Genomic DNA, 47,192 nt, shown 5'->3' on the forward strand with positions numbered 1-47,192 from the left:
TGTCGAGGCCATCGAAATGGTCGATCGGCAAGTCGGCGACGGCTTCGGGTGGTGCCAGCCGCACATTGACTGCGATCCGTATTCGGCCAGAATCGCTGGCGCACAAGCCGCGCCATGCCAGCACGCAGGCGCATATCGGGCAGAACAGGATTTCAAGTGACGGTGCGTCCTTGCCGGCGCGCGTATAGCTGGCCGTCCGCCCTGAAACGCGAATGCGTTCGTTGACATAATCATAGGCCCAGAGCGCGCCATAGCGGCGGCAAAGCGTGCAGTTGCAGGCCGTCACCGGGCCGGGATCGCCTTCCAGGGTCCAGTGGGCCGCGCCACAGTGGCAGGTTCCCGTCAGCATTCGTCCTCCGTGTTTGCGACAACAGGGGTCCTCCTCGACTGATATTCTGCCGGACCCGATGCGATGCGCGCAAGCCGCGGCTTGGCTCGCTGCACCAGCCGCTCTCGCAAGACGTCACCTTGTTCGGTGTAATGTTCTTGCCTTCACCGCAGGCTTTCGTCAGAGAAGGCCGATGAATTCGCCTCTGCCAGCCAGCACACGCCAGCGGCTCGACGACCTGCTCGTCCAGCGCGGGCTGTTCGCCAGCCGCTCGCGTGCCCGCGACGCGGTCGAGCGCGGCACGGTGACGGTTGACGGCGCCATTGCCCGCAAGCCCGGTCAGAACGTTTCGCCGCAATGCCTTGTTGTCATCGATGATCCGGCGCAAGGCTATGTCTCGCGCGCGGCGCTCAAACTTATCGGCGGACTGGACCATTTCGGCCTCGACCCCGCTGGCCGCGAAGCCCTCGACATCGGCGCCTCGACAGGCGGGTTCACCCAAGTGTTGCTCGAACGCGGCGCCTCCCATGTCACGGCAATCGATGTCGGGCACGGCCAGATGCATCCTGATGTCGGCGCTGATCCGCGCGTAACCGTGATCGAAGGCTTGAACGCACGCGATCTCACGGCCGCCGATCTTGCCGGTCGCAGTCCGGATTTCATCGTTTCCGACGTCAGTTTCATCTCGCTGAAACTTGCGCTGCCGCCGGCACTTGCTCTTGCCAAGTCCGGTGCCGGCGCGGTCTTTCTGGTCAAACCGCAATTCGAGGCGGGCCGCGAGGCGATCGGCAAAGGGGGTCTGTTGAAGGATCCTTTCGATGCCGCCCGGGTCGCGGGCCTGCTGCAGGATTGGCTGGATGCCGTTCCCGGCTGGCGTTCGCTCGGCCTGCATCTGTCGCCGATCGAAGGTGGGGACGGCAATCGCGAATTCCTGCTCGGTGGGGTCAAGGACCGATGAGCGCACGCTTCACAATACGAAAGCTCGGATCGCAGGGCGACGGTATCGCCGAAACCGAAAGCGGCGATCTGTTCATTCCCTTCACGCTGCCGGGCGAGACCGTCACCGCCGCGCGCGAAAGGGATCGTGCGGCGCTGATGGCGGTGCTGGAGGCCTCGCCGCTGCGCATCGAACCCGCCTGCCGCCACTTCACCGAATGCGGCGGTTGTGCCCTCCAGCATCTGGAAGCCGAAGCCTACCGACAGTGGAAGCGTGAAAAGGTGGTGCACGCATTGAAGGGCAAGGGCATCGAGTGCGAAATCGGAGAGTTGGTCGCCTGCGCACCGCAGGCGCGCCGCCGTGTGGTGCTTGCCGCCCGGCGCACCGAAACAGGCATGTTGCTCGGCTTCAATCGCCATCTGTCGCCGGAGATCATCTCCATATCCGAATGCCCGATCTCACTGCCCGAGATCGTCGCGGCACTCGGCCAGCTGAGGGCGCTGGCCGAATTGATATGCGCCACCACCAAATCATTCCGGATGGCGGTCACCGTTACGGGTTCCGGCCTCGACATCGCGGTGCATGAGTCCGGGAAGTTCGGCGAACACCAGCGCCGTATCGCCGCCAATTTTGTCATTGCGCAGGGCTTTGCCAGACTGTCCATCGATGACGAGATCGTCATTGAGCCAAGGAAGCCGGTCGTCATGTTCGGCAGCGTCGCGGTGGCGCTACCGCCGGGCGCCTTCCTGCAGGCGACCGAGGCAGCCGAACAGACCATGGCCGAGATCGTCGGCGGACATCTGAAGCGTGCAAAAAGGGTCGCCGACCTTTTTGCCGGTTGCGGCAGCTTCGCCTTGCGGTTGGCCGCGACGTCGGAAGTGCACGCGGTCGAAGGCGATGCGGCCGCACTTTCGGCGCTCGACCGGGGATCCCGCTTCGCGACAGGCATCAAGCGGGTGACGGGCGAGCGTCGCGACCTGTTTCGCCGGCCACTGACGTTCAAGGAGTTGAACGCCTTCGACGGCTTGGTCTTCGATCCGCCGCGCGCCGGTGCCGAGGACCAGTCGAAGCAGATCGCCCGCTCGGATGTTCCATTCATTGCCGCGGTGTCCTGCAACCCTGTAACGCTGGCTCGCGACCTGCGCATCCTCATCGACGGCGGCTACACCTTGAAAAGCGTGACGCCGATCGACCAGTTCCTGTGGTCGCCCCATGTCGAGGCCGTCGCGTTGCTGGGGAAGCCGAAGCGGCGGCGGTAGGTCACGACCGCCGGTTCGCAGGAAATTTCTGAAGCCTCTGTTCTTTCGACGAAATTGCGCCCTAAAGCCGCCTTTGTGCGGGCTTCTAATTTCGCATCTTTGGGAAACATTTCGGCCTATTCGTCGTTACTAATATGAATCGATGGCGATAGCGGACATGCAGACGCTTCAGAAATTCATCGGCCTCGTCGTCGCTCTTATCTTTTTCGCGGTCAGCTCCGCGACGGGGGCCCTCGCCCAAGGTGAAAAGCGCCTGGCGTTCGTCATCGGCAACGGCGCGTATCAGTCCGGCGAGCTCGCCACCGCCGCCAATGATGCGGGCCTGATCGCGCAGACCTTGCAGGCGGCCGGGTTCGATGTGGTCGGGGCGCGCGATGTTGATCAGGAATCGCTGCGTGGCGCATTGCGTGATTTCCTCGGCAAGGTCTCCGCCGCCGGTCCCGACGCGATTGTCTTCGTCTATCTCGCCGGCCACGGCGTGCAGTTCGAAGGCGAGAATTACTATTTGCCGATCGATGCCCAGATTGCCAGTCCAGCCGACGTGCCGCTTCAGGCGATGCGGCTCTCCGATGTCACCAAGTCGCTGGCCGGATTGCCGACGAAGGTCAACATCGTCGTGCTCGACGCGGCGCGGCCAAATCCCTTCCCGAAGTGGAAAGAGCCGCTGGCCGGCGGCCTTGCGTTGGTCGATCCCGATCCGAACATGCTGATTGCCTTCAACGCCGCTCCCGGAACGGTCGCGCCCGAAGGCAAAGGCCCCTACGGCGCCTATGCCCAGGCGCTGGCCGAGATGATACGCGCGGGTGGATTGTCGCTTGACGACGTGTTCGACCGCACACGACTGCGCGTCAACGAGGTGACGCAAGGTGCGGAAGTGCCGTGGAATGCCTCGAGAATCACCACGCCGTTCGTCTTCTTCGACCGTGCCGCGGACGCCCCCGCGCCCAAGGTTTCGGAGGCCGAATCCCGGTCCAATCGGACCAGGGCGATCCGCGACTTCAACGCTCATGACGCCTATGTCGCGGCTCTCGACCGCGACACGATGCGCGGCTACGAGGATTTCCTCGGCGCTTATCCACACGATCCGATGGCCAAGCGCGTGCGCGCCATCGTCGCCGCGCGCCGCGAGGCGATGACGTGGCGCGAGACCTGGCTGCAGGACACGCCGGAAGCCTATTGGTCTTATCTGCGGCGCTATCCGCATGGTCCGCATGCCTGGGACGCGCGCCGGCGGCTCGAACATTTCGATGCGGCCCTGGAGCCGCCGGAGGAATTCACCGTCTATGAGTATGATTTGCCGCCGCCGCCGGAGGAGGAAATCGTCTACGTCGACAGGCCGGTGCTCTATTTCGACGATCCCGATTTCGACTTCGAACCGCCACCGCCGATCGCGGTGATCTTCCTGCCGCCGCCGCCGCCGGATTTCGTCGTGCTGGTGGCGCCGCCGCCGCCGGTCGACGTCTTCGTCCTGCCAACGCCGGTGTTCGTGCCGATACCTGCGTTCATCAACCCGCCGCGTCACATCGTGCCGCCGCCGAACGACATCATCTTCAACAACATCCACAACACGACCGTCATCAACAACATCAACACGACGATCAAAAACGAGACCATCAATCACAATGCTCAGGGTGGCCTCACTTCAGGCCAGAAGACGGCCGGAGGCTCGGTTGGGGCCGGCTCGGCTGCACTGGCGGCCAGGGTCGCGCTGCCGCCGCTGCTGAAAAAGAGAGCGGCCATGTCCGGTCAGACTCCGTTCAGTCAGCAACAGGGTAGCTTGCCGCCGAAGCCTGGCCAGCGTGTGATACAGGGCCAGCAGCCTGGTACCGCGACTCCGCTGTCGAAGGACTTGTCGACCGGTAAGCTTGAAACCGACCACGCCCTGCCAGGAGCCAACGGTAAAAAACTGCCGCTCGTCAACGGTAAGCCGGCGCTGAACGGTGAGAATTTGCCCAGCAATAAGTCCAGGAAGCAGCTTGGCAAGCAAGGCATCGTGGGCGGCAACCAAGAGGCGACCGGAAATGCCGGTGCTGCTGTTACCGGAGAGCAGGGCACGGCTCAGCAGAAGGGCAAGAAGTTCCGCAAGCCGCCGACCGTCAACGGTGCTCCGGCCGAGAACAGGCTGAGTGCCGAGGAGAGGTTCAGGAAAAACAATCCGAACGCCTTCTCCGACCAGAACACCGGCAAACCGAAAAAGCTGACGCGCAGGGACTTGTCCGCCGGCCGGTCCGCTGTCGAACCGAACGATCAGGGCCTGGCCAGTGGAAAGGACAAGGGCAGGAAGTTGCGCAAGGTGCCGACCGTCAACGGTGCGCCGGCCGAAAATCGGCCTGGCGTGCAGGAGCGGCTCAGGAAGAACAATCCGGAGGTGTTCTCCAGCCAGGATCAAGGCCCGGCCAGCGGAAACGACAAGAGCAGGAAGTTCCGCAGACTGCCGACCGTCAACGGTGAGCCAACCGACAACGGATCGGGCGTGCAGAAACGGTTCAGGAGGAACAATCCGGCCGTGTTCTCCGACGAGAATCAGGGCTCCGCCAGCAGGAACGACAGGGGCAGGACGTTGCGCCGGCTGCAGAACAGCGAACAGGGCGCCGCCGGCCCGGAGGTTAACGTCCAGCGCAACCTCAAGATCAGGCCGAACGAGAATGCGCAGCGTCAGTTGAGACTGGAAAGGCCTAACGAGCAGGTGCTCCGGCCGCAGAGATCGGAGCCGAAGCCGGAATTCCGCGCGCAGCCGAGACAGCAGATGCAAGAGCGGCGTCTCCCGCAGGAGCAGCCGCCACAGCAGGTCAAGAAGAAGCCGTCTTGCGGACAGCAGGGCGAACCGGCCTGCAACAACCAGTAAGCTGTCGCGGCCGGGGTCACCTTCCCGTCGCCGGGCGCACATCCCACCCGTGACCTTGCGAGAGAGGGTAGCGCTGGTTTGTGGCGCGTCAGCCCGTCAAAGGCGGTTCGCTTCCGGCCGCTCAAACTACGAGCTTGGCGGCATCCGTCAGGTTTTTGGCGCGCCGCCTCGCTGGTTGAGCGAAACCCAGATGTTCGGGTTCTGTTGCGATTGGCGTTTCAAGAAATAATAGCCGGTTGCATTCCAGGGGCGGATTTCGTCGACCATATTGTCCAGGATGAGATCGCCCTTGTCGGTCTTCACCGTCAGGATGGTGTGACCCTCATTGTTCAGGTCGCGCACCACCGTCATCAGCAGCGCCTGCCGGGGAAATCCCGCCTCCCGAAGAAGCTTGCGCTTGTAGAGCGCGTAGATCTTGCAGTCGCCCTTGCCGTCCACCGGATAGTCCCAGTGGTCCATCGTCGTGCCCCAGTGATCGTAGTTGCTGACGGGCTTGATGGAGCGGTTCGCCTTTTGGTTTATCCGTTTGAGGATGCTCAGGTTCTGCGCTGTCAGCCTGACGCTCGTGGCGGGCAGGGCCGGCACCTTGCACTCTTTCGGCCGACGATGGCAGAAATCGACCCAGCCATACGGAACGCTGGTGCGTCCCCCGACCGCGACTGAGTTTGCACCGGCCGCGGGTTGCGTCGATGTTCGCTTGAACCATGTCGACTGCGCCGCCGCCGGACTGACACAGAGCGACGCAACTCAACCAACGAAACGACGCCAAAGAGGAAGGAAGAGGTCAGGACGTGAGGAAAACGCAGCACTGCCAACACCACCACAACGAGAAGACTGGCGACAAGCTAATGCGCAAACGCCAGTTCGGGCAATTGAACAATTAATAATATCCTAACACGATTGTGTTTCGCATAAGGCAGAGGTTGCCGCGCCGTAGGTTGGCATCAATCGCGAGCATGGCCCTGCTGCGCTTCGGCACGTACACCCGGGTCCATATCCTCCAATGTTTTTGGCCTGCCGGCGTGCTGCAGGATTCCAAATACGTCCTGCGGCCGCGCGTCGGAGAAGGCCGGCATCGGTTTCAGATGGACGTCCTCTGGCGCGCTCCCGGATTTGGACACGATGGCTGCACGCCCGGAAAATATCGCTGGCAGGCAATGATTCCAGAACGCCCCGACGCCTCAAACCCTCGTGCCGCCGACTGTCATCTGGTTCATCCTCAGATGCGGCTGGCCGACGCCGACGGGCACGCCCTGGCCGGCCTTGCCGCACATGCCGATGCCATTGTCGAGCTTCATGTCGTTGCCGACCATCGTGACGCGGTGCATGGCGTCAGGGCCGTTGCCGATCAGCATGGCGCCCTTGATCGGCTGCGTCACCTTGCCGTTCTCGATCATGTAGGCCTCGGTGCAGCCGAACACGAATTTGCCCGACGTGATGTCGACCTGACCGCCGCCGAAGGAGACGGCATAGATGCCGTTCTTGACGGAAGCGATGATCTCGTCCGGCCCCATGTCGCCTGAGGTCATGTAGGTGTTGGTCATGCGCGGCATCGGCTGGTGCGCATAGCCTTCGCGCCGGCCATTGCCGGTGGCTTTCATGCCCATCAGCCGCGCGTTCTGCCGATCCTGCATGTAGCCGACCAGCTTGCCGTCCTCGATCAAAACGTTGCGGGCCGAAGGTGTGCCTTCATCGTCGACGGTGAGCGACCCGCGCCGTTCGGGGATGGTGCCGTCGTCAACGACGGTGACGCCCTTGGCGGCGACCTGCTGGCCCATCAGGCCGGCGAAGGCCGAGGTCTTCTTGCGGTTGAAGTCGCCTTCCAGTCCGTGCCCGACGGCTTCGTGAAGCATCACGCCCGGCCAGCCGCTGGACAGCACGATGTCGAAAGTGCCGGCCGGTGCCGGGATCGCCTCCAAATTGACCAGCGCCTGCCGGAGCGCCTCCCTGGCGGCGTGCTTCCAGCTATCCTCGACGAGGAAGTCGCCGAACGCCTTGCGGCCGCCCATGCCATAGGAGCCGCTCTCCTGGCGGTCGCCATCGCCGACGACGACCGAGACGTTGACGCGGACCAGCGGCCTGATATCGCGCACCACCTGGCCGTCGGCACGAACGATCTCGACATGCTGCCAGGATGCGGCGATCGAGGCCGTCACCTGGCGCACGCGTGGATCCTCGGCGCGCAGCCAGGCGTCGATTTCCTGGAGCAGCTTCCCCTTGGCCTCGAATGAAGGCGAGGGGATCGGGTTCTCGTCGCCATAGAGATGGCGGTTGGTGCGGGCGGGGGCTGCGGCAAGCGTACCGGAATAGCCACCCTTGACGGTCGACACGGCTTCGGCCGCGCGTAGCAGCGATGCCTCGGACAGATCGCTGGAATGGGCGTAGCCGCTGGCTTCGCCCGCGACCGCGCGCAGACCAAAGCCCTGGTCGGTGTTGAAATTGGCGGTCTTGAGCCGGCCGTTGTCGAACATCAGCGCTTCGCTTTCGCTGTATTCGAGGAAAAGCTCGCCGTCGTCGGCCCCCTTGATGGTGTCGGCGACGATCTGCTTGATGCGGTCGTCTGAAATGTCGAATTGGCCGATCAGGCTGTTCATGGCGCGTCCGTCCGTGGGATGATTGCTTTTCCCCGATGTAGGCGTGAAGCCGCGCCCGCACAATCGGCAATGAAGATCAGTGCCGACGAATGACATCGTCGGGTTGATGCAAGCCATGCTTCTAGGGCGGCAAAAGCCTCGTCCAGGTCTGGTTCAGCGCAGAGCCGCGATCAGGGCAGGGCGGCAAAGCCGTCGGCGAAACCCTTGAGGTCGACCGGGATGCCGATGCCTTCCTCAGGCGTCTGGAAGACGATGAACGTTGCCGACGTGCCGGTCTTCAGCGTGTCGAGCAGCGGCTTTTCGAGAATGACCTCGGCGTAGCAGCCGTCCTGGAAGCAGCGCACGAAATAGGCGCGGCCGATGTCCTTGCCGTCGACGTTGAGGCCGAGCCCGTTCGGCAACAGCACGCCGAGCGGCGCCAGCACGCGCAGGATCTCGGCCTTGTTGTCGGCGGTGCGCAGCACGACGACCGAAAGCCCCATCTCCGGACGGTCCTCGGCGACGACGTTCTGCATCATCACGCATTGTTCCGCGGTGGCGCCGGCCGGCGTGTCGCAGATGATCGACCAGGCGCCATGCGTCGAGCGCACCGTGCCGCTCGGCTGGGCGGCATTGGCCTGACCGGCGACGAACAGGCCGGCCGCGGACAGGACGGCGAGAAACACGGCGTTCGCCAAGGTTCTCGAAAGTCCCGGTCGCGTATGCCTCAGTCTCGAAAGCCAAGAGTTCATGACGGCTCCATTGCGAATCACGGCACTTTAAGCCGCGCCAATACCAAGTAAAGGACGAGACCGCGGCCGGACTGTCCCGAAACAGGCAATACAGCGCTTTTCCCTGCCAAATTCGCCTGAATTACGACGCTTTGCGGGCGCCGCCAGCATAGGGCGGACAGACCGCCGAACATACTCGATTCGCTACCATGGCCATTGCCCTGGAGGAGCTATGTCAGCTTGCGCGCAAAAATGCCGCACGGTTTCGACCGCTCCTTTCTTGCGGAGGGAAAAAGAGTATGGTTTGAACCAGCTTGAGACTGTCGGGATTCCCGTCCCGGCATTGTTCGTTATTCTCGTTGGCATCGCCGCGAGGAACTGGGAGACGAAGAGGGCGATGAGAAATTTCCTAGCTAGCGCCAGGTTTCTAGCAAGTGCCAAGTTTCTAAGTGCTTGTGCCGCTGCCACGATTTTTGCAGGCACATCCGCCCATGCCGATCAGCCCGTGGAGTGGGAGACCACCTTCCAGGCGCCCGCGACCGACATGATGCGGCAGATCGAGTGGTTCGGAAACTACACGATGTGGTTCATCGTTCCGATCACCATTCTGGTGCTGCTTCTCCTCGCCTACTGCATCGTGAGGTTCCGCGCGAGCGCCAACCCGGTTCCCTCCAACACCAGCCACAACACGCTGATCGAGGTGATCTGGACCGTCGGCCCGGTCGTCGTCCTGCTCTGTCTCGCCATTCCCTCGTTCCAGCTCTTGACCGCGCAGTACACTCCGCCGGAAGAGGCCAAGCTGACGGTCAAGGCGACCGGCAACCAGTGGAACTGGGATTACGAATACCAGACCGACAACACGCTCGCCTTCAACTCCGCGATCCTCCAGGACGGTGACCGCGCCGCCGCCGGCAAGGAGGACCGCAAGGCCTATCCGCGCCTGCTCGCTGTCGACAATGAGCTGGTGGTGCCGGTCAACACGATGACCCGCGTGCTCGTCACCGCGACCGACGTGATCCACTCCTTCGCCATGCCGTCCTTCGGCATCAAGATCGACGCCGTTCCGGGCCGCACCAACGAGACCTGGTTCAAGGCGGAGAAGGAAGGCCTGTATTATGGTCAGTGCTCGCAGCTCTGCGGCAAGGACCACGCCTTCATGCCGATCGCCATCCGTGTTGTCTCGGATGCGCAGTTCAAGACCTGGCTGGCGGCAGCCAAGACCAATCTGCCGGGCGCCAACAAGACGCTCATGGCCGAGGTCGACGGCCAGAACAAGGTAGCGGCCGCCGGCAATTGATGTCGCGGGTTAGCAAGATTTAGGGAACGGAGCGGAACATGGCAGACGCTGCAGCTCACGACGGGCACGACCATAAGCCGTATCATGGCTGGGTGCGGTGGGTTTATTCGACCAACCACAAGGACATCGGTACGCTCTACCTGATCTTCGCGATCATGGCCGGCATCATCGGCGCCGCGCTTTCGGTCGCCATCCGCATGGAGCTGCAGGAGCCTGGCATCCAGATCTTCAGCGGCCTGGCGCAGATGGTCTACGGCATGAATGGTGACGCCGCGATCGACGGCGGCAAGAGCATGTATAATGCCTTCGCCACCGCGCACGCCCTGATCATGATCTTCTTCATGGTCATGCCGGCGCTTATCGGCGGTTTTGCCAACTGGATGGTGCCGATCATGATTGGCGCTCCCGACATGGCATTCCCGCGCATGAACAACATTTCGTTCTGGCTGCTGCCGCCGGCGTTCATCCTGCTGCTCACCTCGATGTTCGTTCCGAGTGCGCCTGGCGCCTTTGGCGTGGGCGGCGGCTGGACGCTCTATCCGCCGCTGTCGACTTCGGGCCAGCCCGGACCGGCCATGGATCTGGCGATCCTGTCGATCCACATCGCCGGCGCCTCGTCGATCCTCGGCGCCATCAACTTTATCACCACCATCTTCAACATGCGCGCGCCCGGCATGACCCTGCACAAGATGCCGCTGTTTGCATGGTCGGTGCTGATCACCGCATTCCTGCTGCTGTTGTCCTTGCCGGTTCTGGCCGGTGGCATCACCATGCTGCTCACCGACCGCAACTTCGGCACGACGTTCTTCGCGCCTGATGGCGGTGGTGACCCGATCCTGTTCCAGCATCTGTTCTGGTTCTTCGGTCACCCGGAAGTCTACATCCTGATCCTGCCCGGCTTCGGCATCATCAGCCACGTCATCTCGACCTTTTCGCGCAAGCCGGTGTTCGGTTATCTCGGCATGGCTTACGCGATGGTCGCGATCGGCGCCGTCGGCTTCATCGTCTGGGCGCACCACATGTACACGACCGGCCTGTCGCTCGACACGCAGCGCTATTTCGTCTTCGCCACCATGGTCATCGCGGTGCCGACGGGCGTGAAGATCTTCTCCTGGATCGCAACGATGTGGGGTGGGTCGATCTCGTTCAAGACGCCGATGCTGTGGGCGCTGGGCTTCATCTTCCTGTTCACCATCGGCGGTGTCACCGGCGTCCAGCTGGCCAATGCCGGCCTCGACCGGTCGCTGCATGACACCTATTTCGTCATTGCCCACTTCCACTACGTGCTGTCGCTGGGCGCGGTGTTCGCCATCTTCGCGGGCTGGTATTATTGGTTTCCGAAGATGACCGGCTACATGTATTCGCCTGTCATCGCCAACACCCACTTCTGGGTCACCTTCGTCGGCGTCAATCTGATCTTCTTCCCGCAGCATTTCCTCGGCCTCGCCGGCATGCCGCGCCGCACCATCGACTATCCCGACGCGTTTGCGGGCTGGAACTATGTGTCGTCCATCGGTTCTTATATCTCGGCCGTCGGCGTCCTGATCTTCCTCTACTGCGTGTTCGAAGCGTTCCAGAAGAAGCGGGTGGCCGGAGCCAACCCATGGGGCGAGGGCGCAACGACTCTCGAATGGCAGCTGCCTTCGCCGCCGCCCTTCCACCAGTGGGAGCAGCTGCCGAAGATCAGGTAAGGCGGCTCCCCTCGAATGCAAAACCGCCGGTCCGCCGGCGGTTTTGGCCAACGGAATAATGGACTTGAGTACGCATGGCCCTAGTCGACAAAACCAGCATTGACGAAGTGGGCTTCCGCATGTCGGAAGCGACGGCGGGCGATTTCTTCGCCCTCCTGAAGCCGCGCGTCATGTCGCTGGTGGTGTTCACCGCCTTTGTCGGGCTGGTCGCGGCACCGGTGACCATCAACCCGCTGCTGGCGGTGATAGCCATCCTGGCTATTGCGATTGGCGCCGGCGCCTCGGGTGCTCTCAACATGTGGTACGACGCCGACATCGACGCGGTGATGACCAGGACCGCCAGCCGCCCAATCCCGTCCGGTCGTATCCAGCCGCACGAGGCGCTCAGCTTCGGCCTGGTCCTTTCGGTCCTGTCGGTGATGACGCTCGGCGTGCTGGTCAACTGGCTGGCCGCGACGCTGCTGGCCTTCACCATCTTCTTCTATGCCGTCGTGTACACGATGTGGCTGAAACGCTCGACGCCGCAGAACATTGTCATCGGCGGCGCCGCGGGCGCCATCCCGCCGGTTATCGGCTGGGCCGCGGCGACCGGATCAGTCAGCCTCGAAAGCATCATCCTGTTCCTGATCATTTTCCTGTGGACGCCGCCGCATTTCTGGGCGCTCGCGCTGTTCAAGTCCGAGGACTATGGCCGCGCCGGCATCCCGATGATGCCGAACGTTGCCGGCCATGCATCGACCCGCCGTCAGATTTTCGCCTACGCACTGGTGCTGGCCCCGGTCGGCGTGCTGCCCTGGCTGCTCGGCTACACGACGCCATTCTATGGCGTGGCCGCTCTGCTGCTGGGCGTTGGTTTCGTCTGGTATGCCTGGAAAGTGCTTGGCATGGCCGACGACGACCGCGCCATGAAGCCGGCCAAGGCCCTGTTCGCCTATTCGCTGCTCTATCTCTTCGCCATCTTCGCCGCCTATCTGGCCGACTGTGTCGTCGAACGCGCGCTTGCCATGGGTGGGGCATGACTATGGTCGAGAAAGAACTCGAGATGGTCACCTTGACCGATCGCCAGAAGAAGGCCCAGCGCAGCCGTTCCATTGCGATAGGCGTAGCGCTGGCTCTGCTGGTCGTGATTTTCTACATCGCCACGATCGTGAAGTTCGGCCACAATTTGTCGGGCAAGATGTGATGAGCGTCGAGACGCCCAGAAAGACGGCCGGCAAGACCAGCAACCGCGTCGTCGCGGCCGTCTGCCTCGCCTTCTTCACCGGCATGATCGGCATGGCCTATGCCGCCGTGCCGCTCTACAAGATGTTCTGCCGGGCGACCGGTTACGGTGGTACCACGCAGCGTGTCGAGAGGCAGTATGCCGGCCGCGTGCTTGACCGCGAGGTCACCGTCCGCTTCGACGCCAACATTGCCGGCGTGCCTTGGGAGTTCCAGCCGGTCCAGCGCTCGATGACCATGAACATCGGGCAGACCGTGCAGGCGCACTATCAGGCGACCAACAAGTTCAATCGCCCCGTCACAGGCCGCGCCACCTTCAACGTGCAGCCGGAACTGGCCGGTCCGTACTTCAACAAGGTCGAATGCTTCTGCTTTACCGACACGACGCTGAAGCCCGGCGAGACGCTGGACATGCCGGTCCTGTTCTATGTGGACCCCGACATCGTGAATGTGCCGGAACTGAAGGACATCAAGACGATCACCCTGTCCTATACGATGTTCCCGGTCGAGAAGAACAAGCCGGTCGCCTCCTCGGAGCCGGCCAAGGGCAAAAGCAAGACAGTTTCAGATACCGAAGGAAATCTCGGGGGTTGATATGGCAGACGCGCACGCAAAACCACACCATGACTACCATCTCGTCGACCCTAGCCCGTGGCCTTTCGTGGGATCGGTCGGGGCGCTTGTCACCGCTTTTGGCGGTGTCTGCCTCATGGAATACCTGAAGGGCGGCTCCTTCCCGATCTTCGGCTTCAACATCGCCAATCCGTGGCTGTTCTTCATTGGCATCGTGATCGTCCTGTATACCATGTTCGCCTGGTGGTCTGACACGATCAAGGAAGCGCATGAGGGCCACCACACGCGCGTCGTGTCGCTCCACCTGCGCTACGGCATGATCATGTTCATCGCCTCGGAGGTGATGTTCTTCGTCGCCTGGTTCTGGGCCTATTTCGATGCCAGCCTTTTTGCCGGGGAGGTGCAGAACTACGCGCGCCACACGTTTACCGGTGGTGTCTGGCCGCCGAAGGGCATGGAGGTTCTCGATCCCTTCCATCTGCCGCTTTACAACACCGTCATCCTGCTGCTGTCGGGCACCACGGTCACCTGGGCGCATCACTCGCTCCTCCATGGCGACCGCAAGGGGCTGGTCAACGGCCTGGTGCTGACCGTCGGCCTCGGCATGCTGTTCACCATGGTGCAGGCCTACGAGTACATGCACGCGCCGTTCGGCTTCAAGGATTCCATCTACGGCGCCACCTTTTTCATGGCGACCGGCTTCCATGGCTTCCATGTCATCATCGGCACCATCTTCCTGCTGGTCTGCCTGATCCGCGCGATGAAGGGCGACTTCACCCCCAAGCAGCATTTCGGCTTCGAAGCGGCCGCCTGGTACTGGCACTTCGTCGACGTGGTCTGGCTGTTCCTGTTTGCCTCGATCTACGTCTGGGGATCGGTCGGCGCGGTGATCGAAGGTCACTGATCCCGCCTTTGGGATTCGATCAGGGAAGGCGGCCGCGGCGACGTGGCCGCCTTCTTCTTTTCGGCGCAATGATCGTCGATCGATGGAAGATGCAGCTGATCTCGGTACTTTTCGCGTTTATCGTCTTGGCATTCCCGGCTCTCGCCGGTGACAGGGTCGATCTGGTGCGTGTCCATAAGGCGGAACGGCGGCTCGAACTGATCGGCGACGGCAAGGTCCTTCGCAGCTACGGCATTGCGCTCGGTGGGGATCCCTTCGGCCACAAGCACCAGGAGGGCGATCAGCGCACGCCCGAGGGGCGTTATATCCTCGACTGGTGCAATCCCAACAGCATCGCGCACAAGTCGATCCATGTCTCTTATCCCGATGCCAAGGATCTGGCGGCCGCGAAGGCACGCAATGTCGATCCCGGCGGCATGATCATGATCCACGGCCAGCCTAACGGCTTCGGCTGGTGGGGCTGGCTGCTTCAATTGGTCGACTGGACCGATGGCAGCATTGGGGTTACGGACTCCGACATGGACGAAATCTGGGCAATGGTGGCCGATGGACGCCGATCGATATCAGGCAATGACCATGAATGAAGACAACCATGAGTGAAGATAGGGCGATCTGGCCTCCAATCGATCCGATCTCGACCGGCTTGCACGGCCGTTGCCCGCGTTGCGGCGAGGGGCGGCTGTTTTCCGGCTTTCTCACCGTCGGCAAGCGCTGCGTCAATTGCGGCCTCGACTATTCCTACGCCGATGCCGGCGACGGGCCGGCGGTCTTCGTCATCCTGATCATCGGCTTCATCATCGTCGGCCTGGCGCTCTGGGTCGAGGTGACGCTGAGCCCGCCGCTCTGGCTGCATCTGCTGATATGGATCCCACTGGCCCTGGTGCTGTGCCTGACGGCGCTCCGGTTGATCAAGGGCGTGCTGCTCACCCTGCAATACCGCAACAAAGCGGCCGAGGGTCGGCTGGACCGCGGCGAATGAGCGAGGCTTCCGTCAACGTCGGCGGCCGTTCGCGGCCGAGATCGGCACTGTTGTTCGCCCTTGGCCTTGTGCTGTTCTTGGTCTTGCTGGCGCTCGGCACATGGCAGGTCCAGCGCCTGCACTGGAAGGAAGGCCTGCTGCAGACCATCGACCAGCGCACGCATTCGGCGCCGCTGCCGCTGGCCGAGGTCGAGAAGGAATTCGCCTCGACCGGCGACGTCGACTACACGCCGGTCACTGTCACCGGCACTTTCCTGCATTCCGGCGAACGGCATTTCTACGCGACCTGGGAAGGGGATGCCGGCTTCAATGTCTACACGCCGCTGGCCCTTGACGATGGCCGTTTCGTCCTGATCAACCGTGGCTTTGTGCCCTACGACCTCAAGGACGCCGCCAAGCGCACCAAGGGACAGGTGGCGGGCAAGATCACGGTCACCGGGCTTGCCCGCAACCCGCTTCCGGCAAAGCCCTCCATGATGCTTCCCGACAATGACGTGGCCAAGAACATCTTCTACTGGAAGGACCGCGACGTCATGGCCGCGAGCGCCGGCCTGCCTGCCGGCTTCACGCTGGTGCCGATCTTCATCGATGCCGACAAGACGCCAAATCCAGGCGGCCTGCCGGTCGGAGGCGTCACCATCATCGATCTGCCGAACAGCCATCTGCAATATGCTGTCACCTGGTACGGGCTTGCCGCGGCGCTTGCCGCCGTACTCATCCTACGGCTTCGCCGGCCGGCGAAAGAGGACTGAATACGAGCGATACCCTTGACAGGGCAGGGGTGGGCACCTCATTTCGGCGCTGACGAACCGGCAGGATTTAATGCTTCACACAATCGCCAAGCCTCCTCTGACGATCCGGCTCTGCCAGCCGCGCGGTTTTTGCGCGGGCGTCGACCGTGCCATCCAGATTGTCGTGCTGGCACTGAAGAAATATGGCGCGCCGGTCTATGTCCGCCACGAGATCGTGCACAACCGCTATGTCGTCGAGGGGCTGCAAAGCCTCGGCGCCGTCTTCATCGAGGAACTTTCCGAAATTCCGGCCGAACACAGGCAGTCGCCGGTCGTCTTTTCGGCGCACGGCGTGCCCAAGTCGGTGCCGGCGGACGCGCAGGCGCGCAACCTGTTCTATCTCGACGCAACCTGTCCGCTGGTCTCCAAGGTCCACAAACAGGCGATGCGCCACCAGCGGCTTGGCCGTCACGTTCTGCTGATCGGCCATGCCGGGCACCCCGAGGTGATCGGCACCATGGGGCAGTTGCCGGAAGGCGCGGTAACGCTGATCGAGACCGAAGCCGATGCCGCCCGGCTTGTGCCGGCCGATCCCAAGGCACTCGGTTTCGTCACCCAGACCACGCTCTCGGTCGAGGATACCGCCGGCATCATCCGCGCGCTGCAGGAGCGCTTTCCGGACTTGCAGGCGCCGGCGGCGGAATCGATCTGCTACGCCACCACCAACCGCCAGGAGGCGGTCAAGGACACCGCCCCGGGCGCTGACCTTTATCTGATCGTCGGCGCCCCCAATTCCTCGAATTCGCGCCGCCTCGTCGAAGTTGCGGAACGCGCCGGCGCCGCCATGTCGCTTCTCGTGCAGCGCGCCGCTGAAATTCCGTGGAATGAGATCGGCGGCATTTCGACGCTCGGCCTGTCGGCGGGGGCATCGGCGCCTGAGATCATCGTCGACGAGATCATCGACGCGTTTCGCCAGCGTTTCGATGTGACCATCGACCTGGCCGTCACGGCCACCGAAACAGAGGATTTTCCGGTCATGCGGGTATTGCGCGATGTCGAACTGACGCCGGCCGACATGGCCTTCGTCAACGGAGCCGCGTGAACGGCCATGGCGGTCTATACAGACGTTGCGGAGGGCGAACTCGGCGCTTTCCTGAAGCACTACCCGGTCGGCGATCTCCTGTCCTACAAGGGCATCGCCGAGGGCACCGAGAATTCGAACTTCCTGCTGCACACCTCCAGCGGCTCCTACATCCTGACGCTCTATGAAAAGCGGGTCGAGAAGAAGGATCTGCCGTTCTTCCTCGGGTTGATGGGCCACCTCGCCAACAAGGGGGTGTCCTGCCCGCTGCCGGTGACCGCGCATGACGGCAGCGTCATCGGCACGCTGGCCGGCCGGCCGGCGGTCATCATCACCTTCCTCGAAGGGCTTTCGCTGCGGCGACCGGCCGCGACGCATTGCGCCGAGGTCGGCAAGGCACTGGCCGCGCTGCATCTGGCCGGCGCCGATTTTTCCATGAGGCGCCCGAACGCGCTCGCTCTCGATGGCTGGCGCAAGCTTTGGGATGCGTCTCGCGACCGCGCCGACGAGGTCGAGCCGGGCCTTGCGGCCGAGGTCGATGCCGACTTCGCCGATTTCGAGCAGAACTGGCCCAAGGGCCTTCCCGAGGGCATCATCCATGCCGATCTTTTCCCGGACAATGTCTTTTTCCTGGGCGAGAAGCTATCGGGGCTGATCGATTTCTACTTCGCCTGTGACGATCTCTACGCCTACGATGTCGCCACCTGCCTCAATGCCTGGTGCTTTGAGAAGGATTTTTCCTTCAATCTCACCAAGGGCAGGGCATTGCTTGCCGGTTATCAGAGCGTGCGCCCCCTGAGCGCGGAGGAGAAGGCGGCGCTGCCGATGCTGGCGCGCGGCTCGGCGCTGCGCTTCATGCTGACCCGGCTTTACGATTGGCTGACCGTCCCCGATGGCGGGCTGGTAATGAAACGCGACCCGACTGAATACATCAGAAGGATGCGGTTCCATCGGGCGATCAGATCTCCTTCGGAATATGGATTGGCATGAGCAAGCAGGTTGAAATCTTTACCGATGGCGCCTGTTCAGGCAATCCCGGCCCCGGCGGCTGGGGCGCCATCCTGCGCTTCAACGGCACCACCAAGGAGCTTTTCGGCGGCGAGGCCGAGACCACCAACAACCGCATGGAATTGCTGGCGGCCATTTCAGCGCTGAACGCGTTGAAGGAGCCTTGCACGGTCGAGCTTCATACCGACAGCAAATACGTCATGGACGGCATTTCCAAATGGATCCATGGCTGGAAGAGGAATGGCTGGAAGACCGCAGACAAGAAGCCGGTCAAGAACGGCGAGCTCTGGCAGGCGCTGGACGAGGCCAACCGGCGTCACAAGGTCACCTGGAACTGGGTGAAGGGCCATGCCGGCCATACCGAGAACGAGCGTGCCGACGAACTGGCAAGGGAAGGCATGGCGCCGTTCAAGAAGGGACCTTTCAGGCCGGCGGTGTCGGCACCGAAGCCCGATATCCAGGCAAAGCAGCCGCTGGTCACGAAAGCACGTCGTTCGACCCAGAGCTATTGAGCTTCTGTTCGCGGCGGCTGACCGGCCGGAGAGTTTCTGTCATGCCGATCGTCTACTACATCACCCATCCTCAGGTTCAGATCGACGCCACCATTCCGGTACCGGATTGGGGCCTGTCCGACATCGGCCGGGCCAGGGCGCACGCAATGCTGAACCAGCCGTGGATCGCATCGATCGGACATGTGGTGTCGTCGGTCGAACGCAAGGCCATCGAAACCGCCGAAGTGCTCGGGCGGCATCTAAATCTTGCCGTAAAGGTGAGGGAGCGGATGCATGAGAACGACCGGTCGGCGACGGGTTTCCTGCCGCCTCCGGAGTTCGAGGCGGTCGCCGATCAGTTCTTCGCCAATCCGCACGAAAGCATTCGTGGCTGGGAGCGGGCCATCAATGCCCAACAGCACATCGTGAGCGAGGTCGAGGCCGTGCTCGGCGTCAACGACGCTGACAACATTGCTTTTGTGGGCCATTGCGGTGTCGGAACACTGCTGCTGCTCTCCCTCAGCGGACGGCAGATCTGCCGCGAAGCGGATCAGCCGGCGGGCGGCGGCAATTATTTTGCTTACAATACCGGTGCGCGCCACGTTATCCGTGGATGGCAGCCGATCGACAGGCTGGAACAGTCCTGATTTTAGCGGATCAGCAGCGCCGTAACCCAAAGCCCGAGTGCGAACACCGTGTGCGAGACCAGATTGAGGGCGCGGATCTGCATCGGATTCGGCCGCTTTGAAGCCGCCCAACCGGCGCCCATGCCTGGCGCCAGCAGGAACCACCCGGCGCCGACGGTGACGATGGCGAGGATGAAGGCCGGCAGGAAGGTCGGGGAGGCTAGCCAGCCTGCGCCCGCCAGCACCACCAGGACAATGCCGTAGACGATGCCGACGAAGTAATGGAAAGCCCAGCCCAGCGCCTTCTCATGGACGTAGGGCGCCGCATTACCGATATCGTCATGAAACACCTTGTCGCCGAGGTGCCAGACCCAGCGCCCGACCGGGCCCCAGTTCGGCCGTGGCTGGCCAAACGCCTTGTGCAGGAAAAAGGCCCAGACGTCCATCAGAACGGTGGCGCCGACGCCGATCGCGATAGCGCGCCAGAAGATATCAAACATCGTTGATCCCTCGAAAATCGGCAGTTCTGGAGCGCAGCCGCATGTCTGGCGAGGCCAGCCGTTGCGGCCTCGCCTGACCGGCCGTCGAAGCTCAGAGCTGGCCGAGAATATGAGCCGCGCCGGACTCATCGACACCGGGTTTGGTCTCGACATTGAGCGCGGTGACCTTGCCGTCGTCGATAATCATCGAGAACCGCTTCGAGCGCAGGCCCATGCCGCCACCGGAGTAGTCCGCGTCAAGACCGACCGCCTTGGCGAAATCGCCATTGCCGTCGGCGAGGAACAGGATCTTGCCTTCGCCACCGGTGAAGCGCGCCCAGGCGCCCATGACGTGGACGTCGTTGACTGAAACGACAGCGATGGTGTCGACGCCACGCGCCAGGATCGCATCATGGTTCTCGAGATAGCCGGGCAGATGGTTATTGCTGCAGGTAGGCGTGAAGGCGCCGGGAACGCCGAACAGCACCACTTTCTTGCCCGGAAAAATCTCGGCCGACGTGATCGGCTTCGCGCCGTCGGCTGTCATGGTCTTGAAGGTCGCCTCGGGCAGCTTGTCGCCAACGGAGATGGTCATGAGTTCCTCGCTTGGGGAATGGGGAAGGACGCGTGCTTGCCTAGCGAACTCGGTGGCTTCCTGCAACCATCGCGGCAGTAGCTTCAGTACATGTCGCCCAAAGTGCGCAGCGGTCTTAGGCTGACGACATGTACAAGGAGATGACCTTGGAGCGCATCGTACGGGTTCGTTTCAATACGACGCGCTTCAAGGGAAAGGCAGCAGCCCTTCGACCGCGCCCGCCGAACTCGTCAGCGTGTAGTGGAGCCCGCCGTCCGTCGGCGTTGTCGAGGGGCGATCGAGGATCGGCACGGTGAAGATCAGCTTGCCGTCTTTTTCCGCGCGGGAGGAGGTGCCGAACATATAATCGCGCTCGCCGGCGACGAAGAAATCCGCTGCCTGCGGATCGCCAGGGAAGCTCGCCTCGACAACCAGCGTTTCGTGATCGCCCGGCAGCACCTTGACGCCAAAATCGGGTCTTGCAGGTGCCGGCAATGCCGTGAAACTCGCCTTTACCAATGCCGCGTCGTCGGCATTGTCGGGATCGGAAGCTGGGTCGACGCTCAGCCGTGTCTGCACCGGGATGCAGATGGTTTCACAAATGCCGAGAAAAATGTCGGCATCGATGACGGCCGGCTGGTCCGGCGTCGCCAGCGTGAACGTCACCGGCAGCGAAACCGGATAGTTGTAGCCGGCCCATTTGCCATAACCATCGTCGTGGCGCTGCGGTGCGGGAAACGACAGTGTCGCATCGGCAATATTGGTGCTGGCCGAAATGTCCAGCTGCGGCGGCACACCTGCGTCACCCGGATCGCGCCAGTAAGTCTTCCAGCCGGGTTTGAGCACGATATCGAGAACACCCTGGATGCGGCCGGCGTCGTCCGGCTCGCCGCTGGTCACCAGCCGCACCTTGCCGCCTTCGCTGTTGTACCAGGCGGATGAGGAGGCGGTGGCGGGGAGGGCGACCGCCAATCCGATGGCAGTACCGAGCAACAGGATTTTCAAGCTTTGCATGGCGATGATTTGATCGTCCCTTCGTGGCCGCGCAATGATTTGATGGCCCTTGCTGATATCATATTTGCGTGACCTGCGCGGGCAAGCCAAGGCCGGCCCCGCAATGTGGGCTTTGGTCGAATCCGGTACTGCGCATCTTTTCGGCGCCCGGGAAACGCGTTACGCTCACTGGCATGGATTTGTTGCGCCACAAGAAGACAGCCGCCGGGCGCGGCTTTCTCGACGATCAGTTCCTGATTGCCATGCCCGGCATGAAGGACGACCGGTTCACGCGCTCGGTCATCTACATCTGCGCCCACAGCGATGAAGGTGCGATGGGCCTGATCATCAACCAGACGCAGCAGATGCTGTTTCCGGACCTTTTGGTGCAGCTCGGCATCATGAACGAGCTGGAGGCGATCCGCCTTCCGGCGCAGGCGCGCGATTTCGTCGTGCGCAATGGCGGGCCTGTCGACCGCAGCCGGGGCTTCGTCCTGCATTCGGGCGACTACCGCGTGGACTCCTCGCTCACCGTTTCCGACGACATCTGCCTGACCGCGACCGTCGACATATTGCGGGCGATATCGTCAGGGCGAGGGCCGCGCCGCGCGCTGATGGCGCTCGGCTATTCGGGTTGGGGCGCCGGCCAACTGGAAACCGAGATCGCCGAAAATGGCTGGCTGACTTGCCCGGCGACGCCGGAATTGCTGTTCGACGCCGATATCGAGCGCAAATACGACCGGATTCTCGCCTCGATCGGCATCGATCTCGCCCATCTCAGCCTGGCTGCCGGCCACGCCTGAGATTCTCTCAGACCTGGGTTAGCGGATACTGCTCCTTCAGCGTCTTCAGCACTTGGTCGCCCGGCATCGGCGCGCCGAACATGAAGCTCTGCACATATTCGCAGCCCATCTGACGCAGCTCCAGCGCATCGCGCTCGTCTGATATGCCTTCGGCGACCACCGACAGGCCGAGCTCATGCGCCATGTTGACCATGGATTTGAGCAGCACCGCGCGTTTTGGCGTGCTGTCGTCGACGAAGCTCTTGTCGATTTTGATGGTGTCGAACGGGAACCGCGTCAGATAGGCGAGCGATGAATAGCCGGTGCCGAAATCGTCCAGCGACAGGCCGATGCCGAGCTGCTTCAGCTTGGTCAGTACGTGGGCCGTCTGCTCGGGATTGTCCATGACCAGGGATTCGGTGAGTTCGAGCCGGAAGCAGCGCGGCTTCAAATTGGCGCGCGCGATCACGGAACGCACATCGCTGACGAGGTCGCGGCGGATGAGCTGGCGGCTGGACAGGTTGACCGAGACCGACAGCGGCGCGTCGCCGATCTGCTTTTGCCATCCTGCGAGATCCTCGGCTGCCTGCTGCATGGCAAACAGCCCAAGCTGCACGATCAGCCCGCAGCTTTCGGCGACCGGGATGAAATCGGCCGGCGGGATCATGCCGCGGCGTGGATGGTCCCAGCGCAGCAACGCTTCGAAGCCGGCGACGCTGCCGTCTTCCAGGCGCACGATCGGCTGATAGGCCAGCGTGAATTCGCGCCGTTCGATGGCGCGACGCAGGTCGGATTCGAACTGCAGACGGTCGGTGCCGACTGTGCGGAAAGCCGGCCGGAACGGCTCGATCCTGTCGCCGCCGAAACGCTTGGCCTGATGCATGGCGAGCTCCGCATCCTTGACCATGTCCTCGGCCGAGGTCTGCGCCGAGGTCCAGGTGATCAGGCCGATCGAGGCGGTCAGCACGATCTCGCGCTTGGCAAAGGTGATCGGATTGTTGATCGCATGCTTGATCGCATCGGCCACGCCGGCGATGCGGGCGGGATCCTGCTCGGACAGCAGCATCAGCGCGAACTGGTCGCCGGCGAAGCGCGACAGCGAATCCTTCGGCTTTAACAGCCGGTGCAGGCGCCGCGCTATGGTGAGCAGGATGGTGTCGCCGGCCGAGATGCCGAGCCCATCATTGACCTGCTTGAAGCGGTCGATGTCGATCACGAAGACGGTCGGCCGCACCTTCTCTTCGGTGCGGGCGATCGAGATGATCGCCTCCAGCCGGTTCATGAACAATTCGCGGTTCGGCAGGCCGGTCAGATTGTCGTGCACGGCGTCGTGCAGCAGCCGCTCCTCGGATTTCTTCTGTTCGGTTACGTCGACCATGGTGCCGACGCAGCGGATCACCTCGCCGTCCGACCCGATCACCGGGCGCGCGCGCAAGGCAAACCAGTGATAGTGCCCGTCCGCGCCGCGCAGGCGGAAATTCTGCGCCACCTTGCCACGGCGATGCTCCAGAACGACGTCGAGCGTCGTGCGGAATGTGTCGCGGTCATCGGCATGCAGCACCGGCAGCCAGTTGCGCGCGGCACCGCCCAGGCTGTTGGGGGCAAGGCCGAGCTGGATGCTGACATCGGGTTTGGTCACCACGCGGTCGCGCAGCACGTCCCAGTCCCACACCGTATCGCCCGACCCGGCGACGGCCAGCGCCTGTCGCTCGAGATCGGAGAACAGCCCCTGATGCAGCGCACCGCCTGCAAAGGCGTGCTGCATGACGGTGAAGCCGATCAGCAGGATGATCAGGATCAGCCCACCGCCGAGCGCCGGCTGGGCGATGTCGTTGTCGAGCATGCCGGTGATCGCCATCCATGATCCGCATAGCCATAACAGCACCATGACCCAACTGGGCACCAGCATGATCGCTCGGTCATAACCACGAATACCGAGGAAGATGATCAGGCCGAGCCCGGTCAGCGCCGTGGCGGCAAACGAGATGCGGGCAATGCCGGCGGCAACCGCCGGATCGACGATGGCGACGCCGGCGATCAGCAGCAGGCCCAGAATCCAGACCAGGGCGCCATAGCTGAAATGGCCATGCCATCGGTTGAGGTTGAGATAAGCGAACAGGAAGACCACGAAGGTCGCCGCCAGCGCCACCTCCGTTCCGGCCCGCCACATTTGCTCGTTGCCGGGCGAAATCTCGATGACCTTGTTGAGGAAGCCGAAATCGACGCAGATATAGGCAAGCACCGCCCAGGCAAGGGCCGCCGTCGCCGGGAACATCGACGTCCCTTTGACGACGAACAATATGGTCAGGAACAGCGCCAGAAGGCCTGCGATGCCGATGACGATGCCACGAAACAGCGTGTAGGAATTGACCGAGTCCTTGTAGGATTCCGGATCCCAGAGGTAGACCTGCGGCAGCTTCGGCGAGGCAAGCTCGGCGATGAAGGTGATCACCGTGCCGGGGTTCAGCGTCACCCGGAACACGTCGGCGTCGGGGCTGGTCTGGCGGTCGAGCGCGAAGCCTTCGCTGGGCGTGATGGCTGCGATGCGCGTCGAGCCCAGATCCGGCCAGAAGATGCCGGAATTGACCAGCCGGAAATGCGGCGCGACGATCAGCCTGTCGAGCTGCTGGTCGGTGGTGTTGGCGAGCGCGAAAACCGCCCAGTCGCCGGTCGAGCGGGCATCGTTGGCCTCGACCTCGATGCGCCGCACGATGCCGTCCGGCCCGGGCGCGGTCGACACCTGGAAGTTCTCACCCTGGTTGCGGTAGATCTCGACAGCGCGCGAAAGGTCGAGCGCGACATCGTCGCGCGCAATCTTGATGGGTTCGACGGCAAAGGCCGATGAAGCGGCGCACAGCGTCAGCATCGTCGCCAGCAGAAAGGCGATCAGCGGCCCGTTTCGCAGGAAATTCGTCAAAATCAGTCCTTCGTTCCAGCGCCCGGCGGATCGTCGGCGATCCGGGCGTAGAGGTAGTGGTCCTGCCAGAGGCCGTTGATCCTGAGATAGGATCGCAGAAGTCCTTCGCGCCGGAATCCGGCTTTTTCAAGCACGCGGATCGACCTGATATTGTCGGGAATACAGGCGGCTTCGATCCGGTGCAACCTCAGCGTATCGAAGGCGAAGCGGGCCACCACCTTGACCGCGTCGGTCATCAGGCCGCGGCCGCCGAAGCGCTCGCCGATCCAGTAGCCGACATGGCCACTTTGCGAGACGCCGTGGCGTATGTTGCCGAGCGTGATGCCGCCCGCGAGCTTGCCGCTCGACTTCTCGAAGATGAAGAAGGCGATCGCGGTTCCCTGCGCATAGTCCTCGCGATAGCGGCTGATGCGCAGGCGCCATGCCGTGCGATCGAGTTCGTCCGGGGTCCAGCGCGGCTCCCACGGCTCCAGGAACGCCCGGCTTTCGCCGCGCACCGTCGACCACTCGCGGTAGTCGTTGGTGAACGGCACGCGCAGCGTGACCAGGTTGCCCTTCAGTGCCGGCAGGTCACGGCGAAAGAAAGGGAGCGCGAACACGGCGCTGGGGACTTAGACGGCGAGCCTGCGGGCCGTGGTCTGCGTGCCCGGAAGCGAATCAAGGATCGCCTCGTATGGCGCCAGCGTACCCACGGGCCCGACAGCTGTAAGCGTCGGCTTGGTCGAGAACATCCGCGACGACAGATCGGTCAGGCGCTCGACCGTCAGCGCCGCCAGCCGCTCCATCAGCTCTTCCTTTGCGATCGGCCTGCCGAAAAGGAGCAGTTGCCGCGCGATCTGCGAGGCGCGGCTGGCAGGGCTTTCGGCGGACATGATCAGCCCGGCGCGATACTGGGCGCGTGCACGGTCGAGCTCTTCCTGCAGGATGCTGTCGCCGACCTTCTGCAACTCGTCGACGATGACGGGCACCAGTTTGGCGATGTCGCTTTGCCCCGTGGCGGCATGGACGCCGAATATGCCCGTGTCGGAAAAGCCCCAGTGAAAGGCATAGACCGAGTAGCAGAGACCGCGTTTCTCGCGAACTTCCTGGAACAGACGCGATGACATGCCGCCGCCGAGAATCATCGACAATACCTGCGATGCGTAGAAATCGCGCACATGGTAGGCGCGGCCCTCGAAGCCCAGCACGATCTGCGCGTCCATCAGGTCGCGGTCCTCGCGGAAATCCCCGCCCACATATTGCGCATATTGCGGAATGGTGCTGTCGGCTTTGCTGCGGAAACCGCCGAGCCGGTTTTCGACCTCGCGCACGAACTTGTCGTGCTTGATGTCGCCCGCGGCCACGATCACCATCCGCTCGGCGCCATACTGGCGTTCGATGAAATCGTGCAACTGCTTGGAAGTGAAGGATTTTACGGTTTCGGGCGTGCCCAGGATCGAGCGGCCAATGGTCTGGTGGCGGAAGGCCGTCTCGGTGAAACGGTCAAAGACGATGTCGTCTGGCGTGTCGTGCGCGGCGCCGATCTCCTGCAGGATGACATGCTGCTCGCGCTCGAGTTCCTGCGGGTCGAATTCGGACTCCTGCAGGATGTCGGACAGGATGTCGACGGCCAGCGGCACATCGTCGGAGAGCACCCTGGCGTAGTAGGATGTGGTCTCGACGCTGGTGGCGGCATTGATCTCGCCGCCGACGTCCTCGATTTCCGAGGCGATCTCGAAGGCGCTCCGCCGCTTCGTCCCCTTGAACGCCATGTGCTCGAGCAGATGGGCCATGCCATGCTCTTCTTCGCGTTCATTGCGGGCACCCGACTTGACCCAGGCACCCAAGGCAACCGATTCGATACTTGGAAGGGTTTCGGTGGCGACTGTCAGGCCGTTCGACAGACGGCTTACCTCAACACCCATATGGCTCGTACTCCTTAACGCGCCGCCCGCGCGCGGCGGCTGACGTAATCTTCCACCATTTTGAGGTCGGATGGAAGTACCGTGTATTTTTCCTCAAATGTCATCAATCCCCCTAGCCATGCGGGCAGGGCGGGCGAGACCCCGCTGGCGGCCTCGACGGCGGCCGGGAATTTCGCCGGATGGGCGGTGCCCAGCACCACCATCGGCACCGCGCCAGTCTTGCCCGCCGCCACGTGCATGGCTGCCGCCGTATGCGGATCGAGCAGGTAGTTGCTGTTTGCCAGCGTCGAGCGAATGGTGGCGGCGACCTCGTCCATGTCAGCGCGGCCGGCATCGAATTCGGACCGCATCCCGGCGATTTCCGCGGCGTCGATGGTGAAGGCGCCCGATTGTTTGAGGCCTGCCATGTAACGTCGAACGGTCGCCGCGTCGCGGTTCGACGCCTCGAACAGCAGGCGTTCGAAATTCGATGACACCTGGATGTCCATCGATGGCGAGGTGGTCGCAAAGACCCCCTTGGTGCGGTATTCGCCGGTCGCGAAGGTGCGTGCCAATATGTCGTTGTCGTTGGTGGCGATGACCAGCCGGTCGATCGGCAGGCCCATCTTCTTGGCGGCGTAGCCGGCGAAGATATCGCCGAAATTGCCGGTCGGCACCGTGAACGACACCGGCCTGTCCGGCGCGCCGAGCGACAGCGCCGAGGAGAAATAATAGACGATCTGGGCCATGATGCGCGCCCAGTTGATCGAATTGACCCCCGACAGCGACACCCGGTCGCGGAAGCCGTGATCGTTGAACATATCCTTCAGCAGGCCCTGACAATCGTCGAAATTGCCCTCGATCGCCAGCGCATGGACATTTTCAGCCGTCGACGTTGTCATCTGCCGCTGCTGCACCGGCGAGACGCGGCCATGCGGAAAAAGGATGAAGATGTCGGTGCGGCTGCGCCCCGCAAAGGCATCGATGGCCGCGCCGCCGGTATCGCCCGACGTGGCGCCGACGATGGTCGCATGGTGGCCGCGTTCGGCAAGCACATGGTCCATCAACCGGGCAAGCAACTGCATCGCCACGTCCTTGAACGCCAGTGTCGGCCCATGAAAGAGTTCGAGGACAAAAGTGTTGGCGCCGGTCTGCACCAACGGGCAGACAGCCTCATGGCGGAAGGTGGCATACGCTTCGCGGACGAGGCGCTCGAAGACAGGCGCGGCGATCTCGCCGCCCAGAAATGGCGTCAACACGCGGATGGCGAGGTCGGGATAGGCAAGGCCGCGCATGGCGCGGATGTCGGCTGCCGAGAAGCGCGGCCATTCGCGCGGCACATAGAGCCCGCCATCGCGCGCCAGCCCAGCCAGGATGGCATCGGAAAATCCAAGCGCGGGCGCTTCCCCGCGGGTACTCACATAATGCATGTCACAGATCCGTTTGCCGCCTGGTTTTTTCGTTCACCACAAGGTGGTTAATTTCTGCACCGGCTCTAGTCGCATTTTTGCCGCGCGGTTGATATACGTCACCAGCTTTGCGAGAGGGAAGTGCAGTTTCATGGCGTTTCGTATATCAAGTAGTCGCTTTTTGGCGGGTCTTGCGCTCACGGGCTTTATGCTTGCCGCCGCCGGCTGCCAATCAGGCGACAATGGCATCCTGAACCTCGGCTTCGGCAAGAAGGACCCGACGGCGCCTCCGCCGCCACAGGATCCCAAGGTGCTGGCCAGCCAGCTGAACGCCTATTGCCCGAGGGTGACGGTGCGCGATGGCACGGCGTTCTTCAATACCTATGTCAACGAGGTCCAGAAGCCCAAGCCGAAGCTCAAGAAGACCGGCGACGCGGCTGCGGATGCCGCGGCCCAGGCTGCGGCCGACGCCGCCGCTGCTACGCCGCCCGACGATTCGGCGAGGATCATTTATCAGGCGTCGATCAGCGACGTGACCCGCGATTGCAGCCGTGCCGATGGGCAACTGACGATGAAAATCGCGGTCGCCGGCAAGATCGTACCCGGACCGAAGTTCACGCCGGGCACCATCACCATGCCAATCCGCACGGCGGTCATGCATGGCACCGACGTACTTTATTCGCAGATCCACCAGTATCAGGTTCAGGTGACCGATCCCTCGGTCGCCACCCAGTTTGTCTTCACCGATTCCAATGTCGTCGTACCGGCGCCGACGGCGCCAGACTATCAGGCCTATGCCGGTTATGATGAAACCGCGCCCAAGGCAACGACCGACAAGCCGAAGCGCAAGAGGAAGAAAGCCACGGCAACGAACTGAACGAAGCCCAGGCGCTCGCGGCAAGTTTGCCGAGGCGCATCGTCACATGCAGGGGACAACGGCCGCGTCGCTGGCCAACCCCACGCAGTCCGTCGAGTTACTCGGGCAGTCCTGCGCGCCGTAGTGCGCTTCCGAGAGCCTCCGCGAGTGCCGGCGCGCAGTTCACGCCTGCGAACTGGCGGCTGTAGCGAAAGCCAGGCTGAAGCTCGAGCACGCGAGTGGCGGCCACCTTCGCTTCATCCAACCGGTCCAGGCTGGCCAGCGCGGCGGCCAGTTGCACATAAGTGATACTGTGCGCCGGGTTGGCTTGAACGGACTTGTAGGCCGCACGGCAAGCTTCTTCGTAACGACCGCGAAGCAAATGGCTCATTGCTTGAGCGTCAAATGCCGCCCAAATCCACGAATCGAACGGACTAAGCCGCATACCCTGCTCGCTCCATTCTATCGCGCGCTCAGCTTCGCCGCTCCATCCGAGGATGACGCTGCCAAGAATGTAGGTCAGTGCCGATGACGGGCTGATGGCGAGGGCGGCTTCCAATGCAGCGAATGCAGCGGCGCGATCGTGCGCATCCATTCCGATGGAAAAGCCGGCCCAAGTCAGCGCGAGCGCATCGTCCTGGCCATGGACAATGGCAGACCGGGCGTGCCGGATCGAAGACGCACGGTGGATCTCCTGCAGCCCGGCGCGAAGAAACAGGCAATGGTGGCACATCGCGGCATTGCCATGTGCCAGCGCATAAGTCGGTTCGAGCGCGATAGCACGGTCAAGAAGCAGCAGCGCTCTGGTCACCTGCCTCGGCATGCCTGAATCGACGTCGGGCTGGGCTTGCAGCACGAGATCGTAGGCATCGAGACTGTCAGGCCGCTTCCGCCTGACACGTTCGATTTCGGCTTTCCGCACGCTGGGCGCAATTGCGCCCACCGCCGACAGCGCGATCTCGTCTTGAAGCGCAAAGATGTCTTCGGAGCTGCGCTCGTAGCGCTCGGCCCATACATGCGCACCGGTCGATGCATCGATCATCTGCCCGGTAACACGCACATTGCCGCCGGCCTTGCGCACACTGCCTTCGAGGACATAGCGAACACCGAGCTCGCGACCGACCTGCTTCACGTCCACGACGCGACCCTTGTAGGTGAAGGTCGAGTTTCGGGCGATGACGAACAACCACTTGATGCGTGCCAGGCCTGTGATGATGTCGTCCACCATTCCATCGGCAAAGTACTCCTGCTGCGGATCGCCGCTCAAGTTGGAGAACGGCAGGACCGCGATGGAAGGCTTCTCAGGCAAGGTCGGCGACGACGCCGCGCGGACGGCTGCCGAGGCATCAGGAACATCCCTGGCGACAGCCGGTCCGACATAGCGATAGCCGCGGCGCGGCAATGTTTCGATCCAGCTCTCGACATTCGCTGTGTCGGCCAGGACGCGGCGCAAGGCTGCGATCTGAACCGTCAAATTGTTATCGGCAACCGCCAATCCGCCCCAGCCGGCCTCGATCAGCGCGTCCTTGGATACCGGAACGCCCGCATTCTGGATCAGCAGGCGCAGCAGCGCGACGGCGCGTTGCCCAAGTATGGTCGGCTCACCCCAACAAAAGAGAATGCCCACCTCCGGATCGAGGCGGAACGGGCCGAACTGGTAGAGGTCGCCCCTCACGGTCATCGGAGTCTTTTAGCAAATTTTTGGGAACAGATTCACGACTTTCCGCTACGAACGGCCGATGTTGCACAAATGCTTGTTAGAAGCATGCGCCCAGCCAAAGGAGGGTCATATGAGCGCCAATGCCTTCATCCGCAGGCCCGATGAGAAGAAGGGCGTCATGCTGCGTGGTCATCCCATGGCTTTCCTCGTAACCGGCGAGAATACCAGGCACACCAGCATGTTCGATTGGACGATCCCGCCGCAGTTCGCCACCGGGCGGCATGTGCACCGGGTGCAGGAGGAGACCTTCTATCTGCTCGACGGCGAGTGTGAATGGCATTTCGGCGACGAGACGATCCGCGCGACGCCTGGAACCTTTCTGTTCATCCCGCCGGGGGTGCCGCACAACATCACCAATGTCAGCGAGAAACCGGCTCGCGTGCTGATGACCGTTTCTCCGCCTGGCCATGAGCATTATTTCGAAGAGCTCGCCAGCCTCGCGGCGCGGGGGGCGCCGGATCCAAAAGCGCTCGCCGATCTGCGAAATCGCTATGACACTGACCAACTCTCGACTCTGACGACGCGCGCGTAGGCTCGTCACCAAACTTCGATGGCCACTCCGGGTTTTTCTGAGTTCGGACCTTTCTACCGCGAGCCGCCGGACACGCTTCGGGAACGACACCGGCTAAGCGGATGCGCTGGTAAATCTTCGCGAGCAGAGTTTCCGGCGAGCCGCCCTAAGCGTCTTCCGACCATTCCGACAGCGCCGCGATCACGCTTTTCAACTCCGCCCCGCGGCGGATCACCGTTTCGGCACCGGCCTCCGTCAGGGCATCGGCATGGCCGGGATAGCTGTGGCTGGCGCCCGTAAAACCGATCACGCGCATGCCGGCGGCCTTGGCGCCGGTGACGCCGTGCACGGAATCCTCGATGACGAAGGTGTTCGCCGGGTTGGCGGCGAGCTTTTCGGCGGCATGCAGGAACACGTCCGGAGCCGGCTTGGTCTTTCCGGTCGGCGTTTCCATCGCCGAGAAGATGCGCCCGGCGAAGAATGGCAGCAGATGCACCTTCTCCAGCATGAACTCGATCCGCTCCGAACGTGAATTGGAGCAGATGCAGCGCTGCGCCGTGACCGAGGCGACCGCTTCGCGCACACCCTTGATGGCACGCACGTCGCTGCGCAGTTTGCGGTCGACCAGTTCCTCGGCGCGATCGATCAGCGACACCTGAAACGGGATTTTGGACTTCTCCTCGATCCGGATCAGGATGTCCTTGAAGGTCAGGCCGGCATAGGTTTCGGCAATCTCCTCCGCCGAGATTTCATATCCGGCCAGGGTGATCAATTCGGCCTCGACCCGCGCGGCGATGATTTCGGAATCGACGAGCACGCCGTCGCAATCGAAGATGACAAGATCTGGCTGGGGCATGGTGATCCGGACGATGGAGGATGGAGGGGATGGCCACTCAGGGCCCAAGCGGCGCGGCATACACCAACGGCCGGACGTTCGCAAATCTGGTGGCCATCCGCGCGCCTTCACCGAATATTTACGCTGATCGGTAACCATAACGGGGAGTAAACAGTAACGCGTGCCTTGGGTGTAAAAATGTCAGCCGTGCGTCTTCTCGACGAGCTCTCCCACGCTCCCCAGCAGTCCGAGTGGCTGGACACCATCCTGAAAGGCGATTGCGTCGCGGCCCTTGACCGCCTGCCGGAAAAGTCGATCGACGTCATCTTTGCCGATCCGCCCTACAATCTGCAGCTGGACGGCGATCTGCACCGTCCCGACCAGTCCAAGGTCGACGCGGTCGACGATGACTGGGACCAGTTCGAGAGTTTTGAGGCCTATGACGCCTTCACCCGCGCCTGGCTGCTGGCGGCGCGCCGCGTGCTGAAGCCCAACGGCACGATCTGGGTCATCGGCTCCTACCACAACATCTTCCGGGTCGGCGCCAAGATGCAGGATCTCGGCTTTTGGATCCTCAATGACGTGGTCTGGCGCAAGACCAACCCGATGCCGAATTTCCGCGGCCGCCGCTTCCAGAACGCGCATGAGACGATGATCTGGGCCTCCCGCGATCAGAAGGGCAAAGGCTATACCTTCAACTACGAAGCGCTGAAGGCGTCGAACGACGATATCCAGATGCGTTCCGACTGGCTGTTCCCGATCTGCACCGGTGGCGAGCGCCTGAAGAACGACAATGGCGACAAGCTGCATCCGACGCAGAAGCCCGAGGCGCTGCTTGCCCGTATCATGATGGCGTCGACCAAGCCGGGTGACGTCGTGCTCGACCCGTTCTTCGGCTCCGGTACGACGGGTGCCGTGGCCAAGCGCCTCGGCCGCCACTTCGTCGGCATCGAGCGCGAGCAGGCCTATATCGACGCCGCCAATGAACGCATCGATGCCGTGCGGCCATTCGACGAGGCGGATCTTACCGTGCTTACCGGCAAACGCGCCGAGCCGCGCGTCGCCTTCGTCAGCCTGATCGACACTGGGCTGGTGACGCCGGGCGCCACGCTCTACGACGCCAAGAAGCGCTGGGCCGCCAAGGTTCGCGCCGATGGCACGGTGGCGATCGGCGACAGCGCCGGCTCGATCCACAAGATCGGCGCCGAGGTGCAGGGGCTGGACGCCTGCAACGGCTGGACCTTCTGGCATTATGAGCGCAGCGGCGGATTGACCCCGATCGACGAACTGCGTCGCATCGCCCGCCTCGGCATGGAACGGGCAGGGGGCTGACCCCCTGCCGCTTGCATCATATTCGTTGATTCAAACTCTCAACGGATCGCCGCAAGCGATAGAGATCACGCCTTGATTCCAAAGCGTTCAAGATCTGCCTGAAGCGTACTGGCATCGGTGAACAGCACCGCTTGCCAGCCGGCGGCCTTGGCGCCGTCGACATTTTTCTGGCTGTCGTCGATGAACAGTGTCGCCGACGGTTCGAGGCCGAACGCGGCCACGTGGTGGTCGTAAATGCCGCGGTCCGGCTTTATCTTGCCGATCTCGCCGGAAATGGTGACGCCGCGCGGACGATCGAGGAAATCGAAGCGTTCGCGCGCTTCTGCCAGCGTGTCGGAGGCAAAGTTGGTCAGCATCGTCACATCGTGGCCGCTGTCGATCAGGCCGAGCATGATGGCGACGCTGTCGTCATAGGCATGCGGAACCATCTCGTGCCAGTGGCGGCGGAAATTGCGGATGTTTTCGGCGTGCTCGGGATGCTCCGCGATCAGCAGCGCTTCGGCCTCTTCCCACGTCCGGCCGCGATCCTGTTCGATGTTCCAGTCATGCGTGCAGACATTGTCGAAGAACCACTTTCGCTCTTCGGCATCGGGAATGAGGCGGCTGAACGGAATGTTCGGATCGTAATGGATCAGCACGCGGCCGATGTCGAAAACGATGTGGCGGATTTCAGTCATGGGGCCTCTTTGCACTCAATGGCGACGGCTTTTTCGTCGCGCCGGGTATCGCAGCCTCGATTGCCTTTTTCATGACAGTGGGCAGCGCCTCGCCTGAAATGTCATGGGCCGGCGACCAGAAATACCCTGCCGGTGCATCACCTTTGATGTGAGCGCGAAAGACTTCGAGTTCGAGCGCGAAATGGGTGAAGATATGCGTGATTTTTCCGGCGCGCAGCCAGTTGCCGGGAAAGGGCGCCGCCGCTTGCGTGGTGGCTCCGTCCGCCCGCGCCGTCCAGGCGGTGGTAGGCACTTCCGTCATGCCGCCAAGCAGGCCCTTTTCCGGCCGCTTGCGCAAAAGAATGGCGCCGTCCTCACGTGTGGCCACGAAAGCCGCGCCGCGCCGCAGCGGTTTGTCGGCTTTTGGCAGCCGCACCGGGAAATTCTCGGGGTCGCCTGCAATGACGGCGCTGCAGTCCTCGCGCAGCGGGCACAGCATGCAGCGCGGCCGGCGCGGCGTGCAGATCGTCGCGCCGAGATCCATCATCGCCTGGGCGAAGTCGCCGGGCCTTGTCGCCGGCACCATGCGCTCGACATGGGCTCGTATCTCGGTCTTGGCTTCGCTCAGCGGCGTCGTGATCGAAAACAGCCTTGAGATGACGCGTTCGACATTGCCGTCGACAACGGCCGCGGGACGGTCGAAGGCGATTGCCGTGATGGCCGCCGACGTATAGGCGCCGATCCCCGGCAATTCTCGAAGTTCGGTCTCGGTATCTGGAAACCGGCCGCGTGCCGCCACCAGATCGGCACAGGCCTTGAGATTGCGGGCGCGGGAGTAATAGCCGAGCCCCGCCCAGGCTTTCATCACATCCTCGGTCGGCGCCGCTGCCAGCGCTTCGACGTCGGGCCATTTCTCGACAAAGGCGCGGAAATAGGATTTCACCGCTTCGACGGTGGTCTGCTGCAGCATCACTTCGGACAGCCAGATGCGGTAGGGGTCGGGCCGCACACCGCGTGCATGCTCGCGCGGCGTCACGCGCCACGGCAATTCGCGATGATGCGCGTCGTACCAGGCGAGCAGGCGTGACGCTGTATCGTCTGAGATGGCCTTGCTGGTCAGGGCCTTGCGGGTCTGGTCTGCTGGTGCCATTGATCTTGCGTTGGCCTGGCCGGTATCTGCTGGGTCGTGGCTGGAGAACGCACATGGCAGGGAAAAGGCCCTTCGGCAATCCCGTTCCGGTGAGCGACCTCGCCACCGAGATCCTCGACCCGGTGCTGCGCAAGCGGGCAGGCATATCGATCGGTCTTGTCCAATCCTGGGAAGAGATTGCCGGGCCGCGCCTGGCCATCCACTCGCGGCCCGAAAAGATCCAGTGGCCCCGCCGCCTGCACGAAGACGATCCGTTCGAGCCGGCCGTGCTGGTCATCGCCTGCGAAGGCATGGCCGCGCTTCATCTGCAGCATGAGACCGGCGAGATCATCAACCGGGTGAACGCCTTCCTGGGTTTCAGGGCGATAGGCCGGATCAGGATCGTGCAGAAGCCGGTAAGCTCGGGAAGAGCCCGGCCCAAACCTGCCCTCAGGCCACTGAGCGCGGCGGAAAAGGCGAAATTGGCCAATACTGTCGGCTTGATCGAGGATGACGGGCTGCGCGCCTCGCTGGAACGGCTGGGTGCGACCATTCTGGGCGCAAGGAAAGCCTAGTTATGACTGGCAACGGTCATAGGTTTGTCGTTAATCTCTCGCATTCGTGATCACCCTCGTCAGGTTTCGCGATTGGATTGGGGACAGGGATGCCTTAATTCGCGCCAACTCTCGCTTTTTCGTGCCATTGCATTGCAAAATCCAAACCCTTATCAGGTGATTCGTATGAGCCGTACCCCGTTTGGCCAAAGCTTCTCTCGCAGAAACGTCCTGACTTCGCTGGCCGCCATCCCGGCGGTGGCCCTGCTCGCCGCCTGCAGCGATTCCGGCGAACAGGCCAAGGCTGCGGATGTGAAGCCCGCGGACCCTGCGGCGTCCGCAAAGCCGGCCACGCCCGCCGCGGTCCAGGTGCCGGAAGCGCAGGGCACCGTCGACATGACCGAACTGATGAAGCCGGGTGCGCTGCCCGACAAGCAGCTCGGCAAGGATGACGCCAAGGTCACCATCGTCGAATATGCCTCGATGACCTGCCCGCACTGCGCGCATTTCGCCGAGACCACCTTTCCGGATTTGAAGACCAAGTACATCGATACCGGCAAGGCCCGTTACATCCTGCGCGAATTCCCGTTCGATCCGAGCGCCGAAGCCGGTTTCATGCTGGCGCGCTGCGCCAAGGACAACTATTTCCCGATGGTCGATGTCCTGTTCAGGCAGCAGGCGAACTGGGTCGGCGTGTCCAACACAAAGGATGCGCTGCTGCAAATCTCCAAGCTTGCCGGTTTTACACAGGAGTCCTTCGAGGCCTGCTTGACGGACCAGAAACTTCTGGACGATGTGAGATCGGTCCAGAAGCGTGGCGCCAATGAATTCAAGGTCGACTCGACACCGACCTTCTTCATCAACGGTAAGACCTACAAAGGGGCGATGTCGATTGAGGAAATGTCGGCCATCATCGACCCTCTGCTCTGACATCAGCTCAGCGCCGAAGCGGTGGCGCTCCGGCGCTGCCTGCCTCTCTATCTGTTCGCGCGCTATGCGCGCTGTCGCAAAACCTCGGTATAGTTTTGCGGAACCGGTGTATGAGGCGCGTGAATGAAGTTTTCGCGCCTCCGCCTCCTTGGTTTCAAGTCCTTCGTCGAACCCGGCGAGTTCGTCATCGAACGCGGCCTGACCGGCATTGTCGGGCCGAACGGGTGCGGCAAGTCGAACCTCGTCGAGGCGCTGCGCTGGGTGATGGGCGAAAGCTCCTACAAGAACATGCGCGCGTCCGGCATGGACGACGTGATCTTTTCCGGCTCGGGCACGCGCCCCGCCCGCAACACCGCCGAAGTCACGCTGTTCCTCGACAACAGCGACCGCTCGGCTCCATCAGCCTTCAACGATGCCGACGAACTGCAGGTGTCGCGCCGTATCGAGCGCGAGGCCGGCTCGCTCTACCGTATCAACGGCAAGGAAGCGCGCGCCAAGGACGTGCAACTTCTGTTCGCCGACCAGTCGACCGGCGCGCGCTCGCCCTCGATGGTCGGGCAGGGCCGTATCGGCGAACTGATCCAGGCCAAGCCGCAGGCGCGCCGCGCGCTGCTCGAAGAGGCGGCCGGCATTTCCGGCCTGCACACCCGCCGCCACGAGGCGGAACTGCGGCTTAAGGCGGCCGAGCAGAATCTCGAACGCCTGGACGATGTCGTCGGCGAACTGGAAAGCCAGATCGAAAGCCTGAAGCGCCAGGCGCGCCAGGCTTCCCGCTTCAAGAACCTGTCGGCCGACATTCGCAAGGCCGAAGCAACGCTCTTGCATCTGCGCTGGATGTTGGCCAAGACGCAGGAAGGCGAGGCGCGTTCGGCACTGGCGACGGCCACGGCGCTCGTCGGCGACCGCGCCGCCACGCAGATGAACGCGGCCAAGGAGCAGGCCATCTCCGCCCATCGCTTGCCCGACCTGCGCGACGCGGAAGCCGCGGCTGCCGCGGCCTTCCAGCGGCTGTCGATCGCCAGGTCGCAGATCGAGGAAGAAGCCGGCCGCATCCGCACCCGTCAGGCCGAACTCGAGCGCCGGTTGCAGCAACTCGACGGCGACATCGCCCGCGAAGAGCGGATGGTGCGCGACAATGCCGACGTACTCGAGCGCCTGCGCGCGGAAGAGGCCGCGCTGAACTCCGAAAACGCCGGCGCCGCGGAGCGAGAGGCCACTACCCGCGCGGCATTCGAACAAGCCGCCTCGACGCTTGCGCAAAGCGAAGCCAAGCTCGCCGCGCTGACCGCCGAGCGCGCCGAGGCCGCCGCCTCGCGCCATCAGATCGAACGGACTTTGCGCGAAACCGCCGAGCGGCGCGATCGCTTCGCCCGTCAGCTCGCCGATGTCGATCGGGAGTTATCGGACATCCTCGCCAAGGTGGCCGGCCTGCCCGATCCGGCCGAGAAACGGATCCTGGTCGAACAGGCGATGGCATGGCTGGAAGAGTCCGAGGCCTCGGTGGCGCAGGCCGAGCAGTCGGTCATCGACGCTCGTGGCGCCGAAAGTGCCGCTCGGCCCCCGCTTCAGGACGCCAGGGCGGAACTGGCCGGGATCGAGACCGAAGCGCGTACGCTGGCCAAGATACTGAACGCGGCCAGCGGCGATCTCTTCCCTTCCGTGCTGGAGCAGATCAGCGTCGAGCGCGGCTTCGAGACGGCCCTGGGCGCGGCCTTGGGCGAAGACCTGGACGTGCCGCTCGACCGTAGCGCACCGGCGCATTGGGGCGAAAGCGAAATCCAGCCCGGCGACGCCGCGCTTCCGGAAGGGATCAAGAGCCTTGCCAGCGTGGTTCGCGCGCCGGCACAACTTGCCCGCCGCCTGGCGCAGATCGGCATCGTCGAGGCCGCTGACGGGCGCCGGTTGCAGGGGCTTCTGGCTCCCGGCCAGCGCCTGGTCAGCCGCGAGGGCGCGTTGTGGCGCTGGGACGGTCTGACCGCCAGCGCCGATGCACCGACCGCCGCGGCACAAAGGCTGGCGCAGAAGAACCGGCTTGCCGAACTCGATGCCGAAGCGGTGCAGGCGACGCTCGTCCTGCGCCAGGCCGAGGAGACGCTGGCACAGGCCGAGCAGGCGCTGCGCCAGGCAAGCGAAGCGGAGCGAACCACACGCCAGGCCGGACGCGAAGCCCAGCACCGGCTGGACGCCGCCCGCAATGCGCTGGCCGAGGCCGAAAAGGCCGGCGGTGAACTGTCGAGCCGGCGCGCCGCGCTGGACGAAGCGCGCGCCCGCATCGTCGACAGCCACGAGGAAACATCGGCGGCTTTCGTCGAGGCCGAGATGCTGCTGCAGGACGCGCCGGATCTCGGCGACCTGCAATTGCAGCTCGAACAGTCCTCGGCCAATGTCTCTCGCGACCGCGCCACGCTTGCCGACGCGCGTGCCGTCCATGAGGGGTTGCGGCGCGAAGCCGAGGCTCGCACGCGACGGCTGGACGCCATCGGCGCCGAGCGCAGCAACTGGCTGGTGCGTGCCGAAAACGCTTCGACACAGATCGCCTCGCTCGGCGAACGCAAGGCCGAGGCCGAGGCCGAGGCCGAACGGCTGGCCGATGCGCCCGACGAGATCGACGCCAAGCGCCGTGCGCTGCTGTCGCAACTGACCGAGGCCGAGACCTTGCGCAAGGCGGCCGCCGACCGGTTGCAGGAAGCGGAGAACAGGCAGGCCGAACTGGACAAGGCGGCCACATCAGCCATCCAGTCGCTGGCCGAAGCGCGCGAAACCCGCGCCCGCGCCGAGGAACGGCTGACGGCGGCGGACGAACGCCGGCTGGAGGTCGAGGCGCGCATCCAGGAAACGCTGAACACGCCGCCGCATCTGGTCATCCGCCACACCGGCCTGGAAGCCGGCGACCCGATGCCCGAGATGCCCGAGATCGAACGTCAGTTGGATCGGTTGAAGATCGAGCGCGAACGGCTCGGCGCCGTCAATTTGCGCGCCGAGGAAGAGCAGAAGGAGCTTTCCGATCGCCTGGAGACGATCGTGTCCGAGCGCGAGGACATCATCGAAGCGATCCGCAAGCTGAGGCAAGCGATCCAGAGCCTCAACCGTGAAGGCCGCGAGCGGCTGCTAGCCGCCTTCGATGTGGTGAACAGCCATTTCCAGCGGTTGTTCTCGCACCTGTTCGGTGGCGGCACTGCGGAATTGCAACTGATCGAATCCGAGGATCCGCTGGAGGCGGGACTTGAAATCCTGGCCCGTCCGCCCGGCAAGAAGCCGCAGACCATGACGCTGCTGTCGGGCGGCGAGCAGGCGCTGACGGCGATGTCGCTGATCTTTGCCGTGTTCCTGACCAATCCGGCGCCGATCTGCGTGCTCGACGAAGTCGATGCGCCGCTCGACGATCACAATGTCGAGCGCTTTTGCAATCTCATGGACGAGATGGCCAAGACCACCGAAACACGTTTCGTCATCATCACCCACAATCCCATCACCATGGCCCGCATGGACCGGCTGTTCGGCGTGACCATGGCCGAGCAGGGCGTCAGCCAGTTGGTCTCCGTCGACTTGCAGGCCGCCGAAGCGATGCGCGAGGCGAGCTGACGCCGACAGCGCCGCGGGATCTGCGCGTTCGCCCTCAGCCAAGGATCGTAGCGAGGGATCGCGGGCGGTAACCCACGCATCCTGGCATCGACTTTCCCGATTATCGCAAAAGTCGCGGCAAAACCGAACAAGTCTTGTAGGGCGTCAGGCTGAAGCGGGTTGAATGCGCGACAGTGCAAAACCGCCTTTGCCCGACAGGCTCTCTTCGGCCGGCCGGAACATGTCCTCGAAGTCCAGGTCCTGCTCGAAAATCACGCCTCCGACGGTGACGGCCAGGATCTCCTCGGCGCCCTGAGGGGCAAAATAGACCTGCGAGACACTGGCGCGGATTCGCTCGCCAACCGTCCTGGCTTCGGCCTCGCTCGTTCCGGGAAGGAAGACGCCGAACATGGACGCGCCTATGCGGCCGACGACGTCTTGCGAGCGCACGCAAGACCGGATGGTCGAGGCTATCAGGCGCAAGGCTTCGTCGCCCCAGCTCAGGCCGAAGCGCAGATTGATGGCGTTCAGATGTTCAGGATGAACGACTAGGAAGGCGCCCGATCGCTCGCCAGGTGGGGAAGACTTGATCGCCCGTCTCTCGATCAGCGACGTGAAAACCTTGCCGTTCAGGCAACCGGTCAGCGTATCGAAGGTAGCGGCCCTGTTGAGTTCCCGCCTATAGCGACGGATCTCGGCCAGTTTCAGGCCTATGAACACAAAAAGCGGCAGGCAGATCACCAAAGGCAAAAGCGTTGCGGTGATCATGCCGCGCCCGAAAGGGGTCAGCGTCTCGCTGAACAACAGCAGATAGTTCAAGATCAGGGAGACGCACAGGCTGCCGATGGTCCCAAGGAAAGCCAACCAGGCGACATTCTTCCATTCGTGATGGGCCGGGACATCAGCTGCTGCGTTGCTCATCGTCGATCTCCGTTCGAACGCCAAGCATAAGACCGGCAAGTTACGATTTCGGTCTCGAAGAACAATACAATTTGAGACGTATCGCCAGCTTTCTGAACAGACGATGCGGCCCTTTGTGGCGAATCCGGTTGCTGCCGCCTACGGGGGGCCGAAGATTCCCATCTCCGCCGTCCTCGCTGTTGCTTCGGCCTTGCCATAGATGCCGCCCGGCAAGGCCAGCGCCCAGCCATTCGATACCAGCCAGGCGCCGACATCCTGTTTGCCCAGCCTGCATGTCACCGCGACAGGGAAGCGGTCGACCGTCGGAGGCACGAAACAGTTAAGCGCCCGCCCGCGCATCCAGTTGTTGAAAGCCGCGCGCGCCCGCTGCCCGCAAGGCCAGGCACTCTCGTGAAACAGGCAGACCCTGTCGGTCTCAACGCTTTGGGTTCCGCTGATGAACAATTTCCGCCCCATGGACTCGAAACCGGTCGACGACGTGGCCACCGGACGATACAGAGGTGTTTCCAGCCAATCCTTGGGCATCGATGGCTTGGGTTGTGAGGCGAGGCCGAGGTCGCCAAGGGGCAAGCGAGGTTCCACCCGCTCCATGTCGGGCACCTCGATCTGGGGCGGTGCGATGAGATCCTGGGCAATCTTGCGGGCTGAATTGACGATCGATCGAACCGGGTGCTGCGCGACTTCATCGCCGACATCCGGGGCCGGGTTGGTGACGGTCCGTTCGACAGGGAACAGGGTCGCCGCCCTGATCAGCAGCAGGATACCGACGAGAAGCTCGAGGCTTGCGACCGCGATCATCATGCGAAGGCGTCCGGCTTGTCCCATCAGGCGGCCCGCGCCCAATTCGCTAGAAGCTGGACGTCGATTTGGCAACCGGTTTGAGCGCACCTTTTTCAATCCGGTAAAACGGCATCGAGCGTTCGCTGGATCCATCCGCGCGGAACCTGAACAAGCCGGTCGATCCGCGAAATCCACTCCGGTTCTCGAAAACCTGCCTGTTGAAAGCGTTAGATCCGGCAGCGCTCGCGATCCCCGCGGTCAGGGCAACCATGTCATAGGCATAAGCGACATTGACGTCGGCCTGGTAGTTGAAGGTTGCCTTGAAACGATCCGAGATCGGACCTGTTTCGTGTTGGTCGAGCGTCGCGATATAGGCGCCTTCGAAAAGTGGACTGGTCGGGTGCTCCAGCCAGCGGTTCGTGCCAATCACGGAGGTCGATTTTCCAGGAATGCCCTTTGCCTTCAGGGCGATCAGGATTGGCGACGGATTGCTGTCGCCGCTGGCAACGATCACGGCATCGGGAACGTCCACCAGCGAGCCCATGTCCGTCACCGCCTTTGCCGCGCTGTCGGCGCTCGTATAGGGTATGGTAATGGCAAGGGCGGCTCCATACACGCTGAGGCTGTTCGCGACCCGCTTCTCGACGATATCGGCACTCGCACCCGCCGGCACCAGCAGAACGAACTTCTTGCCGCCCTTGGCCGCGATCGCGCCAGCTCCCGCGGCCGCGCTGTCCGCCTCGCTGAGGCATACCGCATAGACGCCCGGGCCACCGGCAAAATTGTCCGCAAGAGCCAGAACCACCGGCCGGTTTGAGCCCGACAGTTTGGCGACATGCTGCGCCGCCGCCAGTTCGGTCGGACCGATGACCACTTTCGCTCCCGAAGTAATGGCTTTAACCGCCAGTTGCTGGGAGTAGGTCGCGTCTCCCCTTGTGTCCTCGATGGTAAGTGTCAGCAGCGGGTTGCCGAGATCAGTCATCGCGAGCTTGGCGGCGTCCAGCATCTTTCTGCCGTTTTCGCCTGCGGATCCGGAGGCGGAGAGGGGCAGCAGCATCGCGACTTGTGTGGGGCCGGTGCCGAGAGACTGCGTTGTCAGGCTTGCATTGGCGACTGCAACGGCCGCCGGCTGATTGGGGGCCTGGATGGCGGCGGGATCGAGCGCGTCGGACACCGCGCCTTTCGATTGGCAGCCGAGCAACGACATAGCCAGCATGGAAGCGACCACCCATGTCCGCGGGCCGTGGACCGGCCGATCAAATTCCATTTTCTGCTCCCACCCTGTCTGCCGCGCATGGCGACGACATGTCTTTCCCGGTCTCGTCCGCACGATATCATGGCGGCTCCATTCGACCGAAGTGCTCAGTCACGGAACAGCTCGGCCCTGAGCGCTTTGATGCGTCTGGCCTGCTCCACGGTTCGATAGTCGACACATGTAGCGTGGGCCGGGCACGAAAAACCTGCGCACACAGACGCGCTTTGCCCCTGTCGGCATGCTATCCTGCGAAAGGGCGGAAAACCCGAATGTCGCCACAGGCAACGGCCCGGCTACCTCCAGGCCATCCCTTGCCAGTATGGCTCTCGCACGCTCGCAATAGCGAACGGAAAGTGCCGAGAACCGGGTCTCGTTGTGGCCAGCGCGATATTTCATCACGGTCGTGCACAGATCGCCGCCGGCGAGCTTGTTCGCGAGCGCCAGATACTCGACGCCAAACGCGATATTGGTCGCGGGCGCGCTGAGATTCTCGAGCGAACCGCGAAAGCCGAGCATGCGCGCGGTCGCCGGCATGACTTGCATCAGTCCGATTTCTCCAGCACCCCCGCGTGCGTCAGGATCGAAGCCGCTTTCGATCTCGATCACGGCATGCGCCAGTGCCGGTTGAAGACCGTAGATCGATGCCTGACAGGTCGCGAACGCCTTGTAGGTCTCGCGCGACCACTTGGATGCGGCGCTGCAATGCGTCCGCCGCGTTGCGATGGCTAATGTTGCCTGGTCGACGGAAGACGGCTCGAATTCCCTGGCTGGCGCCGCCGGCATCAGCCAACCGGTCAGCGCAATCGCCCCGGCGATCACGGCGAGCGATGCGCGATCGCCAATCATCGGACCCGCCGGCGCGCTCTCGCTGCGGTCAGTTCATGTACTCGACCATGCGGTCGTGAAAACACTCGCACTTGTTGAGCGTGTCTTCGTCCTTGTAGTTGGTCTTCAGGTAGCCGTAAGCCATGCCGCAGGCGACCTTGGCTTCCGATGCCCAGACGAAGACGGGCCGGGATGAATGGATCCATTCCGGGCTGTTGGCGACGGCGACCGACTCGTCCATCAGTTTCACGACCTGCTTCGTGAGGTCGACCGTGTTGTCGGTCAGCACGAGATTGGACGTTCCAACGGTGCGGCAATAATCGGCCGTCGGGCCTTCGATGATATCGGCGGCATAGCCGGCCGACCCGGTAAGCAGCAGCGCCGCGGCCGAAGCCAGCAGTCTTGAACGAATTTTCATGTAAGCCCCTCTCTCCATTCCCCAATTTATATCTTGCTAATGCATAGCATGGGAGCACGAGTCCGCATAAGTGCTAAATCGTGACATGCTGCTGCGTGTGTGTCGCGTCGTCATAGAGGATGTTGATTGTGCCGGTTGCGGGTGCGTTCGTCAGTTGCGCCACGTCCACGAAGTTGGCCGCGTTGCCCGAACCGCTGGTGTCCACGCTAAGGATATGCGTTGTGCTATTGTATTGCACGTAGTTGTTGATGGCGACATTGTCGGCTTTGTCGAACAACGCAGTCAGGTCGATCTGGTCGCCCTCGCCCTTGTTGTAGTCTGCGATGATGTCCTTGATGTTCAATTCGAGGTGATCGAGCTTGAAGGTGTCGGCGCCGACACCGCCCGTAAGCTTGTCTGCCCCCGCTCCACCGACAATCAAGTCGTTTCCACTGCCTCCATATATTATGTCGTTGCCGCCATCTCCACTCAGAAAGTCATGGCCGGAAGTGCCATAGATTTGATCAGGCAAGGTCGCGTTACCGGTCACCGTAATGCCGGGATCACCTGGATCATGTGTGAAGAAATTAAACAGCACGGTGCGCGCCTGGTATGAACCACCGTCATTGTCAGTGTAGAGCAAAGTCCAGGTATCGTTAGTTGTTGGCGGATGGGCGACTAGATAGTCGGCAAGCGATATCCCGTTGCCGTTGAGCAGGATCTGATCGTAGTTTACCGTCGCCTTCATCAGGCCGGTTCCCCCAGTGGCGGGATCGTCATAAAACCAGCTCTGCTCGAATTTCGCTGCGGTTGTGTCAGCTTCCACGACGACAAAGTGGTTGCCCCCAATGACGATCTCGACCTGCACTTCTTGTTCGCGTTGGGTACCAGCGCTGTTGGCGTCGTTGTATGCTCCAGGATTCCGTTCGTCGACAGGAATAGGCACAGCGAACGGACTCTTCTGGAAGTCGGTATAGATCACAAGCGTTGAGCCGTGCGGATCATTGGTGATGCCGTTAATGGTCGATTGCGATAGCATCAGAGTTTGGGTCTGGTCGTTGCCGGATGTCAGAGGGCTGCTTCCATCGCCAATCTGTGATGTATCGGTTGGCAGACGGCTGGGCGCAACTTCATGAATTCCCACATTCTCCGTCACGGTGACGAAACCATCCGAGACATTGAGCGAGAGATTGAGGTTCACCATGTCGTTGGCGGTCACCGTCGGCCGATAGACCAGATCATCGAGCAGGTTGATACCACCAGTCTGGAAAAGTGTCATTCCCGCAGTCACCGCGTGGTAGGCTCCATCGAAATAATAAACACCGGTGGGAACGCTTGATGCAGTGACCGTGATATTGTTGCCGTCCGGATCGGTTGGGATATTCACGAGCAGAGGATAGCCGTCGGGATGTCCGGTCGCCGTCTCCTGCGCCGGGTCACTAGACATCCAGTTGTGCGAGTCGAGAACGACTGGCGGGCTATTGGTGACGATCGTCGGGATTGTTACTGCGGCGGTGGATGCATCGCCGTCACGATCGATGATCGTGTAGGTAAAGGAGTCCCCGCCATTATATCCGGCAGTCGGCGTATAGCTGAAAGTGCCGTCGTGGTTATTAATCAGGGTACCGTGTGTCGGAGCGGTCGCAACGTTCACGCTGGTCGTTAGATTAACGCCATCCGCCCCGAAGGCATCGTTCGCGATGACATTGATCAGGACCGTGCCGGTCACGGTGCCGAGAACAGTGTCCGGTAGCGCCACCGGCACGTCATCGTCGATGGCGACAGTGAAGGTGGTGGTTGCGGTGCTGTTGTCGGCGTCGGTCACGGTGGCTGTGACGGTGAAGCCGAGATTGTCCTCGAAGGCCGTTTCCACCGCGCCGGTGGAGGGATCGTCGTGAACCGGATGCGCGACCGGCTGGTTGAGGGCCGCCGTATAGTCGGCGCCGGTTGCCGTGATGTTGCTCAGCGTGATGGTGAACACCACGTCCGCGGTGCTGCTGCCATAGCCGGTCAGCGTATGGGTGGCGGCATCCCAGCTGGTCGAGACCGCTGTCCCGTCGAGCTTGGTCAATCCGGTGCCGGCAACCGACAGCGCGACCGAGCTCAAGGCATCGGCGCCCAGCGTGTAGGAGATATGGCCGCCCAGCACCTGGGCATCGTCGCCCGCGGCCGAGTCGTTGTTGCCGGTGGCAAGGTTGTCCTCGTCCACGACGAGGTTCGCCGAGGCCGCCACATTCGTGATGCCGCTGTCGGAGACCCCGAACGTCACCTGCCTGGTGACGGTGTCGCCGTCCTTGTCGCTCACCGTGTAGCTGAAGGTCTCGGTCACCGTCGTGGCGCTCGTCACGCTGGCCGGTGCGCTGTAGATCAGGTGGCCGGCGCCGTCGATCGACAATGTTCCGCCCGTCGTGCCCTGATTGGTGAAGGCCAGGCCCTGCAGTGTTCCCTGCAGGCCGTCGGCGCCCGCGCCGATGCCCAGCAGCGTCACCGCATTGCCAATGTCGTGCGCGCCGGTGCCCTCGGCGAAGGTCGCTCCCGTATAGTTCTGCGCCACCGGCACGTCATCGTCGATGGCGACAGTGAAGGTGGTGGTTGCGGTGCTGTTGTCGGCGTCGGTC

At 62.8% G+C, this 47,192-nt stretch carries 43 protein-coding genes and 1 pseudogene (1 of these 44 cut by a window edge); 23 read left to right on the plus strand and 21 right to left on the minus strand.

What is annotated here, in order from left to right:
• On the minus strand, nt 1-349 hold the 5' portion of the coding sequence (locus tag O7A60_RS21475) for a GFA family protein (protein ID WP_337107910.1). 53 nt of this gene lie to the left of the window's left edge; 349 of the gene's 402 nt are visible here — the first part of the coding sequence; the start codon lies at nt 347-349; the stop codon falls past the left edge of the window.
• A gap of 172 nt (nt 350-521) precedes the next feature.
• Here O7A60_RS21475 and O7A60_RS21480 point away from each other — a divergent pair, with 172 nt between their 5' ends.
• From O7A60_RS21480 to O7A60_RS21490, 3 genes are all read left to right on the plus strand, one after another.
• Complete coding sequence (locus tag O7A60_RS21480; protein WP_027142349.1) at nt 522-1,286, plus strand: TlyA family RNA methyltransferase; 765 nt, start codon at nt 522-524, stop codon at nt 1,284-1,286.
• Entirely contained in the window at nt 1,283-2,524 is a 1,242-nt protein-coding gene (locus tag O7A60_RS21485; RefSeq protein WP_337107911.1) for a class I SAM-dependent RNA methyltransferase, read from the plus strand. The genes O7A60_RS21480 and O7A60_RS21485 overlap by 4 nt, the downstream gene beginning before the upstream one ends.
• Before the next feature lie 157 nt (nt 2,525-2,681).
• Nucleotides 2,682-5,369 carry a caspase family protein gene (locus tag O7A60_RS21490; RefSeq protein WP_337107912.1) on the plus strand — a complete coding sequence of 896 codons (2,688 nt, stop codon included), beginning with the start codon at nt 2,682-2,684 and terminating at the stop codon, nt 5,367-5,369.
• Nucleotides 5,370-5,516: 147 nt separating this feature from the next.
• Here the strand turns inward: O7A60_RS21490 and O7A60_RS21495 are convergent.
• The 3 genes and pseudogenes from O7A60_RS21495 to O7A60_RS21505 all read right to left on the minus strand — a co-directional run.
• Nucleotides 5,517-5,960: pseudogene (locus tag O7A60_RS21495) on the minus strand (transglutaminase-like cysteine peptidase); the annotation flags it as partial.
• A gap of 590 nt (nt 5,961-6,550) precedes the next feature.
• Nucleotides 6,551-7,963 carry a metalloprotease TldD gene (gene tldD, locus O7A60_RS21500; RefSeq protein ID WP_337107913.1) on the minus strand — a complete coding sequence of 471 codons (1,413 nt, stop codon included), beginning with the start codon at nt 7,961-7,963 and terminating at the stop codon, nt 6,551-6,553.
• A 170-nt stretch (nt 7,964-8,133) separates the two neighbouring features.
• Nucleotides 8,134-8,694, minus strand: coding sequence for an invasion associated locus B family protein (locus O7A60_RS21505; protein WP_337107914.1), 561 nt, complete (start codon nt 8,692-8,694; stop codon nt 8,134-8,136).
• Between the two features lie 259 nt (nt 8,695-8,953).
• Between O7A60_RS21505 and coxB the strand changes: the two genes are divergently transcribed.
• The 13 genes from coxB (at nt 8,954) to O7A60_RS21570 (ending at nt 19,296) form a co-directional block, all read left to right on the plus strand.
• Nucleotides 8,954-9,970, plus strand: a complete 1,017-nt coding sequence (gene coxB / locus O7A60_RS21510) for a cytochrome c oxidase subunit II (RefSeq protein WP_337107915.1) — start codon at nt 8,954-8,956, stop codon at nt 9,968-9,970.
• 38 nt (nt 9,971-10,008) lie between these two features.
• Complete coding sequence (ctaD, locus tag O7A60_RS21515; RefSeq protein WP_027142356.1) at nt 10,009-11,661, plus strand: cytochrome c oxidase subunit I; 1,653 nt, start codon at nt 10,009-10,011, stop codon at nt 11,659-11,661.
• Between the two features lie 74 nt (nt 11,662-11,735).
• Nucleotides 11,736-12,680: a heme o synthase gene (locus tag O7A60_RS21520; protein ID WP_337107916.1), complete on the plus strand. Its 945-nt coding sequence runs from the start codon at nt 11,736-11,738 to the stop codon at nt 12,678-12,680.
• 2 nt (nt 12,681-12,682) lie between these two features.
• Nucleotides 12,683-12,844: a hypothetical protein gene (locus O7A60_RS21525; RefSeq protein ID WP_084636429.1), complete on the plus strand. Its 162-nt coding sequence runs from the start codon at nt 12,683-12,685 to the stop codon at nt 12,842-12,844.
• Nucleotides 12,844-13,476 carry a cytochrome c oxidase assembly protein gene (locus O7A60_RS21530; RefSeq protein WP_337107917.1) on the plus strand — a complete coding sequence of 211 codons (633 nt, stop codon included), beginning with the start codon at nt 12,844-12,846 and terminating at the stop codon, nt 13,474-13,476. The genes O7A60_RS21525 and O7A60_RS21530 overlap by 1 nt, the downstream gene beginning before the upstream one ends.
• A gap of 1 nt (nt 13,477) precedes the next feature.
• Nucleotides 13,478-14,359, plus strand: coding sequence for a cytochrome c oxidase subunit 3 (locus tag O7A60_RS21535; RefSeq protein ID WP_027142360.1), 882 nt, complete (start codon nt 13,478-13,480; stop codon nt 14,357-14,359).
• Nucleotides 14,360-14,448: 89 nt separating this feature from the next.
• Entirely contained in the window at nt 14,449-14,943 is a 495-nt protein-coding gene (locus O7A60_RS21540) for a L,D-transpeptidase family protein (protein WP_337107918.1), read from the plus strand.
• Between the two features lie 8 nt (nt 14,944-14,951).
• Nucleotides 14,952-15,338, plus strand: coding sequence for a DUF983 domain-containing protein (locus tag O7A60_RS21545; protein ID WP_337107919.1), 387 nt, complete (start codon nt 14,952-14,954; stop codon nt 15,336-15,338).
• A complete protein-coding gene (locus O7A60_RS21550) occupies nt 15,335-16,090 on the plus strand; it encodes an SURF1 family protein (RefSeq protein ID WP_337107920.1) in 756 nt (251 codons plus the stop codon). Before O7A60_RS21545 ends, O7A60_RS21550 begins: the two co-directional genes overlap by 4 nt.
• 70 nt (nt 16,091-16,160) lie before the next feature.
• Entirely contained in the window at nt 16,161-17,171 is a 1,011-nt protein-coding gene (ispH, locus tag O7A60_RS21555) for a 4-hydroxy-3-methylbut-2-enyl diphosphate reductase (RefSeq protein WP_027142363.1), read from the plus strand.
• Nucleotides 17,172-17,177: 6 nt separating this feature from the next.
• Nucleotides 17,178-18,140 (plus strand): homoserine kinase, encoded by a 963-nt coding sequence (locus tag O7A60_RS21560; RefSeq protein ID WP_337107921.1) that lies wholly within the window; start codon nt 17,178-17,180, stop codon nt 18,138-18,140.
• Nucleotides 18,137-18,670: a ribonuclease HI gene (rnhA, locus tag O7A60_RS21565; protein ID WP_027142365.1), complete on the plus strand. Its 534-nt coding sequence runs from the start codon at nt 18,137-18,139 to the stop codon at nt 18,668-18,670. Before O7A60_RS21560 ends, rnhA begins: the two co-directional genes overlap by 4 nt.
• A gap of 41 nt (nt 18,671-18,711) precedes the next feature.
• Nucleotides 18,712-19,296: a histidine phosphatase family protein gene (locus tag O7A60_RS21570; RefSeq protein ID WP_337107922.1), complete on the plus strand. Its 585-nt coding sequence runs from the start codon at nt 18,712-18,714 to the stop codon at nt 19,294-19,296.
• Between the two features lie 2 nt (nt 19,297-19,298).
• Here the strand turns inward: O7A60_RS21570 and O7A60_RS21575 are convergent, their stop codons facing one another.
• The 3 genes from O7A60_RS21575 to O7A60_RS21585 form a co-directional block, all read right to left on the minus strand.
• Nucleotides 19,299-19,775 carry a DUF2938 domain-containing protein gene (locus O7A60_RS21575; RefSeq protein ID WP_337107923.1) on the minus strand — a complete coding sequence of 159 codons (477 nt, stop codon included), beginning with the start codon at nt 19,773-19,775 and terminating at the stop codon, nt 19,299-19,301.
• Between the two features lie 91 nt (nt 19,776-19,866).
• Nucleotides 19,867-20,349: a peroxiredoxin gene (locus O7A60_RS21580; protein ID WP_015318782.1), complete on the minus strand. Its 483-nt coding sequence runs from the start codon at nt 20,347-20,349 to the stop codon at nt 19,867-19,869.
• 186 nt (nt 20,350-20,535) lie between these two features.
• Nucleotides 20,536-21,342, minus strand: coding sequence for a protein-disulfide reductase DsbD domain-containing protein (locus O7A60_RS21585; protein ID WP_337107924.1), 807 nt, complete (start codon nt 21,340-21,342; stop codon nt 20,536-20,538).
• A gap of 173 nt (nt 21,343-21,515) precedes the next feature.
• Between O7A60_RS21585 and O7A60_RS21590 the strand changes: the two genes are divergently transcribed.
• On the plus strand, nt 21,516-22,124 hold the full coding sequence (locus O7A60_RS21590) for a YqgE/AlgH family protein (protein ID WP_027142370.1): 609 nt from the start codon (nt 21,516-21,518) through the stop codon (nt 22,122-22,124).
• Nucleotides 22,125-22,131: 7 nt separating this feature from the next.
• Here the strand turns inward: O7A60_RS21590 and O7A60_RS21595 are convergent, their stop codons facing one another.
• Genes O7A60_RS21595 through thrC form a run of 4 tightly spaced genes read right to left on the minus strand, consistent with a single transcriptional unit; the run spans nt 22,132 to nt 28,333 of the window.
• A complete protein-coding gene (locus O7A60_RS21595) occupies nt 22,132-25,020 on the minus strand; it encodes an EAL domain-containing protein (RefSeq protein WP_337107925.1) in 2,889 nt (962 codons plus the stop codon).
• A gap of 2 nt (nt 25,021-25,022) precedes the next feature.
• The gene (locus O7A60_RS21600) at nt 25,023-25,619 is read right to left on the minus strand and encodes a GNAT family N-acetyltransferase (RefSeq protein WP_027142372.1); all 597 of its coding nucleotides are present in this window, start codon (nt 25,617-25,619) and stop codon (nt 25,023-25,025) included.
• Nucleotides 25,620-25,631: 12 nt separating this feature from the next.
• Complete coding sequence (locus O7A60_RS21605; protein ID WP_140507776.1) at nt 25,632-26,924, minus strand: M16 family metallopeptidase; 1,293 nt, start codon at nt 26,922-26,924, stop codon at nt 25,632-25,634.
• A 14-nt stretch (nt 26,925-26,938) separates the two neighbouring features.
• Nucleotides 26,939-28,333: a threonine synthase gene (gene thrC / locus O7A60_RS21610; protein ID WP_337107926.1), complete on the minus strand. Its 1,395-nt coding sequence runs from the start codon at nt 28,331-28,333 to the stop codon at nt 26,939-26,941.
• Nucleotides 28,334-28,463: 130 nt separating this feature from the next.
• On the opposite strand from thrC, the gene O7A60_RS21615 reads away from it, so the two are divergent.
• On the plus strand, nt 28,464-29,189 hold the full coding sequence (locus tag O7A60_RS21615) for a hypothetical protein (protein WP_027142375.1): 726 nt from the start codon (nt 28,464-28,466) through the stop codon (nt 29,187-29,189).
• Nucleotides 29,190-29,286: 97 nt separating this feature from the next.
• On the opposite strand, the gene O7A60_RS21620 is transcribed toward O7A60_RS21615, so the two are convergent.
• Entirely contained in the window at nt 29,287-30,849 is a 1,563-nt protein-coding gene (locus O7A60_RS21620; protein ID WP_337107927.1) for a winged helix-turn-helix domain-containing tetratricopeptide repeat protein, read from the minus strand.
• Nucleotides 30,850-30,958: 109 nt separating this feature from the next.
• Between O7A60_RS21620 and O7A60_RS21625 the strand changes: the two genes are divergently transcribed.
• Nucleotides 30,959-31,420 carry a cupin domain-containing protein gene (locus O7A60_RS21625; RefSeq protein WP_337107928.1) on the plus strand — a complete coding sequence of 154 codons (462 nt, stop codon included), beginning with the start codon at nt 30,959-30,961 and terminating at the stop codon, nt 31,418-31,420.
• A gap of 145 nt (nt 31,421-31,565) precedes the next feature.
• Here O7A60_RS21625 and O7A60_RS21630 read toward each other — a convergent pair whose 3' ends face one another.
• Entirely contained in the window at nt 31,566-32,255 is a 690-nt protein-coding gene (locus O7A60_RS21630) for an HAD family hydrolase (protein WP_337107929.1), read from the minus strand.
• Between the two features lie 177 nt (nt 32,256-32,432).
• Between O7A60_RS21630 and O7A60_RS21635 the strand changes: the two genes are divergently transcribed.
• Nucleotides 32,433-33,566 carry a site-specific DNA-methyltransferase gene (locus tag O7A60_RS21635; RefSeq protein ID WP_140507768.1) on the plus strand — a complete coding sequence of 378 codons (1,134 nt, stop codon included), beginning with the start codon at nt 32,433-32,435 and terminating at the stop codon, nt 33,564-33,566.
• A 65-nt stretch (nt 33,567-33,631) separates the two neighbouring features.
• Here the strand turns inward: O7A60_RS21635 and O7A60_RS21640 are convergent, their stop codons facing one another.
• Nucleotides 33,632-34,243: an HAD family hydrolase gene (locus O7A60_RS21640; RefSeq protein ID WP_027142380.1), complete on the minus strand. Its 612-nt coding sequence runs from the start codon at nt 34,241-34,243 to the stop codon at nt 33,632-33,634.
• Nucleotides 34,236-35,372 (minus strand): A/G-specific adenine glycosylase, encoded by a 1,137-nt coding sequence (gene mutY / locus O7A60_RS21645; RefSeq protein WP_337107930.1) that lies wholly within the window; start codon nt 35,370-35,372, stop codon nt 34,236-34,238. The genes O7A60_RS21640 and mutY overlap by 8 nt, the downstream gene beginning before the upstream one ends.
• 53 nt (nt 35,373-35,425) lie before the next feature.
• Between mutY and O7A60_RS21650 the strand changes: the two genes are divergently transcribed.
• The 3 genes from O7A60_RS21650 (at nt 35,426) to smc (ending at nt 40,417) form a co-directional block, all read left to right on the plus strand.
• Nucleotides 35,426-35,926, plus strand: a complete 501-nt coding sequence (locus O7A60_RS21650) for a DUF721 domain-containing protein (protein ID WP_337107931.1) — start codon at nt 35,426-35,428, stop codon at nt 35,924-35,926.
• Nucleotides 35,927-36,091: 165 nt separating this feature from the next.
• The gene (locus O7A60_RS21655) at nt 36,092-36,835 is read left to right on the plus strand and encodes a DsbA family protein (RefSeq protein ID WP_337107932.1); all 744 of its coding nucleotides are present in this window, start codon (nt 36,092-36,094) and stop codon (nt 36,833-36,835) included.
• 123 nt (nt 36,836-36,958) lie between these two features.
• Nucleotides 36,959-40,417, plus strand: a complete 3,459-nt coding sequence (gene smc / locus O7A60_RS21660) for a chromosome segregation protein SMC (RefSeq protein WP_337107933.1) — start codon at nt 36,959-36,961, stop codon at nt 40,415-40,417.
• Between the two features lie 144 nt (nt 40,418-40,561).
• Here the strand turns inward: smc and O7A60_RS21665 are convergent, their stop codons facing one another.
• From O7A60_RS21665 to O7A60_RS21690, 6 genes are all read right to left on the minus strand, one after another.
• Nucleotides 40,562-41,317, minus strand: a complete 756-nt coding sequence (locus O7A60_RS21665; protein ID WP_337107934.1) for a GGDEF domain-containing protein — start codon at nt 41,315-41,317, stop codon at nt 40,562-40,564.
• Nucleotides 41,318-41,455: 138 nt separating this feature from the next.
• Nucleotides 41,456-42,118: a thermonuclease family protein gene (locus O7A60_RS21670; protein ID WP_337107935.1), complete on the minus strand. Its 663-nt coding sequence runs from the start codon at nt 42,116-42,118 to the stop codon at nt 41,456-41,458.
• Nucleotides 42,119-42,164: 46 nt separating this feature from the next.
• Complete coding sequence (locus O7A60_RS21675; protein WP_337107936.1) at nt 42,165-43,271, minus strand: penicillin-binding protein activator; 1,107 nt, start codon at nt 43,269-43,271, stop codon at nt 42,165-42,167.
• 192 nt (nt 43,272-43,463) lie between these two features.
• Nucleotides 43,464-44,198: a lytic transglycosylase domain-containing protein gene (locus tag O7A60_RS21680; protein ID WP_337107937.1), complete on the minus strand. Its 735-nt coding sequence runs from the start codon at nt 44,196-44,198 to the stop codon at nt 43,464-43,466.
• Nucleotides 44,199-44,226: 28 nt separating this feature from the next.
• The gene (locus O7A60_RS21685) at nt 44,227-44,595 is read right to left on the minus strand and encodes a hypothetical protein (RefSeq protein ID WP_337107938.1); all 369 of its coding nucleotides are present in this window, start codon (nt 44,593-44,595) and stop codon (nt 44,227-44,229) included.
• Nucleotides 44,596-44,668: 73 nt separating this feature from the next.
• A partial coding sequence (locus tag O7A60_RS21690; RefSeq protein ID WP_337107939.1) for an Ig-like domain-containing protein occupies nt 44,669-47,192 on the minus strand: 2,524 nt, incomplete at its 5' end.

This window comes from Mesorhizobium salmacidum (SeqCode) (assembly GCF_037179605.1).
Classification (GTDB): Bacteria; Pseudomonadota; Alphaproteobacteria; order Rhizobiales; family Rhizobiaceae; genus Mesorhizobium; species Mesorhizobium salmacidum.

What these genes read in the sequence shown, in the direction of transcription:
- O7A60_RS21480 (WP_027142349.1), top strand. Translation starts at nt 522, where the DNA reads ATGAATTCGCCTCTGCCAGCCAGCACACGCCAGCGGCTCGACGACCTG.
- O7A60_RS21485 (WP_337107911.1), top strand. Translation starts at nt 1,283, where the DNA reads ATGAGCGCACGCTTCACAATACGAAAGCTCGGATCGCAGGGCGACGGT.
- O7A60_RS21490 (WP_337107912.1), top strand. Translation starts at nt 2,682, where the DNA reads ATGCAGACGCTTCAGAAATTCATCGGCCTCGTCGTCGCTCTTATCTTT.
- tldD (WP_337107913.1), bottom strand. Translation starts at nt 7,963, where the DNA reads ATGAACAGCCTGATCGGCCAATTCGACATTTCAGACGACCGCATCAAG.
- O7A60_RS21505 (WP_337107914.1), bottom strand. Translation starts at nt 8,694, where the DNA reads ATGAACTCTTGGCTTTCGAGACTGAGGCATACGCGACCGGGACTTTCG.
- ctaD (WP_027142356.1), top strand. Translation starts at nt 10,009, where the DNA reads ATGGCAGACGCTGCAGCTCACGACGGGCACGACCATAAGCCGTATCAT.
- O7A60_RS21520 (WP_337107916.1), top strand. Translation starts at nt 11,736, where the DNA reads ATGGCCCTAGTCGACAAAACCAGCATTGACGAAGTGGGCTTCCGCATG.
- O7A60_RS21525 (WP_084636429.1), top strand. Translation starts at nt 12,683, where the DNA reads ATGGTCGAGAAAGAACTCGAGATGGTCACCTTGACCGATCGCCAGAAG.
- O7A60_RS21530 (WP_337107917.1), top strand. Translation starts at nt 12,844, where the DNA reads ATGAGCGTCGAGACGCCCAGAAAGACGGCCGGCAAGACCAGCAACCGC.
- O7A60_RS21535 (WP_027142360.1), top strand. Translation starts at nt 13,478, where the DNA reads ATGGCAGACGCGCACGCAAAACCACACCATGACTACCATCTCGTCGAC.
- O7A60_RS21540 (WP_337107918.1), top strand. Translation starts at nt 14,449, where the DNA reads ATGCAGCTGATCTCGGTACTTTTCGCGTTTATCGTCTTGGCATTCCCG.
- O7A60_RS21545 (WP_337107919.1), top strand. Translation starts at nt 14,952, where the DNA reads ATGAGTGAAGATAGGGCGATCTGGCCTCCAATCGATCCGATCTCGACC.
- O7A60_RS21550 (WP_337107920.1), top strand. Translation starts at nt 15,335, where the DNA reads ATGAGCGAGGCTTCCGTCAACGTCGGCGGCCGTTCGCGGCCGAGATCG.
- ispH (WP_027142363.1), top strand. Translation starts at nt 16,161, where the DNA reads ATGCTTCACACAATCGCCAAGCCTCCTCTGACGATCCGGCTCTGCCAG.
- O7A60_RS21560 (WP_337107921.1), top strand. Translation starts at nt 17,178, where the DNA reads ATGGCGGTCTATACAGACGTTGCGGAGGGCGAACTCGGCGCTTTCCTG.
- rnhA (WP_027142365.1), top strand. Translation starts at nt 18,137, where the DNA reads ATGAGCAAGCAGGTTGAAATCTTTACCGATGGCGCCTGTTCAGGCAAT.
- O7A60_RS21570 (WP_337107922.1), top strand. Translation starts at nt 18,712, where the DNA reads ATGCCGATCGTCTACTACATCACCCATCCTCAGGTTCAGATCGACGCC.
- O7A60_RS21575 (WP_337107923.1), bottom strand. Translation starts at nt 19,775, where the DNA reads ATGTTTGATATCTTCTGGCGCGCTATCGCGATCGGCGTCGGCGCCACC.
- O7A60_RS21580 (WP_015318782.1), bottom strand. Translation starts at nt 20,349, where the DNA reads ATGACCATCTCCGTTGGCGACAAGCTGCCCGAGGCGACCTTCAAGACC.
- O7A60_RS21585 (WP_337107924.1), bottom strand. Translation starts at nt 21,342, where the DNA reads ATGCAAAGCTTGAAAATCCTGTTGCTCGGTACTGCCATCGGATTGGCG.
- O7A60_RS21590 (WP_027142370.1), top strand. Translation starts at nt 21,516, where the DNA reads ATGGATTTGTTGCGCCACAAGAAGACAGCCGCCGGGCGCGGCTTTCTC.
- O7A60_RS21605 (WP_140507776.1), bottom strand. Translation starts at nt 26,924, where the DNA reads ATGGGTGTTGAGGTAAGCCGTCTGTCGAACGGCCTGACAGTCGCCACC.
- thrC (WP_337107926.1), bottom strand. Translation starts at nt 28,333, where the DNA reads ATGCATTATGTGAGTACCCGCGGGGAAGCGCCCGCGCTTGGATTTTCC.
- O7A60_RS21615 (WP_027142375.1), top strand. Translation starts at nt 28,464, where the DNA reads ATGGCGTTTCGTATATCAAGTAGTCGCTTTTTGGCGGGTCTTGCGCTC.
- O7A60_RS21620 (WP_337107927.1), bottom strand. Translation starts at nt 30,849, where the DNA reads ATGACCGTGAGGGGCGACCTCTACCAGTTCGGCCCGTTCCGCCTCGAT.
- O7A60_RS21625 (WP_337107928.1), top strand. Translation starts at nt 30,959, where the DNA reads ATGAGCGCCAATGCCTTCATCCGCAGGCCCGATGAGAAGAAGGGCGTC.
- O7A60_RS21630 (WP_337107929.1), bottom strand. Translation starts at nt 32,255, where the DNA reads ATGCCCCAGCCAGATCTTGTCATCTTCGATTGCGACGGCGTGCTCGTC.
- O7A60_RS21635 (WP_140507768.1), top strand. Translation starts at nt 32,433, where the DNA reads ATGTCAGCCGTGCGTCTTCTCGACGAGCTCTCCCACGCTCCCCAGCAG.
- O7A60_RS21640 (WP_027142380.1), bottom strand. Translation starts at nt 34,243, where the DNA reads ATGACTGAAATCCGCCACATCGTTTTCGACATCGGCCGCGTGCTGATC.
- mutY (WP_337107930.1), bottom strand. Translation starts at nt 35,372, where the DNA reads ATGGCACCAGCAGACCAGACCCGCAAGGCCCTGACCAGCAAGGCCATC.
- O7A60_RS21650 (WP_337107931.1), top strand. Translation starts at nt 35,426, where the DNA reads ATGGCAGGGAAAAGGCCCTTCGGCAATCCCGTTCCGGTGAGCGACCTC.
- O7A60_RS21655 (WP_337107932.1), top strand. Translation starts at nt 36,092, where the DNA reads ATGAGCCGTACCCCGTTTGGCCAAAGCTTCTCTCGCAGAAACGTCCTG.
- smc (WP_337107933.1), top strand. Translation starts at nt 36,959, where the DNA reads ATGAAGTTTTCGCGCCTCCGCCTCCTTGGTTTCAAGTCCTTCGTCGAA.
- O7A60_RS21665 (WP_337107934.1), bottom strand. Translation starts at nt 41,317, where the DNA reads ATGAGCAACGCAGCAGCTGATGTCCCGGCCCATCACGAATGGAAGAAT.
- O7A60_RS21670 (WP_337107935.1), bottom strand. Translation starts at nt 42,118, where the DNA reads ATGATGATCGCGGTCGCAAGCCTCGAGCTTCTCGTCGGTATCCTGCTG.
- O7A60_RS21680 (WP_337107937.1), bottom strand. Translation starts at nt 44,198, where the DNA reads ATGATTGGCGATCGCGCATCGCTCGCCGTGATCGCCGGGGCGATTGCG.
- O7A60_RS21685 (WP_337107938.1), bottom strand. Translation starts at nt 44,595, where the DNA reads ATGAAAATTCGTTCAAGACTGCTGGCTTCGGCCGCGGCGCTGCTGCTT.